The sequence below is a fragment of the Sporosarcina newyorkensis genome (assembly GCF_900167515.1).
Classification (GTDB): domain Bacteria; phylum Bacillota; class Bacilli; order Bacillales_A; family Planococcaceae; genus Sporosarcina; species Sporosarcina newyorkensis.
Genome location: NZ_FUYJ01000001.1, coordinates 57,672 through 115,342 on the forward strand (window position 1 = coordinate 57,672; position 57,671 = coordinate 115,342).

Below are 57,671 nucleotides of genomic sequence, written 5' to 3' on the forward strand. Positions count from 1 at the left end.
ATGTCCGTGTGACGATAGGGACTGAACAGCAAAATACCGATTTCTTCAAAGCATTTGATCAATTATTAATTACTGAATAAGGATAGATGACGATGAAAACGACTGTAAGTATTATAGGACTGGGATTGATCGGTGGATCACTCGGTCTCGCATTGAAACGAAATCCAGATGTTCACCTAGTTGGTTTCGACCGCTCGTATGCGACTGCTGACGAAGCGTTCCGACGAGGCATCATTGACACAATTGCACCTTCAGCAAAATCAGCCTGTGAGCAGGCTGACTTTGTCATTTTCGCAACGCCTGTCAATACGACAGTGGCGATTTTCGAAGAGGCACTGGAGTGGACATTCAAAGAACATGCGATTGTCACAGATACCGGCAGCACGAAGAAACCAATCATGGATGCAGCTGTCGCCCTACAAGAAAAAGGCATTACTTTCATTGGCGGCCATCCAATGGCGGGTTCCCATAAAAGTGGTGTTTCCGCAGCAATGGAACATCTTTTTGAGAATGCCTATTATATTTTGACTCCAAGTAAAACAACGACTGAACATCAAATTACGCTTCTTGAAACGTTGCTTGAAACAACGAAAGCGAAACTCATCGTGCTGCAGGCTGAAGAGCATGATCGGATGACGGCCATTATCAGTCACTTTCCGCACCTTGTTGCCTCTTCATTGGTCGGCCGGTTGGCTGCACAAGAAGAGCAACAGCCTTTTGTCAAAAGGCTGGCGGCAGGCGGTTTCCGTGACTTAACTCGCATTGCATCTGCAGATCCTGTTATGTGGCGGGACATCACAATCCAAAATAGAGATGAACTGCTCACCCAAGTGGATGGCTGGCTGGACCAAATGAATACTATTCGGTCGATGCTTGTAGAAAATAACCCGGATCAAATTTTCGATTTCTTTTCTCAGGCTAAAACGTATCGGGATAAACTGCCTTCAACGTATGAGGGAGCGGTTCAAGGTGCATTGTATATGACATTTGATTTGCATATTGATATACCTGACCACCCAGGAATCATTTCTGAAATTACAAAAATCCTGGCTGACGCGGATATCAGTTTGACGAATATCCGGATTGTGGAAACACGCACGGACGTCTATGGGATTTTGGTGATCAGCTTCCAATCGGCAGCTGAGCGCAAGCGAGCCCGGCAAGTGCTGGCGCAAGCAACGGATTATTCCATGCATGTTCTTTGATTTATGCATGTATTTTTAAAGGAGGAGAGCGGTATGTCAGAACAAAAGACGGTTTCATTTGAACGACCTGTCCTCCGTGGAACATTGCAAGTGCCAGGAGATAAGTCGATTTCTCATCGTGCAGTCATGCTCGGTTCCATCGCTACAGGAAAGACGACAATCTCAGGTTTTTTGGATGGAGAAGATTGTCTGAGTACAATCGATATGTTTCGAAAACTCGGCGTATCGATTACCCGTGAAGGAACGGATGTTGTAGTGGATAGTCCTGGTATTTCCGCATGGCAAACTCCGACCGAAACATTGGATGCAGGTAATTCAGGAACGACTGCACGTCTTATGCTCGGTATTTTATCCGGATCTCCTGTTACTTCAACGATGTGCGGAGATCAGTATTTATCCAAACGTCCAATGAAACGCGTGACTGGACCACTCGGGTTAATGGGAGCTAACATTACAAGTGATGAACACGATGACTACTTGCCGTTGACAGTACACGGCACAAAGCTTGCGGCAATTGACTACCAAATGCCTGTTGCCAGTGCACAGGTGAAATCCGCTGTGTTGCTGGCAGGTCTTCAGGCAGAAGGTGAAACATCTGTCACTGAAATGGTTGTTTCACGAGATCATACAGAGCGTATGTTAAATCAGTTTGGTGCTGAGCTTACACAAGAAGGAAAGACAATTCGCATTCAGGGCGGGCAGCAATTATCCGGGACGGATGTGGTCGTGCCTGGGGATATTTCATCCGCAGCTTTTTTCATGGTAGCGGCCGCTATGGTAGAAGATAGCGAAGTATCATTCGAAAAGGTTGGATTGAATCCGACGCGTACAGGTATACTTGATGTATTGAAGGCTATGGGCGTGCGTTTGGAGCAGTCACAGGAGCAAGGTTTTTCTGGCGAACGCTACGGTACCGTGAAAATTATGTATTCGAAGTTAAACGCTATGGAAATTGGCGGTGAGCTGATTCCGAGATTGATCGACGAACTTCCTGTGTTGGCTTTATTGGCCACGCAAGCAAAAGGCAGAACAATTATTACGGATGCCGAAGAATTACGTGTCAAAGAAACCGATCGGATAGAAGCTGTCGCAACAGAACTGCGCAAACTTGGTGCGGACATTGAAACAACTCCCGATGGTATGATCATCAACGGACCGACGCCGTTAACTGGTGCTACCCTTCAATCGTATGGCGATCATCGGTTGGGAATGATGGCGGCGATTGCCGGTTTGATCACTTCTGGTCCGGTTCATATTGAAAATCCTTCATGCATCGCAATATCTTATCCGCAATTCTTCGAGGATCTTTCAAATCTCGCGAATGGATGAAGTTCAACAGAAAGTTCAGGTGAAAAAATGAATACATTGCAAGATATGGAGCAGCTCTTATTGGATGGGGACTTGAATGCCCTGAACGATGGAATAGAAAAGCTTCAAGCTACAACGGAATACGATCTTCTGTATGACGTCGCAAATCTTTTGATCGATTATGGATTTATCGGGCAAGCAGATGGGATTTTCTCTCACTTGCTGCTCGTTTTTCCCGATGAAGCACAGTTGAAAATCGATCGTGCCGCTGCATTGCTTGAATTGGGTGAAGAAGATGAAGCATTGCTCTTATTGACGGAAATTGGACCGGATGAAGAAGAGTATGTGCAGGCACTCCTTGCGCAGGCGGACTATTATCAAATGGTTGGTCTGGCGGAAACAGCGCTTGCCAAGGTCCGTGAAGCGAGTGAGTTGGCTCCGCATGAACCAGTCATCCAGTTGGCCCAGGCAGAGTTGCTGTTGGATTCCGGTCGGTACAGTGAAGCGGTACGGCTCTATAAAAAGCTTCTCGAAACGGCTGAAGAATTGGCAGGCGTCAAATTGACATCTCGCCTTGCGGAAGCCTACAGTGCGGGTGCAGCATACGAAGAAGCGATTCCGTACTATGAAGAGTTGCTCAATCAGGAAACGAATCCTGAAGAGCTGTTTGGACTAGGATTGGCCTATTATCAGACCGAACGTTATGCTGATGCAATTAGTCGATTAAAACGGTTGATTGAAATGGATCCTGATTATTTTTCCGCTTATATGCTTGCGGGTCAAAGTCATGCTCAGTTGAACGAAGATGACAAAGCCTTGGAATTTTATAAAATGGGGATCGAGCGGGATACATTTGATAAGGAGCTACAGCTTGCTGCTGGAAAGTCTGCTTTGAAACTTCAGTTGCCGGAAGAGGCTGAACGCTATCTGAAAGAGGCACTCGTTCTTGATCCGGAATATATCGATGCGCTGGTGACTCTGGCTTCCTTGTATAACCAAAGGGAAGAAGATGAGCTGTTAATCGAATTACTGACATACTCAGAAGCCGATCAGTTGGAGATCCCTCTCCTCCATGCATTCCTTGCGTATGCTTATGAACGGACAGAAGTATATAAAGAGGCATATGAAATGTACCGGAAAGCATATGATGGGATGAATGAAGATGCTGGCTTTTTAGACAGTTATGCGAAATTCTTACTGGAGGAAGGCAAACACGCAGAAGCGCAGCGAGTGATTCGACAACTCGTCAAGATCGCTCCCGATGCAGAAGAGTGGACAGCATACTTAGAAGCGCAATCTGAAGAGGAGGTGTGAAATGAAAGCCATGGTTCCTGTAACCGCTAAAAAAGATTTTTTGAGGTGGTTTTTAAAACGCTACAGATTGAAGCGGCGGGAATGTGTATGGATTTTAAATTATCTTCTTAGCAATGAGCATTTGTTGACCAATGTTCACTTTACAGACGAGGCTCATCACTGTCCGCGGGCAATGATTATCTCCACCACAGAAGTAGACAGTATCCCATTTCGATTTTACAAAGGAAATTTAATGACTGCAGATGCCGAGAAATCATTTCACGATTTGCGGTTGCATCCTGATGAAAAAATGTTCATTCAATTGAACTTCAGGGATAGCAATAAATGTCCGGAGTATGCGAGTGTTGCAGAAGAAAATCCATATCTGCCTGAAGACATTCTGACCAAAAAGAGAGACCAGGAAATAGCCGAACGCCTGCTTGAAGAAAGCGTGACGCTCATGACCAATGAAATGTTATTAAAGAGGATTGATGAAGCGCTTGATAATGGGGACCGGGAGCTCTTTATCAGCTTGACTGCTCTGTTGAACGAAATGAAAAAAGACAAAAACCAATGACTTCACCGAACGCGGTGGAGTCATTGGTTTGCCTTGCTGGAAATTTTGAGCTAAACTCTTATGAAGCAATGACGGGAGGGAAGAAAATGAACTGGGTACCAAAAGATGTGGATACATATATCAGTCAAAAAGATTATATCGATACACTCGTAGTGCCATTGATCTCAATTGATACAAGGCCGGAAACAATGAAAAACAGCGCATCTTCCTCAGAGTTTTTAATGAATCTATCGATGTTCATCGAGAAGCAATTCAAAGGCAGAATGATGTTCCTGCCTCCTGTCTCGTACACGCAGTCAACAGATCTCCAACAACTCGCAGATACGCTGTCGGAAGATCTCAAGCAATCGCCTTTCACACACATCTTCTACTTGACAACCGATTCGAAATGGACGTCTGTGACGTTAGAAGAAAAAGTGATCTGGCTGCCATCCATTCCGTTAGAAACAATGGACAACCATTTGCGTCAAACGATCATGGAAGACCAACTGAGACAAGTCCTTACGCACTTTATGGAAGAGTGGAATGTGCAGTGAGTCAGCTTTAGAACATTAAAAGCTAACGAAGTGAGCGGTCCGGGATTTGCGCTCCAGACGGTACGCTTTCCGGGGGGGGCTCACCGCGCGCCCCGCGGAAAGCGTCCACCCAGAGTGAAAGCTGTAACGAAGAACGGCTTTTGCGAGCACATCTTTGGTCTAAATCCCCGGACCGCTAGCTAAAATTTTACTTATACTAGCCCAGTCCAGTTAAGAAAGAATTTCATCCAAACCACCTATTTGAGAAAAATTAAAGAACCTTTCTCGTTTGTCACCAAATCTTAATATTTGTTCACAAACTTAAAGGCCATCTAAAAGCATTATTGAATTTACTTTCATCTTGATATATCATAGATATGTCCTAGTATTACAATTAGCAAAAGAATGTCCGTGGGACTGACTTTGGAGTAAGAGGAGGGAAATTACTGATGAGCAATAAAGTGTCTAGACGCACGTTCCTTAGCTATACACTAATGGGAACTGGTGGGTTCATGGCTTCTGCGATGCTGATGCCGATGATTCGCTTCGCAATTGATCCTGTATTGGCGAGTGCTGGCGGTTCGGATTTTATCCCGACACCACAAAAAGCCGACGAGTTAACTGAAACTCCGGTTCGCGTAGACTATACAATCAAAGATCGACAAGACGCATGGTATACTTCTGACGTATCGAACACGGCTTGGGTCTACAAAGAAGGCGACAAGGTCATAGCACTTTCTCCAGTTTGTAAGCACCTTGGGTGTACAGTGAACTGGGAAGGCGATGAGCATAAAAATGAGTTTTTCTGCCCATGTCACGCAGGACGTTACAAAAAAAATGGTGATAACATTCCAGGAACACCGCCGCTTGGACCGCTTGATGAGTATGAAGTTGAAGTCATCGACGGGTTTGTCAATCTTGGTGGAGTAATACCGAACACATTAGTCTAAAGGGTAAGGGGGTACGACCGTAGTGTTAAATAAAATTTATGATTGGGTGGATGAACGGTTAGATATCACTCCAATTTGGCGAGATATCGCTGACCATGAAGTACCTGAGCACGTAAACCCTGCACATCATTTTTCTGCATTCATCTATTGTTTCGGAGGTTTGACGTTTTTCGTAACGGTGATCCAAATCTTGTCTGGTATGTTCCTGACAATGTATTATACACCGGATATCGAGAACGCATGGAAATCAGTTTTCTACCTTCAAAATGATGTTGCATTCGGTGAACTTGTGCGTGGGATGCACCACTGGGGAGCTTCGTTAGTTATCGTCATGATGTTCCTACATACTTTACGTGTATTCTTTACAGGGTCTTATAAAAAACCTCGTGAATTGAACTGGATCGTCGGCGTTATGATTTTCGGCGTCATGATGGGTCTAGGGTTCACAGGATATCTATTGCCTTGGGATATGAAGGCTCTATTCGCAACAAAAGTTGGGATTGAGATTGCCGCGTCAGTACCTTTCATCGGAGAACAGATTAAAATTCTTCTCGCGGGTGATTCCACGATATTAGGTGCACAGACGTTAACAAGATTCTTCGCGATTCATGTATTTTTCCTACCGGCTGCTTTGCTTGGGTTGCTTGCAGCACACTTTATCATGATCAGAAGACAAGGTATTTCCGGACCACTATAAGAACCAATTTATTGGTTAGGGTCATCTGAAATTTAAGAAGGAGGGAATAACATGCACCGCGGAAAAGGGATGAAATTTGTTGGAGATTCGCGCATCAAAGCTACAAATAAAATGCCGAACACTCCAAAAGATTACTCAGAATATCCGGGTAAAACCGAAGCATTCTGGCCAAACTTTCTATTGAAAGAGTGGATGATCGGAGCGATCTTCTTGATCGGTTACCTAATCGTCACACTTGCACACCCGTCACCGCTTGAGCGTCAAGCGGACCCGACGGATACAATGTATATACCGGTTCCAGACTGGTATTTCCTATTCATGTATCAATTATTGAAATATGAATTCGCATCCGGTCCTTATAACGTGATCGGTGCGATCATCATTCCTGGTTTGGCATTTATGGCATTAATGCTGGTTCCTTTCACGGATACGACGAAAGAGCGACGTCCGTTTAAGCGTCCATTGCCAACAGGCTTCATGATTCTTTCATTCTTGGCGATGTTCTACTTGACTTGGGAGTCCGTTGTGAACCACGACTGGGAAGCAGCAAAAGTTCAAGGTGCGATCGTTGATGAAGTAGAATTTGATGAAACAGCCGAGGGCTATGAGATTTATCAAGGTTCTTCCTGTATTGGCTGTCACGGGGACTCATTCCAGGGTGGTTTGGGATTACCGTTGACGAACACAGGCATGACTGCAGATGAAATTATTGAAATTGCTCATGATGGCCGTGGATCTATGCCTCCTGGTACATGGGAAGGTTCGGATGAAGATCTTCAAGTACTTGCTGAGTTCATTGAAGGTTTGAATACGGATTGATGAAAAAAGAGTCAGGAAACTGACTCTTTTTTTCTATATATCCAGTTTGAATGATGCATAATCATAATACATACAGAATCAGCAATAAAAACGAGGGGGTATGTTTTTGCGCATCCTATTTACGCAACTGTGGTTCATCCTGTCCCATAAATCATTTTTATGGATACTTCTATTCATCAATATATTCGGTACGGTATACGGATATGACTGGTATATGTGGCAGCTGGAAATAACGGAACCAAAATTTTGGATATTTGTTCCCGACAGTCCGACAGCTACTTTGTTTTTCTGTTTGGCGATCATTGGTTGGTTAGTGAAACGAAACTTCAAGTTAATGGAAGCGCTCGCATTGATTACGCTCGTTAAGTATGGCGTCTGGGCAGTCGTAATGAACTTTCTTACATTAGCGGAAACAGGTTCGATCGGTTGGGTAGGCTGGATGCTCATTGGTTCTCATTTTGCGATGGCTGTTCAAGGTGTCCTCTATATACCGAATTATCGATTCACTGGGCGGCACATTGCAATTGCCGCCATCTGGACATTGCATAATGATGTCATCGATTATGTCTTTGGTCAAATGCCGATTTATCACGATTTGATGAAGTTTAGTCCACAAATCGGATACTTCACGTTTTGGTTGTCCATCGCATGTATTGGAATTGCCATGTGGAGCTTCAAAACAAGATTGGACCCGCTGCAAACTAATCGGTAGTTAAAAGTTGCAGTAAGCCGACAAAGATTATAAAATTGAAGAAGATAGAAAGGGGAGAGATTGACGTGTTCTGGCTCTATTTTGGTATGATCATATTGCTGCCTATCTATGCGCAATTTAAAGTGAAAAGCACATATAATAAATACTCAAAAGTACGTTCCACGTCAGGGATGACTGGAGCACAAGTAGCTCGTCTCATTTTGGACCAAAATGGTTTACATGATGTGAAAGTAGTGGAAAGTAAAGGTTTCTTAAGTGACCACTATAACCCGATGACAAAGATTGTTGCATTATCTTCAAGTAACTATCATGAAGCATCGGTTGCAGGTACCGCGGTAGCTGCACACGAAGTGGGCCATGCGATTCAAGATAAGGAAGACTATTCATTCCTGCGTTTCCGTCACAGATTAGCACCAGTTGCGAATCTTACTTCGAATGCATCCTGGGTCTTCATCATGATCGGTTTAATTTTCTCAAGTATGAATTCATTGCTTGGGATCGGAATTTTGCTGATGGCTGTTGGGGTCGTATTCCAAGTTGTTACATTGCCTGTGGAATTTAACGCATCGTCTCGTGCGATGGATCAAATCGTGGAATTAGGGGTTATTCGTAATGACGAAGAACCGTATGCAAAGAAAGTATTGAGCGCAGCTGCGATGACGTATGTTGCTGCTACTGCAGTTGCTGTTCTCGAGCTACTGCGTTTAGTACTGATTTTTGTAAATCGCGACTGATCACTTAAATGAACATGTACGATGAAAATCCGTCCGCTGACATAGTGTCAGCGGACGGATTTTTTAATCTTGAATCGGACGTTTTTGTTCGTCCAATGTAAAGCCTTCTCCCATCACGTCATGAACTTCCATTAACGATACAAAGGCTTCAGGATCGACAGAGTTGATGATGTTTTTCAGTCGGATCATTTCGTTTTTCCCAACTACACAGTAAAGGATTTCACGGTCTTCCTTTGAAAAATGTCCATATCCTTTAAATACCGTCACGCCTCTGCCCATGACAGTGCCAATCATTTCCGCCATTTCATCTGGATAATTCGTGACGATAAATGCCCCTCTCGCCGAGTAAGCACCTTCCTGCACGAAGTCAATGACCCGGGCGCCGACAAATAAAGCGACCAACGTATACATCATGGAACGATAATCCAAATAAACCGCCCAGCTCAGTAAAATAACAACTGCATCAAATGCAAACATCGTTTTTCCCATTGTGATGCCGAACTTCTTATGAGCGAGCCGTGCAATGATGTCCGAGCCGCCAGTCGTACCGCCGCTTCTAAAGATAATACCGAGGCCGACACCGATAAAAACACCGGCGAATAAAGAAACAAGAAACAAATCGCCCTCCATATGAATCTGCATTTGATACTTCATGAAAATTTTGATGAATACCGAAACAGCAACCGTTCCAATTACCGTATATATGAAAGATCTTCTACCCAGCATCTTCCACCCAAGAAAAAACATCGGAATATTTAGCACCAAGTTCATTAGAGCAGGATCCCATTGAAACGCAAATAGCAAAATCAGTGTAATCCCAGTGAATCCACCTTCCGCCAATTCATGCTGAATCGTGAAGTTGACGAGCCCAAAACTAAAAATGGCTGCACCAAGTAAGATTAACAATATATTGCGAATACGGATGCCAGAAAACAACGACAACACTCCTTCTATGACAAATATAATTTCCCATTTAACATAATCAAGGATTGACAGTACAATTCTATTTAACTCCTCGATATGCAGGACTTAAGCACAAATCACGCGCCTGCTCACATAGTAATCTTTCCCCGCGATTTGACCAATATAGACAGTATGTGCTAAATATTTTATTTTGACAATAGTGAGTAGAATGCATACGATAGAAAGGGGAGTTGATATAGTAATGGAACCATCCAAATCAATGGTACAATTACAACAAGATGTTGATGCATACATAACAAGTTTTAAAGAAGGCTATTTTCCTCCAATGGAACTAATGGCAAGATTGACGGAAGAGCTAGGCGAATTATCTCGTGAAGTTCAAGATCGCTATGGTATGAAGAAGAAAAAATCTTCGGAAGCCGTACGGACACTTGAAGAAGAAACAGGCGACCTATTGTTTGTCCTGATTTGCTTCGCTAACTCGCAAAACATAGATTTAACGGAAGCACTTGAAAATGTACTGACGAAATTCAACACTCGAGATGCGAATCGATGGACGAAAAAGGAGGAAATGGAATGACGATTAAATTAGCGATAGCTGGCGCACGCGGACGAATGGGTGGCACAGCAGTTCTGGCCGCGAATGAAGCAGCTGATATAGAAGTGGTGGCAGCACTCGATTACAAATATGATGGCCAATTTTTACATAATGAAACGGTAACAGAAATGGAAGATGGGATACCGATTTATACATCACTAACTGCATTAAAAGCAGCACATAATCCCGATATCTTGCTCGACGTCACGGATCCAGATGCTGTTTTCGTAAACGCAAGTGAGGCATTAACACTCGGCATGCATGTCGTCATCGGGACGTCTGGCCTGACATCGGAAATGTTAACGGATTTAGAGAGACTTTCGAAGGAACGGCAGAAAAGCTGTATCATTGCGCCGAACTTTTCGATCGGTGCTGTATTGATGATGAAATTTGCCCAGCAGGCAGCCCGCTATTTAGGCGACATCGAAATACTCGAAATGCATCACGACCGTAAACTGGATTCTCCGTCCGGCACAGCAGTCAAAACAGCCGAGATGATTCGGGAGGTGCGTGCAGCGCATATTCAAGGGCATCCTGAAGAGCAGGAAACGATTCCGGGAGCTAGAGGCGCAGATATAGAAGGAATGAAAATCCATAGTATCCGACTTCCCGGGCTGCTTGCGCATCAAGAAGTATTACTTGGAGGAGAAGGCGAACTGCTGAAGATACGTCATGATTCATTCGATCGGAAATCATTCATGCCAGGGATTTTGCTGGCTATTCGTGAAGCGGTCTCGACAACACAGTTCGTTTACGGACTAGAAAAGATTATCGACTAAACTTCGGCAGTGAGGCGGTTGAACGTATGCAACAACAAAGAAGATTAAAAGTAGGCGTGATTTGTTATCCCTCATTAGGTGGTTCGGGAGTGGTGGCAACAGAACTTGGGAAGAAAATGGCAGATAAAGGTCATGAAATGCACTATATAACATCCAGCAAGCCTTTCCGTTTTCTGGATGCCCATCCGAATATCCAATTTCATGAAGTGAAAATTGAAGGGTATGCTGTGTTTAAGTATCCACCCTATGATATCGCGCTCGCTAACCGCATTGCGCAGGTTATTCAAACTGAAGGGCTTGACTTACTGCACGTTCATTATGCTGTACCACATGCGATTTCCGCAGTTTTGGCTAAAGATATGGCAGACTCGGCGATCGGAATCATCACGACACTTCATGGGACGGATGTCACCATTTTAGGTTATGACCCCGCGCTGAAAAACACATTATCATATGGAATCAATAAATCAGATCGAGTCACAGCAGTTTCAGATTCACTAAAAAACGAAACGATTGAACTGCTGCATCCGACGACAGAAATCGAAACGATCTATAATTTTATCGACGAAGAAAAATATTTTCCGCATGAAACGGTATACCTGCGCGAAGAGCTTGGGATTGCGCCGGATGAAAAAATATTGATTCATATTTCGAACTTCAGGAAAGTGAAGTGTATTCCCGACATCATTGAAAGCTTTGAATTAATCCGCCGGAAGCATAACGTCAAATTGCTGTTAGTTGGCGAGGGACCAGAAAAATTTGAGTTGGAGCAGGATGTGCAGAAGGCTGGACTTCAGGAAGACATTTTATTCTTAGGTAAACGGGACGACCTGCCAGAGCTGCTGTCGGAGAGCGATGTCATGTTGCTGCTATCAGAAAAGGAAGCGTTCGGGCTTGTCTTACTCGAAGCTTTCGCGTGCAGAGTCCCTGCCGTTGCAACGGCAATCGGCGGCATACCGGAAGTGGTGGAAGACGGTTATAATGGTTTTCTTGTCGAATTGGGTGATGTACAAGCGGTTGCGGAGAAAGTTTCTCAGCTTTTAACGGACGATCAGCTGTATAAGCAAATGCAGGAAAACGCGGAACTGACTGTGCAACAACATTTTAGTTCAGAATACATCGTTTCACAATACGAAGCATTATATTATGAAGTGGCGGAGATGAAATGACAACTTCTTTTGGTTCACTTGCGAGTCGTGAAGTGGTTCAGCAATTACAATCGGCGGGCTACGAAGCTGTATTTGTCGGAGGAGCAGTGCGAGATTTTGCGTTAGGCAAGGAGCCTACCGATATCGATATCGCAACGTCTGCTACGCCTGAACAAGTCAAAGAGGTATTTGACCATACAATCGATATAGGCATCGCACATGGAACGGTGTTAGTTCTCATGATGGATGAACCGATTGAAGTCACTACCTTTCGGACGGAAGGTACTTATAGCGACCATCGGAGACCCGACGAAGTCTTTTATGTCACTTCACTGAAAGAAGACTTACAACGTCGTGATTTTACGATTAATGCGCTGGCAATGACGCTGGAAGGTGAAATGGTCGATTTATTCGGAGGGCTTGACGACCTGGAGAAGCGCTTGATCCGCTCTGTAGGTTGTCCGGCTGAACGATTTAGCGAGGATGCATTGAGAATTTTTCGGGCATTACGCTTTTCGTCTGTTTTGGATTTCCGAATCGAGGAAAAGACTTTGGAAGCGATGAAAAAGCTGGCACATGAATTGAGTCATATCGCCATGGAGCGCATCAAAGTAGAAATGGATAAATTATTGCAAGGGAAAAACTCTTCGATCGCTTTCCAATACAGCAGGGAAATCGGATTGCCGACGCTTTTCCCAAAATTATTTTCTTCTTTTGCTCAGCTGGATTCGTTCACACCTTTTTTGAATGCACGTCATGGCTGGGCTGCGATGCTCTTGCTCAGTAATGTTTCGTCGGCAGAGTTCGCGAGGAAATTTAAACTTTCGAACGAAGAGAAACGTTTTCTAAAGCAAATAGAGGAAGCATCTGCCATCCGGGTCGATCATTCGTTCCAAGATCTCGAACTTTATCGATATCCTTTGGAAGTGCTTGACATTGGTGAAAGAATCCATAATGCTCAATTTCCAGATGAAACGACACGGACTCTCGAACAATTAGCCGAACGGAAAAACAATTTACCGATCAAGCAGCGTTCAGAGCTTGCGTTCACCGGCAATGACCTGCTCGTTTGGTTGGGGCGGCGTGGCGGGAAGTGGACGAGCGAATGGATTGGAAAGATTGAGGAAGCAGTTGTGGAAAGAAGAGTTGAAAACGACGCAAAGGCGATAAAGGAATGGTTTTTATATGAAATTTTCCGTGAAGAATGAACTGTTGAAGAGACTGTTTGCTGCGCAGGGAAAACCGGTGTCCGGACAAGATATTGCCGATGAATTCGGTCTTTCTCGCACCGCAATTTGGAAATACATTAAAGAATTAGAAGAAGAGGGCTATGAAATTGGCTCGTTGCGTAAAAAAGGCTATTATTTAATTGAAATTCCTGACATTGTCAATCAGGCCAATATTCACGAGCATTTAGAAACGAAAACATACGGTCAGACGATCCATTATTTTAAAACCTGTCCAACGACCCAGAAAATTGCCCACGAAGAAGCACAAAACGGTGTAGAGGACGGGACGTTGATCATTTCGGAAGAACAGACAGCGGGGAAAGGCCGACTTGCCAGACCTTGGACGTCAAATGCAGGACGAGGCATTTGGATGAGTCTGATCATCCGACCGAATCTTGCGCCTCAACAAGCTCCGCAGCTTACTCTTGTGGCTGCTGTCGCGATTGTGCGTGCGATTGAAGACATAACCGATATCCATCCGGTCATTAAGTGGCCAAATGATATTCTGATCAACAATAAAAAAGTGACGGGCATTTTGACGGAGCTGCAAGCTGACCCAGACCGTATAAAAGCTGTTATTCTTGGCATGGGCATTAACGTTAACCAAGATGTGACGGATTTCCCGGAAGAGTTGCAATCGATTGCCACTTCATTGAAAATTGAAAAAGGCGAAGAAGTTGATCGGGCAAAACTGGTGGCCAAAATCTTGGAGTACTTGGAGCAATACACGTCACTTTATGTGGAGAAAGGTTTTGCTCCTATAAAACTATTGTGGGAAAGCTATGCTTCGATAACAGGCAAGCGTGTCCGGGCCAATATGGTGAACGAAACTGTTGAAGGCGTGGCACTTGGTATTTCGGCAGAAGGAATGTTGGAGCTACAACTGGCTGACGGATCGGTCCGGGGAATTTACTCTGCCGATATTGAAGTGAAAAATTAAAACTATACAGAATCTTACTGTTTTGATATAGTATACATCGAAGGGCGGTATCATTGAAGAGCTGCACCTGTTTTGAAAATGAAATAGTGATGAGATCTGCCTTGATCTGCAAAGACAGGGACGGAGGACGCAATTTATGTACGCTTACGCAACCCTTCTGTCCAATTTTGGATCAGCAGGGTTTTATTTTTGTTTTAAAGATAAATAGCCCCCGCTGAAATTCGTTAAAAGGAGAAGATGAACAGTGAAATCAACAACGGATTTTTCAAAGATGAAAGTCGCTGGTGAAAAGATCAGCATGCTGACGGCTTATGATTTTCCAACAGCACAAATCGCAGAACAAGCGGGGGTCGATGTACTTCTCGTCGGCGATTCTCTTGGGATGGTCGTATTGGGCTATGATTCTACAGCACTTGTGACGTTAGAAGAAATGATTCATCACGGAAAAGCGGTTAGACGAGGCGCTAAAGAAACATTTGTTATTGTCGATATGCCGTTCGGTACGTATCACGGATCGGAGGATACTACACTACAGCATGCACTGCGCTTATTCCAAGAAACAGCTGCGAACGCGCTAAAGGTAGAAGGCAGCGGTGCAGTAGTTGATAAAATCAATTTACTGACGTCTGCTGGAATTCCGGTCTGTGGGCACTTGGGGCTCCTTCCTCAGTCGGCAGGTGTTACTGGCGGATATAGAGTACAGGGCAAGACAGCTGCAGCAGCGAAACAATTGATCGAGGATGCAAAAGCATGTGAAGCGGCTGGCGCGTTCATGATCGTCTTGGAATGCATTCCTTTCCAACTGGCAAAAGAAGTGGCGCAGGCCGTTTCGATTCCGATCATCGGTATCGGGGCCGGTGCAGATACCGATGGACAAGTACTTGTGTTCCATGACATGGTTCGCTATGGTAATCACAAATTGCCGAAGTTTGTAGAAAGCTATGCCGATGTAGGTAAAGATATCGAAGGGGCAATGAAGCTCTATAATATGGCCGTAAAAGAGGGGGCATTCCCTTCCGAAAGCCATCGCTTCACGATGAAAGAAGAAGAACTCGATGCTTTATACGGAGGTAAAAAGTTATGAATGCGGCTGGTACGATGCGAATTGTCCGCACGGTGAATGAGCTTCAAGCTATAGTGAATCCAAAACAGCGCAATGGCCGTACAGTTGGTTTTGTGCCAACGATGGGTTTTCTTCATGAAGGTCATCTGACGCTGGTGGAACATGCGAGAAGAGATCATGATATCGTTGTCATGAGCATTTTCGTCAACCCGGCGCAATTTGGTCCTGGTGAAGATTATGAAGCATATCCACGTAACGAGCAACGTGATGCGGACCTTGCATCTGCAGCGGGCGTCGATTATTTATTTATCCCATCTGTAGAAGAGATGTATCCTAATAAGAGCACGATTCGTATCCTTCCTGGAGAGCAAGCGACGCGTCTATGCGGTGCATCCAGACCCGGCCATTTCGATGGCGTGTTGAAAGTGTTGTTGAAACTATTTAATATCATTGATCCGGATGAATCATATTTCGGAATGAAAGATGCGCAGCAGTTGGCGATCATTGAAACGTTCGTGCGTGATTTTAATTTACGGACGGTGATCTCCCGTGTTCCCACGGTACGGGAAACAGACGGGCTTGCGAAAAGCTCCCGAAATGTTCGTTTGACAGAACAGGAGCGGAGTGAAGCAAGCGCGATTTATAAAGCATTAAGTCTTGGAAAGAAAAGTTACTATGACGGAGTACCATTGCAAGAAGTAGAAAAGATCATTCGGACGGCTATTGAAAAAGACACGTCAGGAACGATCGACTATGTGACCGCGCTAGCTTATCCTTCATTGGATGAAAATTTCAGTGAAGCGGAGGAAGTTATTATCGCGGCAGCTGTGAAATTCACTTCAACACGATTAATAGATAATATTATTATGTCAACCATAAAGGATGAGAAAAATGATTAGAACGATGATGAATGGAAAAATCCACCGCGCAACTGTTACGGAAGCCAATCTGAATTATGTGGGCAGCATTACCATCGATGCAGCATTACTCGAAGCTGCCGGCATGTTGCCGAATGAAAAAGTGCAGATCGTCAATAATAATAATGGTGCACGCTTTGAAACGTATATTATCGAAGGGGAACGAGACAGTGGCGTGATCTGTGTCAACGGAGCGGCAGCGCGTCTCGTGCAGCCGGGAGATATTGTCATCATCTTGAATTATGTCTATTTATCTGATGAAGAAGCACGCGTACATCAGCCGAATGTCCTAATCATGGATGAAAATAATCGCATAAAAGAGCTGATTACCGAGAAGCCTGGCGTCGCTCTTCTCTAGGAATGCAAAAAGGGAACTTATTTGAGAAACTTCAAATGGGTTCTCTTCTTTTTGGGTAGAGGGAAGACGTGAGTAGCTGATCCAAGTATGATACAATTTGCTAGAGAAACCAATACAGGAAGTTGATGATGGTATGTCTACAAGCAAATATGCAGTTGTTGATCTGGAAACAACGGGTCACTCACCTTCAAAAGGCGACCGGATCATTCAAATTGCTATAGTCTTTATTGAAAACAATCAAATTATCGATACATATATGCGTTATGTTCATCCGCAACGCACCATTCCACCATTCATCCATCAACTGACTTCAATCGGTGATGAAGATGTAGCGGAAGCGCCTCCTTTTGAAGAGATTGCCGAGGAGGTGGCGGATATGCTTGCGGGGTGTGTGTTTGTTGCACATAATACCGACTTTGATGTTTCCTTCTTACAAAAAGAACTCGTGCGCTGCGGGGTATCGAAGTGGCAGGGTAAGAAAATCGATACGGTAGAGCTTGCGAAGATTTTATATCCGACATTGCCGGGATATCGATTGCAGGATATTGCGGAAGCTCTGAACATACCACTGCACCAAGCACATCGAGCAGACGATGATGCAAAAGCTACTGCAGAATTCTTTTTAAAAGCATTGGCTAAGATCCATGATTTGCCGAAAGAAACGCTCGGTCGGCTGCATGAACGTTCATTTGCAATGAAATCGGATCTGTCGACATTGTTTTATGAAGGACTGCGCTCTGTACAAAGCAAAGAAACTGCTAAAGAGTATTCATTGTTTCGTGGGATTCCTTATCGGAAAGAACAGGAGATGGCACCATGTCCTACTGAGCTGCCGACATTTCCTTCGAGTGACGAAACAAAAGAACAATTTTTACAGAAGATCAATGCCAAGTATCATGTGAGAAGAGGTCAAGCCGAATTAATGGATTTGACATGGCAGGCTTTTGTAGAGAAGAAACAAGTAGCTGTCGAGATTCCGACAGGTGTTGGAAAAACAATGGGCTATTTGATCCCTTCAATTATTCAGGCGTCTGCTACGAAAAAACCGATCGTCATAAGCACCTACACAAACCATTTGGTCGACATGTTAGCGGAGGAAGTGCAGAATCTTGGTAAAGCGTTGCAAATGAACATTCCGACTACTGTTGTCAAAGGAATGGCGAATTACATTTCATTCGGAAAGTTTGAAGAGTTATTACGTTTCAATGATGAGGTCTATGATGACTCCATAACGATCATGCAAGTGCTGGTCTGGCTGACGGAGACGACAACAGGTGATTTGGATGAAGTGAATGTTTCAGGGGGCGGTCAGCTGTTTATAGACCGAATTCGCAAGCGTTCCATGAAGTTGAAACGGGATGAGCGAGTGGTCGATTTTTATTCGCGGACTTTGGAGCGTTGCCGAAATTCGATGCTATTGTTGACGAATCACGCGATGCTGATGAACGACAAAGAGCGACACACGCCCCTGTTCCAGTCGGTGGGAGGACTTGTGATCGATGAGGCACATCAATTGTATCAAGCGGCCATTCGAACGCAGGAGCAAGTTTTCTCCTTTACAAATTGGAAGTACGTGATGAGCCAATTGAATTCATTCAGCAATGGGCAATTGCTTTTTGATATACAAGAGATCCTGACGCGTTTTCATTTCAACCATAGGCATTCCACTGAAAAACTGCAGAGTTCGTATGACGCGTTCATGCTTGCTTTTGATGAGTCGATGCTGATCTTGGCGAACACGAAAATGGAGCAGGAGAACCGTCGGACGACACGTTCAGTGAAACCCCTGAAGAAGCGTTTGCTGCAACATGAAAGCTTCCGTGTGGTGCTGCGGAAATTGAATGAGTTTTTGCATGCCGCAGAAAACTATACCAGACCTGTACAGCAGCACGCGAATGAACTGACACTTGACGAACAAGCCGCGCTGAATGAATGGCTGTATTGGTTGGATGAAATGAAAATAAAAGCAGGGGACTGGGTAGAGCTTTTTTTGGAGGATACCGAGTCTCACATGACAATTTGGATGGAAAGAGACAGCAGAAGCTTGCCGGGAAGTTTGCAGATCAAAAAGAGCCCGATTCATGCGGCTTCCGTTGTCCGTTCATTCATTGATCAATTTGAAGGGCAGGCGGGGATTGTCTGGACGTCCGGTACGTTAACAGCAGGTCAGGACGAACGATTTGTGTTGGATCAAATGGGTGTGCCTGAAACGGTTCCGATTTATGTATTTGATGCGCCAAGCGATTTTTATGCAGGGGCGAATACGTTTATTGTGGAGGATATGCCAGATATACAGCAAGTTTCAGACGACGAATACATTGCGGCCGTTGCTGATGCCTTGATTCAGACGGCCGTCGCGATTGATGGACGTGTGTTTGCTCTGTTCCTATCCCACGATATGCTGAAGAAAACATACGAAGAAATCGTGGATAGCGAATCGTTACAGGATGAATATACATTAATAGCGCAAGGTGTAAGTTCAGGCAGTCGGCACAAGCTTCTTAAGACATTCAAACAATCAGAGAAAGCGATTCTGTTTGGAACGACAAGTTTCTGGGAAGGCGTTGATGTTCCGAGTGATGAGCTGTCAGCTGTTGTCGTCGTGAGATTGCCGTTCACCTCTCCTGAAGAACCTCTCTTTAAAGCGCGTTCTGCTGCATTGCAGGCAGAGCAAAAAAATGCATTCACACACCTCGGCTTGCCGGAAGCAATCCTTAGATTCCGACAAGGATTCGGCCGACTGATCCGCTCTTCAGATGAACAAGGATTTTTCATAATCCTAGATCGGCGAATCGATACAAAATCATACGGCAAATCATTCTTGAATGCATTACCACAGTCTCATGTAAAAAAAGTATCGCTAGAGAGTCTGGTGAATGAGATAGAAAATTGTTATACTGATTTATGAAAGTGTAAAGCGCCGTCTAGCCTCGACAGGCGTTGGAGGGCTTAAAATAAAGGTGCTTCTTACCTTTATTTTAAGTCCGAAACGACCCGAGAGGCTGGCGCTTGAAACTGGATGATGCAAAAGTGTAAAGCGCCGTCTTGCCTGGACAGGCGTTGGAGGGCTTGAAAATAAAGGTGTTTTTTACCTTTAATTTAAGTCCGAAACGACCCGAGAGGCTGGCGCTTAAAGCTAGATGTCTCAAAATTGGTTTTACCAAAATCGAAAGTAGGTTAGAAAATGAATCGAAAAAAATTGGCGGTTCATTCGACAGGAAGGGTTGCTTATGCTCAATTGGATTAAGTTTTTATCCATCTTTTTATTCACCCTTTTTGTAACGATTACGATCATAGTTTTTTATCAAGCTGAAAAGCCATTTGCTTCTACAAGAGATGCAGCGATGGATCTCGTGCTCAGTGAAGGAGCGCTTACGACAGTGGACCGGGCAGATATTTATCATGGCACCGCCGCATTGGTCTCTGTTTATGGTACAGATGAAAAAGGCAAGAACAAAGTAATTTTAGTGGATGAAAAAGCAGGAAAAGTCGTCCGTACGATTACGCCCTCTACAGGCATTACAAAGCAACAAGCCGCAGACATCGTTAAAAAAGAAGATAAGGTCCAAAAGATTCTACACACTTCACTCGGAATGGAAAAAGAAAACCTTTTTTGGGAAGTGACATATCTTGGGGAAGATGACAGTTTGAATTATGTCTATCTTAATTTTAAAGATGGCAAGTGGCAAAAGCGAATTATGCATTTATAGATTACTGTTGAATTAGGATTAAAGGAGAGCGGTCAATTTGAGAAAACAATTAGCATCGAGAGTAAGTACTTTAACACCATCTACAACACTAGCGATTACTGCGAAAGCAAAAGAAATGAAGGCATCCGGCATTGATATCGTCGGACTCGGGGCGGGCGAACCGGACTATAATACGCCTGAAAACATTTTGGAAGCAGCTTATCAATCGATGAAAGATGGCAAGACGAAATATACTCCAGCCGGCGGTCTTCCGGAATTGAAAGATGCGATAATTGGCAAATTGAAAACAGATCAAGGGTTGACGTATGAACGCAATGAAATACTGGTTGGCGTTGGTGCGAAGCATGTACTATTTACCTTGTTTCAAGTATTGCTGGATAAAGGCGATGAAATTATCATCCCATCACCTTATTGGGTGAGCTATCCAGAACAAGTAAAGTTGGCAGAAGGCGTGCCGGTATTTATCGAGGGGACGGCAGCTGAACAATTCAAAGTGACGGCAGCACAAATTAGCGAAGCGATAACGGAGAAAACCAAAGCCGTCATCATCAATTCGCCGGGAAATCCGACAGGCATGATCTACACGAAAGAAGAATTGCAGGCGATCGCGGATGTATGCCGTGAAAAAGACATTTGGATCATTTCGGATGAAATCTATGAAAAACTTGTTTATGATGGTAAGCAGCACGTGTCCATTGCACAATTGACGGAAGACGCAAAAGCGCGTACATTCATCATTAATGGCGTATCGAAGTCCCATTCGATGACGGGCTGGCGCATTGGCTATATCGCGGGTGACGCTAGCGTTGTGGGCGCAATGACGAATTTGGCGAGCCACTCGACTTCAAACCCTGTAACAACATCACAATATGCGGCGATTGAAGCATATAACGGTCCGCAAGATGCAGTCGAAGTCATGCGTACTGCTTTTGAATCCCGTATGAATCAGATTTATCCGAAGCTCTCCGCTATTCCTGGTTTCCATGTATTGAAACCACAAGGCGCATTCTATTTCTTGCCTGACGTAAAGGAAGCACTGGAGCATACCGGCTTTGCGTCCGTCGACGAATTCGCAAAAGCACTGTTGACAGAAGCAAATGTAGCGGTAATTCCTGGGTCCGGTTTTGGATCAGATACGACGATTCGGTTATCCTATGCTACATCGATCGATCAGCTTGAAAAAGGCTTGGAACGTATTGAAAAGTTTGTAAAAGATCACTGGAAGGCTTAACCTTCACCCTTTGGAAAGTACGGAAGCAAATTTTCATTTGCTGATGAGAGGAAGTTTCATACATGCAACAAGATGAGCGGCTGAAAATTTGGATTGAGCAGGGAAATGTCTCTATTTCCCAGCTCTTTTTTCAACATTATAAACAACTGCTGATTTCAGATAGTGACGCCATGGTGATTTTGCATATTATCGCATTTCAAGGAGAAGGAAAACATTTTCCTACTCCTACCGATATTGCGAACCGTATGCAGCAGCAAGAGAAGGATATAACGGACTCTTTACAACGTTTGATGCAAAAAGGAATTTTTTCGATTGTACAAAGTACGGACGAACATCAAGTTTTGCACGAGCGCTTTTCTTTACTGCCTCTATGGGAACGACTACTAGAAATTATCGCGAAAAATCAGGCGCAGATAACAGAGCAACGGCAACAAAATGATGAAGGGGAAATCTTCTCTTTATTTGAGCAAGAATTCGGACGTTTTCTTTCTCCTATGGAGTGTGAAACAATCGGGATGTGGATCGATAAGGATGGCCACTCGGCTGAAATTATCCGCGCCGCATTGAGGGAAGCCGTACTGGCCCAAAAGATGAGCTTACGCTACATCGACCGCATTTTATTTGAATGGAAAAAGAAAAATGTACGAACGATGAAAGATGTTGAAAGGCAAGTTCAATCGTTCCGTCCTGTCGCGGCTGCTACGGTAACACAGCAGACGACAAAAAAATCTATAAAACGTGTACCTTTCTATAATTGGTTGGAAGAACGAGAATAGGGGATACTATGTTAACAAAAACACAATGGCAAGTCTGCCTGCAAACGTTCGAAGAGATGTTTCCGGATGCTCATTGTGAGCTCGTGCATAAAAATCCGTTCGAGTTACTTATCGCAACGTTATTATCCGCCCAATGCACTGACGTATTGGTGAATCGCGTAACTGCTGATCTATTTCAAAAGTATACGGTCCCGGAAGATTATCTCGGAGTTTCCATTGAGGAATTACAGCAAGACATTCGTTCGATCGGTCTCTACCGCAATAAATCAAAAAATATCCAAGCGCTTAGTGAGATATTGATTGAAGAACATGGCGGGGAAGTGCCGGCGAGTCGCGATGTCATGATGACACTGCCTGGCGTTGGCCGGAAAACTGCAAACGTCGTAGTATCTAACGCATTTGGCGTTCCAGCCTTAGCGGTGGACACGCATGTGGAACGCGTAGCAAAACGGCTCGGCATGAATCGTTGGAAAGACCGTCCCATCGATGTGGAAGAAAAAATCATGCGTTGGACACCGATGGAAAAGTGGACGCAGACGCATCATCAAATTATTTTCTTTGGGCGCTACCATTGCAAAGCACAAAATCCAAACTGTCCGGAATGCCCACTGTTGCATTTGTGCAGGGAAGGTCAGAAAAGGATGAAAGCGAAATGAATCATGAAGAACTCAAAGAGTCGGTAAGACAAACACTCGAGTTGTGGAGCGAACAGAAGCCGAATCTTGAGAAAGCCTACGCAGTGCGGGATGAAAGCCGCATGCTTTTAGTGCAGCCGGCGATTGAACAATTGGAACGGCTAATCGAGCAGAGCGGAACGGAAGAACATCCACATACAAACAGAATTCAGTATGTGTTGGAGCCGAATAATTACACGGAACGCATAGAGTTTATCAAACTTCAAAACACAAGTCATTATGCATTGGTTCAATTGAACATGCTCTACGATGAAGTAAAGAAGAAAGCAGCCCGACTGCGTGTGCAGCGGTAGTATATTAGGTTCAAAACAAGGAGAAGCTGTCACTGAGGGTCAAAATGACTTTCAGAGACAGCTTTTTTCATTGAATGTAGATACGCACTAAAGTCCCGTTAACGAAACCAACCCGATTTCGTGCCTATATTTCAACACCTTGAAACTGATAAACAGCTTTTCCGACACAATAAAGAGCCGCCCGAAAAGTCAGGTGAAAATGACTTCTCGGGCGGCTTTTATTTAGTTATTGTTAGATTGTGAAGAATTCGGGGTGGATATAGAAGGGTTGGAATCTTGGCCTTGATTCCCTTGCCCTTGGTTGCCCTGATTCCCCTCGTTCCCTTGATTTCCTTGATTCCCTTGGTTGCCTTGATCGTTCGGATTTCCTTGGCCATCTTGATTGCCTTGGTTACCCTGGTTTCCTTGGTTATTTGAGTTGTCTTGGTCGGGATTACCTGGGTTATTTTGATCGGGTTGGCCATCGTTGTCAGAATCACCCTGATCAATGTTTGGATCTTCAAATTCATTGTCTGGATCCTCATCCGGCTCCTCTTCGACGTCCGGCTCATCTGCTCCTTCTAGCAGCAGTTGGGTGGAAGTCGCGCCGCTTGTATAGCCACCCATGCTGGCAGTCACGCTGAATGTATAGGTCTTGCCTAATTCTGCTCCCTGGAAGACTGCTTGGTGATCGGCAGTAGTCGTGATACTTTGCGCTGCGCCTCCGTCAATCGATACGCTAACGTTGAACTCAGGATCTCCAAGATCATCAAATTCATCTGGAACGTCATAATTCCACTGCAATTCAATGGAATTTGAATCGGCATCAAATTGTGCGGTCAAGTCAGTTGGACTCGGCAATTCAATCTGTTCTGGCACTTCTTGTATGGTAGGAAGTGTTCCCCTGACGAATAATTCCGTCCGCACTAAATTGCTCGGAGTGAACGAACTAGCCAAGGCGAGTGGATTACTGCCTTTGACAATTTTTGCTTCTTCCACTGAGTTTGGCTGTGTGAATCGGTCAGGATTGTTTGCAATGCTGCTCATGACCGTTTTGAATAATTTTTGCGGTACGTGTCGGCCTTTATCATATGTTGTAATTGGCGTTACATAATCCGCATAGCCACCCCATGTGGAGATCGTATACTCCGTCGTGTAGCCTGTGAACCAAGTATCGGGTACGTCTGTGTTTTTCATATTATGCTTTTTCATCGTATCGGCAGAGTAGTTGGTCGTCCCGGTTTTACCTGCGATGTCCATTCCGCTAATTGCAGCGTTTATAGCTGTTCCTTCAGAAGTTAAGACGTCACGCAACATATCTGTAATCATATACGCTGTAGAATCTTTCATCGCCGTCACGGGGTCTGGACGAAGATTTTTCTCTGTTTTCCCATCACGTAGCGTGATTTTCGTCACGGCATGTGGTTTCGTGTAAATCCCGCCATTGCCGAATGCAGCATAGGCACCGGCCATTTGCACAGTGGAGAATCCGCCGCCACCGCCCAATGCGTCGCTGGAATTGATCGTGTCATAAGGTAAGCCAAGTGTCTCAGCAAACGCTTTGGCATTTTTTGCTCCGACTTCCTCGAACGTTTTAACGGCAGGAATATTTCTGGAATAGTATAATGCCTCCCGCATTGTCAATGACCCAAGGAATCGTCCGTCTGCATTATTGATGGATTTGTTCGTGCCTTTATATTTATATGGTTCATCTACAACTGTTTGACCTGTAGACCAGCTGAAGTTCTCAATTGCCGGGGCATAAGAGAGAATAGGTTTAATGACTGAACCAGGTTGACGTTTTTGCTCCGCGAAGTTCAAGTTCCGTCCCGCGTACTCACGTCCTCCGCCAACAGCGACAATGGCACCGGTTTTTGTATCCAGCACGGTCATGCCCGCCTGCATTTTTTCCGATTCATAATAACTCGGATCATCGAGGGCGGCTTCTACTGTTTCCTGTACTTTAGGATCGAGTGAGGTTTGTACCGTGATGCCTTCTGCCAATAAATCGGATAGACCAGCTTCCTCTAGCTCATCCAATACGGCGTCTACGTAGGCAGGGTACTTACCATTCGCTTGACGTTCTTCTTCAGGTAATAAAGTGGCTGTGACAGGTATTTTCTTAGCTGCTTCCATCTCTTCTTTTGTGATCTTTTCGTGTCGGTACATAAGTGTCAACACGATGTTTCGGCGCTTCTCCGCACGTTCTGGATGTTTGAACGGATTATAGCCATTCGGATATTGAGGCAATCCTGCAAGCATTGCAGTCTCTTGCAAATCCAATTCATTGAGCTTCTTGCCATAGAAATAGTTTGCTCCTGTACCGAAACCATATCGGTTACCGGACATTAATATTTTATTGAAATACATTTCGAAAATTTCTTCTTTTGAATACTCTCTTTCCAATTTAAACGCAAGCCAAGCTTCTTGAGCTTTTCTTTTTAATGTCTTTTCATCCGTTAAAAATGAGTTTTTGATTACTTGCTGCGTGAGGGTAGAAGCACCTTGGGAACCAAAACCGCTTCGTAAGTTTCCGAGTACTGCTCCGCCTAGACGATAGAAATCCAACCCGTGATGTTTGAAGAAACGGATGTCTTCAGTTGCTAAAATAGCATTTTTCATTTGTTCGGGTATTTCATCATACGGTACATAATCTCGTTTCTCCGCACCAAATTTCAAGAATATATCTCCATCTTTTGTTAGAAAGTTGGACGTGAGCGGATCTTTTAGAAGCTCTTCATCTAAATCAGGTGCTGTACTCGCATAATAGGCGAACAATGAAGCGCCTCCGACTAAGACGGCGAGACCTAGTATGACAACCGCCATTATGATTTTCTTGAACCATCCTTTAGGCGCTTTTTTACGAGGCTTTTTTCTTTGCTTCGCTTCCTCTTGCTTCCTTCTAGCGGTTCTTGAGTTTATATTGTCACTCATGCTTTTTCCTGCCTTTCAATGTCTTGATCTATTCGTTCGCGTTGAAGCCATTGTTCAACGGCTTGTAAGTAATCTAGCCTGGGTTGGTAACCTGTTGAAATCTCAATGGATCGTTCTTTCATTTCCTCCAATGTGATCGACTTTCTTCCGCCGTCTTCCATACGTTTCCATAGAGGGTGAAATTGTTCGAACGGCAATAAGAAGTATCGGTCAAGTGAACTGAAATGAATAATAAAAAAAGCAAGGCCCAATTGATCTATTACGTGCTTCATATGAAGCACTTGATGTGAATGAATATTTTGCAAAGGAAAAGATGTTTTATTCTTTGTCTCTTTCGCTTCGAAATCCACATAGCGGCCTTTATAGACCCCGTTATAGTCTGTAGTGGAAGGTGTGCGGAAATACGCTTCCGTGATGACTGCCGCGCTTCTAGCTGGATATCGGACATTGACTATTTGAATGGGGACCGGCTTTTTATGGATTACCGCCCTTTCATTAGCCAAATAATATTCATTCGTGTCGTTTAGTTCGTCTTCCAATGATTTACCTCGGTTACTGAAGGAGTGGGCAAAGGTTTTCTTTTTTGCTGCTGGTACGGACGGATTATACTTTTTTCCGTTAGGATAACGAATCGTCAATGTGACCACCTCGCGCTCTTAATCATACCATACCCACTACTAGACGAGTTACCAAAAAGAAAGTTTCACAGCAATGTAAAGCTTTGAAAAATAACTTGCGGAATACTTGTTCGTAATAAGTGGAGTAGGGGCTGGCTTTCTGATAAAATATAGATAAGCATAGAGTGATGAAGGAGTTTTATATGATGAGTTTAGTTGAAGAGACAAAGAGCTTGCTTGCCATTTGTGACGAATGTGAGCAGCGTTTTTATACAATGAGAGAAACCGATCATTCACCGGAGTTTTTTGAAGAAGTGAAGCCTTATGCGGACCGCAGCCATCGTGCGATCGCGGATTGGTCTGCGGATATGAAGGTTTGGATCAAGGTTGATAAACCACGATATGTTCATGAAGTGCAGATCGATTCATTAAAAGATTCGATGACGCAATTTGTTGTCCAATCTTTTTATAAAGAGACCGGGAAGAAGCGTTTTATCTTATCTATCAATGCTGCGCGCTATACATTGCAGACTGTTTTGAATGCAATGGGCAATGAAACCAGAGGGCCGTCCGAATGAATAAACAAAATATACCTGAAACCATTCAACGATTATTTGCTGATCCACGTTTTGGGCCGAATATTTCCTATATCGAAACGTTGAAGGAGCAAGAAGCAAAACTTGCTGAATTTCCGCCTGCTTTGCATCCTTCCATTCGACAAGCGTTGGCGGGAAAAGGTATTTCCCAGCTTTATAGCCATCAAAGGCAAGCGTTCGACGCAGTCAGTGAGGGTAACTCGATTACGGCGATCACTCCGACAGCGTCAGGGAAGTCGCTTTGTTATCATCTGCCCGTGCTGCAATCCATCTTGGATAATCCTTCTTCGCGCGCATTGTATTTATTTCCGACCAAAGCATTGGCGCAAGACCAATTGGCGGATTTGCATGAATTGATCGAAGAGAGCGGGGAGACGATTTTAAGCCATACGTATGATGGGGATACGGCACCAGGATTACGGGCAAAAGTTCGAAAATCCGGGCATATTATTTTGACCAATCCCGATATGCTGCATTCGGCGATCCTGCCTCACCACACGAAATGGATCTCATTGTTTGAGAACTTGAAATATATTGTGGTGGATGAACTTCACACATATAAAGGAGTGTTCGGCAGTCATGTCGCGCATGTGTTGAGGAGATTGCAGCGCATTTGCTGGTTTTATGGCAGTGATCCAATTTTCATTTGTACCTCTGCTACGATTTCAAACGCGAAAGAATTAGCCGAGAACTTAACGAATCGGAAAATGGTGCTCATCGATCAAAACGGCGCACCACGCGGAAAAAAACACTTCGTTTTCTACAATCCGCCGATTGTCCATGATATCTTTGGCATACGAAGAAGTGCGGTCCTTGAAGTGCGGGATTTAGGCGCATTTCTTTATCAGCAGCATATTCAGACGATTATCTTCGCACGCAGCCGGGTCCGCGTAGAAATGCTCGTTACGTATATGAAAGAACTGACGAAAAAGAAGTTATTTGATGAGACGGTGATGGGGTACCGCGGAGGCTATCTTCCGACGGAGCGCAGAAAAATTGAAAGCGGACTGAAAAACGGTGATATACGCACGGTAGTCAGCACGAATGCTTTAGAGCTCGGAATCGACATCGGTCAGCTGCAGGCCTGTATCATGACGGGATATCCGGGAAATATAGCAAGTGCCCTGCAGCAGGCAGGACGAGCGGGAAGGCGGCAGGAAGACGCGTTAATTATTTATGTAGCGCAATCGATGCCGCTCGATCAATACATTATTAAGCATCCGTCGTATTTGCTGAGTCAACAGCCTGAAGAAATTCATATTCATCCGGATAATATGTTGATTTTAATGGATCACTTGAAATGTGCTTCATTTGAATTGCCGTTTTCTTCAACAGAAACATACGGTGAGTTCGAAGTGCAGGAACTGCTGGCATTTTTGCAGAGCGAAGGCGTGCTAATGCAAACATCGGATAAATGGCACTGGATGACGGATCGTTTTCCAGCAGGAGAAATCAGCTTGCGATCTGCTTCACAGGAAAATGTGGTTATCATCGATCAGTCATTTCCGAAAGAAACCCGGGTCATTGGAGAAATGGATCGTTTCAGCGCGATGACACTTTTGCATGAGGAAGCGATTTATTTGCATCAAGGTACGCAGTATCAAGTGGAGAAGTTGGATTGGGAAGAAAAGAAAGCGTATGTTACTGTCGTGGACGTTGATTATTTCACAGATGCGAATTTAGCGGTGGAATTGAAAGTGATTAGTGAAGATAAGAGGCAGGACGCGGGAGAACGGACGTATGCGTTTGGTGATTTGGCGGTGCTTGCGATCCCGACGATTTTTAAGAAGATTAAGTTTGGAAATAACCACGACAATATTGGTTCGGGTCCAATATCGCTACCGGCAGAAGAATTGCATACGAACGGCACCTGGCTTGCATTCGACGCGCCGGAAGGATGGGGAAAAGCCAACCTGACAGATGCCATGAGTGCGGCAGCCTATGCCATCCAGTCGCTTATACCTTTGTTCGTTAAGTGTGATCGTAGCGATATACACGTCGTCCCACAGGTGAAGGCCACACATACACAGAAGCCGACTTTCTACATTTATGATAGCTACCCGGGTGGCATCGGACTGAGTGAGAACATCTTCAGTCGCTGGGATGAGCTATTGACGATGACGGCAGAACATATTAATGATTGCCGCTGTGAAATTGGATGTCCGATCTGTATCGGTGCGCAGGAAGCGGGGCAGACACAAAATAAGTTGAATGCCGAACAGTTGCTAAGAGATTTGGTCAATTAAAAGGGGAGTCGAAGCGTTCACCGCTTCAACTCCTCTTCTTCCATTATTTTATATATCATTTTCCGGTTGATCCCCGTAAGCTTCTCCAATTGACGACCGCTTAACTTCGGATTTTTTCGCAATTCATCCTGCAATACGATCACCCGCTGTTTCTTCAAATCAGGACATTGTTTGTTCGGTGCCAAATGTTTGAACGAACCAAATCGTTCCTGGTCCAGCTTCAAAGTTGAAGGCTGGCTTCCAATCATCTTGCTAAGCGCTTCAAGTGACAATCCTCGATGCTGTGTCAGGGTCTTCTGCGCCAGGGCATAACGCTCACGAGCATTCTCTAAAATTTCCCTTTCCTTTGCTTCCTCCATCGATTCAATACGGATCTTCACATCCACAGTTACTTCCTGTGGCAGCAGAGCATGCAGAATCAACAAATCATCCCCTAGCGTAGCAGAAGGGAATAGGCTGCCGATCAATTTCTGCTGATCAACAGGATCAAGCAGTTCTTCAAAACGGCTAGCTACACCGAAAAACTCTGCAACTGTATCAAAATTCAACTTATCCTTCTGAATCAAATTCCTCTTTCGTTTTCGTTCCTTCAAATCATTCTGTATTTGATGTGCTTGTTTCTCCAATAGACGATGACGTTCATCCAACTTTTCTTTTGACCATTTATCATCCAGATAGAGATCTAGCAGCTTGTCCATCTTGGAATGCACATCTGATTTCATTTTCTCCAACCGTTTTACATCGGCAGCCAGACGTGACAGCTCAGCTTCATCGAAATCAGAGTCGATATACTCAGCAATCTTACTAGTATCGGTCAGGATGTCCTTAACTGCTTTTGTGATGCGGTGCTTGATGCGTTTATCATTAATAGTCGGCTTTACCTGGCATGCACGATAGGTCTCTTCGTTTGAATGCGTCAATACATATAAACCATATCTCTGCGACTTGTCTCTATTGTAAGTGTATTGTTTTTTCACGCTGATTTCTTTCTGACAGGAATCACAAATAATTTTCACATCTCGGAGAAAGTGGGGGTCTGCCGGTTTGCAACGGTATCGCTTACTAAGTTCATTTTGAATTCGTGCATACATCAGCTCAGTGCGCAATGGGGGATAGACGTTAGGTACAGTAATGGTCTCCCCGTTACTAAAAGATTTCTGCAACGTGCCGTGATAGGCAGGATTCTTTAACTTGCTAAGGACTTGCTGGCTTGTCCATTGCTTGCCTTCAGCCGTCTTGCAGATCTTATTTAACTCTCTTGCAATAGCTGTAGCACCGAGCCTTTTCTCAATATACAAATCATCAATGTAGGGGATCAACCAGGAACGCTCTTCATTCACCGTTAATTCTTCAGTATCTTTGTTGTACCGATACTCTTCCGGCTGCTTGCCCCACACTTTGCCTTCCCGGGTCTTTTGACGTTTCCCTCGCATCATTTTCCTTAGTAGATCACGACGGGAACGTTGAGCGAGTAAGTTCTTCAAATCTGATATGAACTCATCATCCTCATTGGCCAAGTCCACCACGCTGCCGGGTTCTGCAATCTTCACACGGTTCTCACGAAGCACACCCTTCAAGTACTCCCACTTGATCGTATCTAGACGGGAGAGCCGGTCCTGTTCGATGCAAAGGACGACATCAATCTTGCCGTCCTCGACCAGATCCAGCATCGCTTCCAAACCGTCCTTGTCCAGTTTGGTTCCACTGTCCACGTCTTTAAAGATATCGACGATGTGCCAGTTTTGGGATTTGGCGTAGCGTGTTAGCTCGATTGTCTGGGCGTTTAGGCTGTAGCGGTCTTCCTGAAGCTTGGTGGATACGCGGATGTAGATGGCTGCTTTCATAATTAGTCACTCCTATTAAGAATGTACGTTCTTTTAACTTTTTAAAAAAGAGCCCTTTAGAAAAGGGCTACGGAAAGAGAACCAAAGTTTGTATATTTAATGTATAATAAGACTAACCTAATAAAGCTAAGGAGGGAATTTTATTGGATCCCAAAAAAGTGATTAACCACAATATAGATGAGATGATGAAACTTGAAAATGAATATCAACAATTAAAAAAAGAAAATCACTTTAAAAAGAAAAAGATTCAAAATTCAATGTCCGTCAAAGCTGCTAGGTTCAATGATAATAGAGATAAACGTGCATCTCATTTTGATTTTATTCGTAATAAATAGCTATTGGAGTTACTAACACATCTCCTTTTTTTATTATATTGAAGTTACCTAAGATAATATCAAGCATCATTGTCGGTATAATATCTAAACTATCGCCATCTAGCATCGGCATGTTCGTTATACCATCATAAACTATTTCCTTCTCCCCTAAAATTCTTACTAGATATCTTATATTTCTATTTTTATCAGTTCGAAATGTTAAAGATTCAACAGACTCACGCAACATATCTTTCTTTAATAATCCAATTTTATCATTGGCTTTAATTACAACTAATCTATCCAATAGATCTGAAGAGAAATCACTCATTTTATTTAATAAGCTAATCGTATTAACTACGTGTTGTGTTTGCTCATGAGTTTCATATACCTTTTCCGCTAATGTTCTTTTATTTTGGTCTTGTGAAGGATTATAAGGCTTAGATACTATTTTTTTAGCTGTCTCATATGACATCCCTGTTTTTTTAACATCATCAAGCATCATATTTTCTAGAAAGTCAGCATTTAATGACTTTTTAATTAGATTAAAATCATAAAAACGATATTTAGATTCGCCAAGATGTAAGTCGCTTTCTTTAAGTTTTCCATTCTCAGTTAATAAGTCGTTCTCTGTCAGTTTCTTAATCAATAAATCTAATGAGTAATCATGAAAGGCTTTATTCAAAATATCTTTTTGGCCTTCTAAAATAGTTTTAGAATAATTGTTAGCTTCCTCCCCGCTGTTTCCCAAGTTAGTACCTAAGCTGAATTCGCCGCCAGGCAACATACCTGTACTAACTTTGACTCCTGCAGTAATGCCAGACTCTTTACCTCTAGTTGTCTGAATTTCTTCACTTTCAGTTTCTTCTCCTGAGTTTTCCAACGTGAAACTATGAACTAATCCCTCGTCTAATTGCGCTAATAAAGAGTTCATAATCTCAGTATCTAAGTAAATAATCTCTTTCATTTTTAATTACCTCCAATTATTATGCAAATTTATTTCGTATTAGAAAACACTTACAATTTGAAATATGAAATGTTAATTCTCAATCCACTCCACCGTCCCTAACTTCCCACCAGCCGCGGCAAGCCCGTCCACCCGATGCATGAATATCAATTCCATCCGATAGGCTGCAAACTTGCAAACTCATCCTAACCAGGAAGTAGTCGGCTACTTCTGAAATGACGATGGGCTGATCGAAGGCGGCGACGTATACTTCTTCTATAAATCGTGCTGGCATGAGGAGGTAGGCGGCCATTCGTTTTGCCTGGCTCTCGCATTTGCTGAGGGCGTATGGATCGGCGCTGAGTTGTGTTTGGTGACGGGCGTACAGGTGGCAGAATTCTTCTACAAGCAGCAGCTTCTTCTCGATGGCGTTCAATCCCTCTTTTAGAAAGATGGTGCCCCGCCTACTGCGTTTGCCTGGCAGGGAGCAGGCTTTGAGATGATGAATTGTGTCGTACTGGATGAACGGCTCGGTAAATGGCTTGTCCACCGGCAGTATGCGGATGCCGTAGCGCCAGCAGATGTCATACATGTCGATCTCATCCGGGTATGTATAATGAAAATGGGAGAGGACCTTGTCGGCCCGTTCCTCCCAGTAGTCTGTGTGTTGTCTGAGTTGCACGAAATCACAACCTTATTTCTTGAGTTTCCAACCGCCTAATATTCTTGGTGTTGCAAGGTCGGATCCATAGCTATCTACGAAATATACAGACACCAGATCCTCGTATTTACCAGAGTTGTTCACTAGGTTCATAACCAATTCCCCAATTTGATCTACGAACCTTTCTTTTTCATGATCTGGCGAGTAGTACCAGGCGTCACTTATTACTACGTTGACGATATCCCAATTACCTTGCCTTGGCTTCACGTCCAGGATGATTCCACCACCCAATTCTTTCATTTCAGCAATTGCCTGATTAAAAGATTTATCTTGCTCAGTCTTAACTGCTTCTACAGAAGGATAGGGTACAGTGACTGTTTCGAAAACAGCATTTTTACCACCTAGCTGATTTTCGGAGGCAAGGTCTCCGGTCATTTTGTTTCCTGTTTCACCATAGATATTTTTAATATCTTCAGGCTGCGGATGCTCGTCCAAATTGAAACGGAACATAGCGTTCGCTGCAAAATGGGCAGGTTTCCAATCGGCAGGAATATCGAATGAAGTTTCCGCAATGCCATCTTTCACTTTTACAAAACCGCTCTTATGATTCAAGTTACCGTCTATCAAAGATACTTCCAATAAGCTTCCGTCCGGTATGTTGGTATCAATTTCAACTTGTATTTTTCCTTTTCCGGCAGTTGCTTTTACAGTACCTTTTACATTAAGTTGCTCTTTTTTCTTTTTCTCAGCAGCTTGTTTCTTATTTTCTATGTCCGCTTTTTCAGCAGCCACTTTTTTTGCAACCTCATCTTTTGAAGCTTTTTCTTTCTTTTCGTCATCTTCTTTTTTGCTATCTACAGCAATTTTTTCTTTGCTGTTCGCAGTTTCTTCTGCAGGTGGAAGTATTGATCCTGCAATCAAGATTGTCATGAAGCCTATACCCGTAGCAATGCCCACCTTCTTTTTAGGCCTTTTTCTAAAGAAAGCAATAATCAGCATGACCAGACCGATTAGAAATGTAAATGCACAAATTACAGCCAAGAATTCTCCCAATCTATTCCCCCCTAGTTAACTCGACTCACATGTACAACTTAGTGATATATTCCCATGTCTTATGTAAAAATAAATACGGTTAAAAACCGTGGTAGTACCAGGTATTTAATTTTCTAATTCCCCAAACTCATTCCTGTAATCTTCATCATCGTCTTCCAAAAACATCTGCCTTATCTTATAAAGCTTAATCAATTCTTTCACTTTCTTCTCTGGGTCAGAGGCCATGTCATGAAATATAACAGGATACTTTTTCAGTTCATTGAAAAGTTTCACTTCTTCTACAGAAAGAATTATCTCTTGACCAACAGCAATGACGTCTTCATTTGAAAATTTATTGTTGGTTAGTCCATGTAAGTACTCTGTAGAACAAGTTAAAGCTAAAGCCAATCGTGCCACATCATCATGATTAGGATCACTATAGCCTCTTTCCCAATTTGAAATAACTTGAGAAGAAACATTTACCAGGCTACCTAAATTAGTTTGTGTTAGCTTCGATTGTTTTCTTTTGGTTTTGATTCTTTCACCTATACTTATAGTAATCACCTTTTGAAATAATTGAATTACCAAAATAATAACAGTAACTAACGGAAATAGATATAGAACTAACGGAATATGAGGATAAAGTATTTATAATTTTTAGTTATAACAGAGAACGTTAGTTTGGAAGCTAAGAAAATAATATATGTAAACTTAGGAGAGATAAGAATTGTTGAAGGGATAAATATAGTAGATATGATAACCCAAGTAGCTTATGTGTCACAGGCGGAATGCCTTTGTGAGTATGGTTGTGTCAGATCTGTATCGCGCATAGGAAACAGGGGAGATGAATAATAAGAGTCGAGGGGAGGGACTTTTGAAAGAGTTGACGGGATAAAAGTAGAAGTGGAAGCCGATCTGATGACGGCTACCACTTCTTTTTTAATAAAGTTGAAAGGTATTCCCGCTCCATTCTTTATTCGATTCATTTTGTAATTCAAATCTCAATCAAAAACGAAAGGATCATCGGTCTTCTTTTCGTTCGCTCAAATAATAAACTCTCCACTGATTTCTTTACACTCTGTCTGATAGCCGTTCGTTTACTGCCATGTATCGAGCTCAAATTAGTGACCGTTGTTTTAACAATTTCATTGACTTCTTTAATGAGTTCCTTCGCATCGGGTTCATAAACAAAGCCTCGCGAGATGGTATCTGGTTCGGAAATTAGTTGACCATCCGTTTTACTAACCGTGATAACAATAATGAGCATCCCTTCTTCTGACAGGACTCTTCGGTCACGCAGCACAATATTACGCACATCTCCTACACCTAATCCGTCAACAAACACACGGCCAGCATGAACTCTTCGTGTTTGATATGCCTTAGTATGATCGACATCTACGACATCTCCGTTGTTGATAATAAAAATATTTTCTCGATCTACGCCAACAGATTCGGCCAGTTGCTTATGCTTATAGAGCATTCTATATTCTCCGTGAATGGGAATGAAATACTTCGGTTTCATCAGTGTAAGCATGAGCTTCAGTTCTTCTTGGTTTGCATGGCCGGAAACATGCATACCGGTTGAACCGCCTGAGCCATAAATTACATTTGCTTTCAGAAGATATAAATTATCGATAATCCGTGAAACATTCTTCTCGTTACCCGGGATAGGGGATGAAGCTAAAATAACGGTATCGTCTGGAAGTATTTCCACGTGTCTGAAATTGGAACTCGACAACCGCGACAAAGCTGCCATCGGTTCACCTTGACTGCCGGTGCACAAAACGGCGACTTTTTCAGGGTCCATTTTACCTATCTCGTATGGTTCGATCAACATATCGTCAGGGATTCTCAAATGCCCAAGTTCCGTGGCAACGCTTACCACATTTATCATGCTTCTGCCTAGTAAAGCGAGTTTTCTACCCGTTTTTTGTGCTGCATCGACGACCTGCTGAACACGGTGTACATTGGATGCGAACGTAGAGATAAAAACTTTTTTCTGTGCCTTTCGGAATTCTTCTTCAATATGTCCTCCGACCGTTATTTCCGAAGGGTTAAATCCAGGGCGCTCCGCATTGGTGCTTTCAGACAGTAATACGAGCACACCGTTTTTTCCGATTTCCGCCATCTTGTGAATGTCTGGCGCATCATTATTCACAGGGGTTAAATCAAACTTAAAATCCCCAGTATGAACAACTGCCCCAATAGGTGTATGGAAAACGATTCCTACACAATCGGGAATACTATGATTTGTCCTGAAAAACGAAATGTCCACGTTTCCGAATGATAACTTAGATGCTGCGTGGAAGATTGTTAATTCCGTATGACGAAGCAAACCATGTTCCTTCAATTTAAGGTTTATTAACCCAGCTGTTAATTCCGTTGCATACACGGGGATATTCAGTTGCTTTAAGAAATAGGGGATGCCTCCAATATGATCTTCATGTCCGTGTGTAATGATAAGAGCTCTGACTTTGTCTTTATTTTGTTGTAAGTACGTAATATCTTGGATAATCAAATCAATTCCCAGAAGACTTTCGTCAGGAAATTTTGAGCCGCAATCAATAACAAAGATATCATCTTCATATTGCACTACGTACATGTTTTTCCCGATTTCATTAATCCCGCCTAAAGCAAAAATCGACAAAGTATTTTCGAGATTGGTCATTAGTCGTCTCTCCCTATGTTTCATGAATACCTTAAGTATGTCCGTTCATAGGGAATTTATTACTTTCCGACAGAAGACGCCCACTTCAAGGAATGTGTAGGGCGTAGCCCAATGGGTAAGTGGGTGATAAATATCGGTTGGCGCTAGCCAAAGAGTATGTCAGTCGGTTATAATGAGAACGTACATTCTTTTGGTGGAGGTGAATTTTATGCTGATCAACAAAGCCTATCGGTTTCAAATCTATCCGAACAAAGAACAACGTATTTTAATCGCAAAAACAATTGGTTGTAGCCGCTTTGTTTTTAACTACTTTTTGGCTAAATGGGACAGCACGTACAAAGAGACAGGGAAAGGACTCTCGTACACTACCTGTTCCGCTGAACTAACTCAGTTAAAAAAGCAAGAACGTACCATTTGGTTAAAAGAAGTGGACAGCATTTCCCTTCAGTCTTCCCTAAAAAATTTGGCTGACGCTTATACAAGACTTTTCAAAAAACAAAACAAAGCACCTCGCTTTAAATCAAAAAATCATGAGGTTCAATCGTACACAACAAAACAAACAAATGGCAACATCGCAATCGTTGGCAACAAAATTAAACTCCCTAAGTTGGGCATGATAAAATTTTCGCGAAGTCGTGAAGTGAAGGGTCGAATTATGAATGCAACGATTCGACATACTTCTTCGGACAACTATTTCGTTTCGATTCTTGTTGAAACAGAAGTACAAGAAGTACCTAAAACGAATTCCTCCGTGGGTGTTGATGTGGGTTTGAAAGAGTTCGCAGTCTTATCAGATGGCACAGTGTATAACAATCCCAAGTACTTTCGTTCATTAGAGAAGAAGTTAGCGAAAGCGCAACGGATTCTCTCAAGACGGAGAGAACTAGCTATCAAAAGAAAATGTAAGCTAAGTGAAGCGAGAAATTATCAAAAACAACGTGTCAAAGTTGCGCGTATCCAGGAAAGCATTGCGAATAAGCGAAAGGATTACTTGCATAAACTCTCAACCGATATCATCAAAAACCACGATGTAATCGGAATAGAAGACTTGCAAATCACTACTATGCTTAAAAATCAAAAATTGGCTAAATCAATTAGCGAAGTTAGCTGGTCACAATTTCGTACAATGCTTGAATATAAAGCGAAGTGGTACGGCAAACAGATTGTAGTCGTAGGAAAAACATTCCCATCGAGTCAACTTTGTTCGAAGTGTGGAGATCGAAACAAAGACGTTAAGAATCTGGCTTTGCGTGAATGGAGCTGTCTGAAATGTGGAAGTCATCACGACCGAGATCTTAACGCAAGTATAAATCTTGAAAAGGAAGCGAACAGACTTCTAACCGCAGGGGCTGCGGGGATAGCCTAATCAATAACTGGCGGTTACGCCGGTGATCTTAGGAATCTCTCACTTCTAAACGTAGTGAAAGTGGTAGTAGTTCAATAATGGAACAAGTAACATATTCCTCTTAGGCGAATTTGATTCAGTGATGAGAGTAGTACCTTTTGTTGCATTTTTGCCTGCAATAGTTTGAGTAATCCCATTTATTCAGTGAAGTCTAATCACATAAAAAAGAGGCTGGTTATGTCCAAGCCTCTTATCTTGTACGCTATTATATTGATTCAAGATTCATGGAGGAGTCTACCCGACTTGCCAAGGACGATTTGCTTTTACCTTTGTTTGCTTCTGTTTTGCACCTAGTTCATCCCGAGTCATTCGTTGCGGTTCCATCCCTTTCTCGATCTTCGAGCTGAGCTTACGAGAAAGGGTGAAGAGGTGAGGCGCAAAATAAACTCTGGCAGCTTCTGATTTACAAGTAGGACATTCTGTATTCTCCCTGTTGCCGGACATGGAATTAAAGAACAGCGTGAATTCTCCACAACCTGGACAACGAAATGTGTAGTTTGGCAAGATTTACCCTCCTATTATTTCGGCATAATGTCTTGATCAAAGATTTGTGTTGGGATCGCAATCGTGCAACAGGCATTTGGAATATCCACGATGCCGTTAATTCGACCTTCCACAGGTGCTGAGCTTAAAAGCATAAAGGCTTGTTCACCTGTATAGCCGAGCGTTTTTAAATACTCAATGGCATTTAAGCAGGCCTTTTTATAAGCGAGATTAGCATCCAGATAATGTTGTTTTCCTGTACGATCGTCTACGGAAATGCCTTGGAAAACTAAGAAATCATTATAATTCGGTTCAACAGGTCCAGGTTGGAATACGGGATTTTCCTTGATCTTATATTTCTCCATACCCCCTTTAATCACATCCACTTTTAACTCGATCCAGCCTGACATTTCAATACCGCCACAAAATGTGATCTCTCCATCGCCTTGAGAGAAATGCAGATCGCCGACGGACAGTTTGGCGCCGTCCACAAATACTGGGAAGAAGATTCTAGAACCTTTGGAGAGATTCTTAATGTCGCAGTTTCCTCCATTTTCACGAGGCGGGACTGTACGCGCGCCTTCTTTTGCGATCCGGTCAAACTCCGCGCCTTCCAAATGCCCTAACACTACACTTTCTTCGGAGGGGGGATTTGCAAGTGCGGGAACTCGATTAGGATCCGTATCAATTAAAGCTTGTTCGCGTTCGTTCCATTTTTGTAATAGTTCCATTGAGGGAGCGACTCCAATCAAACCTGGATGAATGAGACCCGCAAATTTGACACCAGGCACATGGCGGGACGTCGTATAAATGCCTTCGAAATCCCAAATCGATTTGGCGGCCTCTGGATATTCATCTGTTAAGAAGCTGCCTCCGTTTTCTTTCGCAAAAATCCCATTGAACCCCCATTCTGATTCTTGATGGGCTCCGACATCCAAAATATCAACGACGAGCAAATCACCAGGCTCCACGCCATTGACGTAGACAGGACCGCTTAATACGTGGACACGAGTAAGATTGACGGTGCGAAGGTCTTCTGCACTGTCATTATTATGGATCTGTCCATCGGTCCATTCTTTACAATCCATTCGAAATGCGGTTCCCGGTTCTACTGAAAAAACAGCAGGAATATCAGGGTGCCAACGATTGTGTCCGGGTTGCTCTTGTTGTTCCATAGGTTTGCTTAAATCGAGTCTGTACTTATACTGTGCCATTATCAAATTCCTCCTAATTAAATAAATTGCGCAAGCATTACCATGTCAACATATGTGAAGTTGTCCCACGTTTATGACTGCAATAGTGAGAATGACTGTGGTGGAGGAAATATGCGGCATGCGGTTACTTCGTTTCAATGCTTTTCATTCTCATCTGCTATTTATTCCCCAAGAAATACTCGCCTGTATGTTTACGAGTGTGTTTCTATTAATAAGTCCTTCAAGTATAGTATAATTCAATACAAATCATGTAATTGCTTCGAGGGGTGAGGTGTATCGATGTTCTTAAAGATAAATAAGCAATACTATATCCGGGCTGCGGAGCATACGATGGAAAGCCCGCATACAGAAGAGTTGATTTGCCGTGTCTTATGAGAAAAAACTTATGGCCATGAAATCGCTAGTGAAAAAAACGACAGTCGTGCAAGAGTCGGTTGAAACGTTTACGAAACCGCCGGCGCCATCATATGAAAAGAGATGGCTGACGACGGGCCTGGAAAAAATCGAAAATGACTTGGGTATTGTTTATAAACGTGTCATTCATTATCCGCTTACCTATATGCATGGCGATATTTGCTTAGGGGACATACAAGAGAAGTTGACCAATTGGACGGAGACTGGATATGCTCATCCGCTTGCTCCTTCTTCTGATCAGCTGCTCTTTTTCGATACCGAGACAACGGGACTTAAAGGGGCGGGCGCGGTAATTTTTTTGATTGGGTTATTGGAACTGAAATCGGATGAATTCATCATGACACAGTACGTGCTGCCGAATCCAGATCACGAAGCAGCGTTTCTCTATGCATCAAAACTTTGGCAGGAAGGGCTGACGCTTGTCACTTATAATGGAAAGAGTTTTGACTTTCCGCAATTGCAGACACGTTGGTCGCTGCATAGAAAACAGCTCCCTAAGTTGCCGGTTCCAAAGCAAATTGATCTGTTGCATGGTTCGCGGCGTATTTGGAAAGGCGAAATGGACTCTTTCAAACTTACGGAAATCGAGCGCAAACAGCTAGGCTTTCATCGGAAAGATGATATTCCAGGGCATATGGCGCCGATCATCTATCAGGATGCCGTGAAGAATGGGCGGGCTGAAATCTTGATGAAGGTTATGTGGCACAATGAATGGGATATTCTTTCCCTCGTCACGCTGTTCAGTCTTTCTTCTGATATGATTTTGCAGGAGGAGAGTAAACCAACTGCTCAAGTCGCAACGAATATCGCCAAATGGTTCAAGGATCTTGGTTTGACTGAGCGTAGTTTTGCCGAGCTGGAAAGAATCGCAGAAGTGTACGGATCGAGTTATCCGCTGACACATTTTCATTTAGGGTTTCTATTGAAGCGATATAGAGAGTACGATCGTGCGGTCCAATCATTTGAAATCGTAGCTTCGAGTGGAGAAGGCCGGGAACAAATACTTGCCTATGAAGAATTGGCGAAATTATATGAACATAAGCTGAAAGATTTCCCGCTGGCGGTTGATCGAATTAACAAGGGGAAATCTTTGCTCGAACAACAAAATAAACTATCCAAACGCTTTATTGATAGCATGCAGAGCGCCTTTTCCAAGCGGGAAATACGCGTGAAGAAGAAACTATTTCCCGGGCAAGCGCAGAAACTGACAAGAGAGTCTTAAGGACCTTCTCAATTAAGACAAAGAATGACATGATATGCTATAATGACCGTATGGGATCACAGACGGAGGGACGTTTTGTCATGGAATTAAAGTTAGATTCAAAGAAGATTTTAGAGAAAGAATTTAAAACAGCAATGCGCGGATATAAACAAGAAGAAGTAGATTTATTTTTGGACGATGTAATCCAAGATTATGAGACTTTCAAAAAAGAAATCGCGCAACTTACAGAAGAAAACGAACGGTTGAAAGCGTCAGCAAGTACTTCGCAGCATAGAACGTCTGCGCCGACTCCTCAACCAACGAATTTTGATATCTTGCAGCGCCTATCCAACTTGGAAAGACAAGTTTTCGGCAGCAAGCTGTCTGATAACTGATTTTCTTTAAATTGGAAATGACCAGTTTGAACGAAATCATTGATAGCCGGGATGAATTGATGTATACTAAAGAGTACCATAGAGTCTATTCAGGTAATCGCTGCAATTTTATTGTAGAGGAAAGTCCATGCTCACACGGTTCTGAGATGACCGTAGTGTTCGTGCTCGGTGAAAAAATAAGCCGGGGCAATGCTTTTGCATTGATGGCGAGAATAAATCCTTAGTCTTCGGATATGGATGAGATTCTCTGAAAGTGCCACAGTGACGTAGTTGGCATGGAAACATGTCAAGTGGAACGGGTAAACCCCACGAGTGAGAAACCCAAATTATGGTAGGGGCGCTCTTCCGAAAGAATTCAATGGAGGAAGGGACAGGCAATTGTCTGTAGATAGATGATTACCGCTTCAAGTACGAGGTGCAAACCGTTTGAGTACTGAAGAACAAAACATGGCTTACAGAATATTCTATGGTTTACATCACAATTAGCTCTCCTATAGTATTGGGAGAGTTTTTCTTTTGTACAGAAGGTTTGCTAATCGCATTTATTTGACATAATACTGAGAAGAGACCGATTGAAAAGGCGATACATAAGGAGGGAAGGTAATGGTAAATGAGTCTGATTTCTTTCAAATAAACCCTGCCTTCCCGCCAACAATTTATAATACAATTATTGAGGAAATGAAACAAGGCGTTTTCGTTACAGATGAAAGTAAAAACCTGCTTTTTGCTAACTCTGTTTTCTTTACACTGACCCATTACAATAATGAAGATCCGTCCATGCTTCAGCTTTTTCCGGCAACATGGCAACATGATATTTGGGAAGAAGCTGAAAAGACAGGGTATTGGGAAGGCGGTCTGCCGTTTGGTGAAAATGGAGAAGATGGAGACGTCAAATTGTTCTTCCATTTGGATACCACCAATGACCAGGCATATTATTATGGAATTTGCCGACCCGCTTCCATGATAAACCAGCCGACATCAAAAGGCGATGGCTGTACAGATCCTTTGACGAAAATTGGAAATCGTAACTATTTGACGAGTCAAATGGACAAGCTATTCTGTGGTGATCCCGAAAGAAAGAAAATGCACGCTGTGTTATTTTTAGATTTGGATCGTTTCAAACAAGTCAATGACACGATGGGACATTTCGTCGGAGATGAATTATTGAAAGAGTTCACACGAAGAGTGAAGAAAATTCTTAGGAAAAATGATTTGTTTGCCCGGTTAGGCGGCGATGAGTTCGTTATCGTTCAAACAGACATTAAGCATGAAGGGGAAGCAGTGCTCTTAGCGGATCGGATCTTTGAAGCGATTGAGCAGCCCTATCACAGTGCCTCCTATGAAGTCGGGATGTCGACTAGTATCGGAATTAGCTTATATCCGAAAAATGGTACCGACAGAGAGAGCTTAATGAGAAAATCAGATGTCGCCATGTATGAATCCAAGCGAAAAGGCCGTAATCGACAGACGCTGTTTGAGCAAGATTTGGAGGAGCGCATTGCCAATCTTCAAGAGCTGGAACAAGATTTGATTGGCATGGTCGAAAATAAGGACTTTCAGTTACTGTATGAGCCGAAACTTCATCTTGGGACAGGTATGTTCCGCGGTGCGGAGATTTCGTTGCGATGTGGCGGATGTAAACAATCGGTTACTACACTGAGGGATTCCTACGAGGAACTGGTAGAGATGGGTCTTGATATTCCGATTACCAACTTGGCCATTGAGAGGATTTGCGAGGACCTTTCCCGTATGCCGGAAGCTGTACGTTTGCGCACAGTGATTGCCGTCGATATTTCGAGCATGTACTTCACGCATCCTCAGTTCATCCAAAATGTTTGTGGAATTCTCGGACAATTTGATGTTAAGCCTGAAAATTTTGAATTAGAATTGGATGAAAAGGTTATTATGCTAGATGAAGAGCAATCCATCCATAAGTTAAGGACCTTGAAAAAGTTGGGGTTTCATCTGCTGATCGATCATTTCGGTTACGGTTATTCATCAATTCCTTTGCTGTCAGATAGCTCTATCGGGCATTTGAAACTAGATCGTAATCTAGTGAAACGGCTATCGACTGAAGAAGATCAATGGAAGATTGCTCAGGCGATTAAAGCGATGGCTGGGGCTTTAGAGATTGACTTGTCTTTTGAGGGTGTAGATGACGTTAGCCAATGTGAGCGGTTGCGCGCGTTAGGCTGCAGCTATGCACAAGGAACATATATAAGTAAACCTCTGGAGTTTGATGAATTTCTTCATCTGATCCAGTAACGGAGAATGGAGTTTTTATTGTGAGTGAATATAAATTGATTGCTACAGCCGCAATGGGGCTGGAGTCGATTGTAGCATCTGAGATAAAAGATCTTGGGTATGATTGCCAGACCGAAAACGGAAAAGTCTTCTTCAATGGAGATGCAGAAACGATTGCCAGAGCCAATATGTGGCTTCGTGTGGGAGATCGGGTTCGCGTGGTGGCTGGTGAATTTAAAGCTTATACATTCGATGAGTTATTTGAGCGGACGAAAGCGATTCCTTGGGAACAGTTCCTGCCGTTTGATGCCGCTTTTCCGGTTTCAGGAAAGTCGGTCAAATCGAAGCTGTTCAGTGTGCCGGACTGCCAAGCGATTGTGAAGAAAGCAATTGTGGAGCGGTTGAAGATCGCGTATAAGCGCATTGGCTTCTTGGATGAATCAGGTCCTCTCTTTAAATTGGAAGTATCAATTTTGAAGGATAAGGTAACAATTACGATCGATTCGAGCGGTTCCGGATTGCATAAACGCGGCTATCGATTAGGACAAGGAGATGCGCCTCTTAAAGAGACGATGGCTGCAGCACTTGTGAAATTATCGAAGTGGAGTCCGAGTCGCCCGTTCGTGGATCCGTTTTGCGGTTCGGGAACGATTCCAATTGAAGCGGCGATGATTGGACAGAATCTTGCGCCTGGCTATAATCGTTCATTTTTAAGTGAAGAATGGCCTTGGATGAAAGCGCAAGTATGGGATCGCGTCAGAGAAGAAGTGGAAGACGTAGCGAAGTACGACCAAGAGCTTGATATCCGCGGTTACGACGTCGATGGTAAAATGATTTCAATAGCTCAGCAAAATGCGGTGGAAGCCGGTTTTGCAGATTTGATTTCATGGCAGCAGCAAGACGTCCGGGATTTGCACATTGAAGGACAAAATGGTGTCCTCATTGCCAATCCGCCATATGGAGAGCGACTTGGCGAAACAGAGGAAGCGGAAGATATAGCAGAAATCCTTGGGTCAATTATGGAGCATCACCCATCCTGGTCCGTCTATATTTTATCTTCACTCGAAAACTATGAGACGATGTATGGGAAAAGAGCGACGAAAAAACGTAAACTATTTAACGGCTTCATCCGCACTGATTATTATCAGTTTTGGGGACAGCGCGTATAACCATATCGAAATCGATGGGAAGAGGAAAGCACTCCTCTTCCTTTCGCTTGCATTCAGGGAGGAGTCAGTATGAGTACAAAAATTCCATTTCAATTAGTGAAAGACCAAACGTTCTTTGAATCACTGAATGATTGGTTGGGCGATACATTATATGATGATTTGACGGAAAAAGGGTTCGAATGCCGGGATGAGCAGATTTATATGGCTTTTCAAATCGAACAAGCACTTAAGGACAAAAATGTGTTACTGGCGGAAGCGGGTGTGGGTACAGGGAAGACGATTGCCTATTTGCTTCCAGCCCTTGCATATGCACGCTATACAGGAAAGCCTGCTGTGATTTCTTGTGCAGATGAGACGTTGATCGATCAGTTGATCAAAGAAGAAGGCGACATTCAGAAATTGAGTCAGGCACTCGATTTATCGATCGATGTACGATTGGCCAAAGCGCGAAATCAGTATATTTGCCTAAAGCGTCTAGAAGAGACAAGTAATCGAACAGACGAAGAGTTTGTTGATTTAGTTGAAGATGAGCTGCCTGATTTTATCTATGCCGATCGTTCGTTGCAGTCTGTTTTTCCATATGGAGTGCGTTCCGACTATCCATATTTGAAAGATGAAGAGTGGGAAATGATCAATTACCATCCGATTCAGCAATGTGCGGCGTGTGATATCCGTAATCGTTGCGGACAGACGATTCATCGTAATCACTATAGAGAAGCAGTGGATTTAATCATTTGCTCGCATGATTTTTATATGGAACATCTGTGGACGAAAGAATCGAGAGTGCGTCAAGGACAGTTGCCATTGCTGCCAGAAGTATCGATGGTGGTCTTTGATGAAGGACACCTGCTTGAGTATTCGGCGCAGCGGGCATTGACTTATGAAGTGCAGGAGCAGACGATTGTCCAATTGCTTGAGCGTATCATGGTCGATGGCATTCGGGAGAAGTCTCTGCAGTTGATGGAGCAATTATTGGATGTCCATGAACTGTTCTTTAAGCAATTACGAGAGCATGCGACGCAAAATGATAATGAGCGTTTGACGATTAACAAGAACGATGAAATGATGAGACTAGCTAAGAAAGCCGTCTCTTTATCGAACGAACTTCTTGAGGAATTCGTCTTTGAGGGTGAATTGTACGTCATTCCAGAATACGATCTGAAAATAGTGGAGGAGTATTTGGAGCAGTATATTTATTCGATGGAATTATTTGCTGATCAGAATGACGCTGTAGATTGGTTGGAAAATCGACGTGATGAAAGCACTTTGCTGATCATGCCGCGACTCGTGACGTCTATTTTGAAAGAAAAGTTATTCACTGGCGAAATGCCGATCGTTTTCTCTTCCGCTACGTTATCTGTTGAGAAATCGTTTGATTACTTGGCATACAGTCTCGGAATTGAGTCGTATCAGTCGTTTTCCATTGAATCGCCTTTTGATTATGAGAATGTGATGAAGATCCATTTGGAACAAGGTGTACACGAAGACAACATCGAGCGCTTGTCAATGCTTCTTTCAGAGGAAGAGCAAACTTTAGTATTGTTTAACTCTAAGCAATCGATGATGGAAGCCTATGAAAAACTGCCGTTAGAGCTTCAAGTGCTAGTTGCTTATGAAGGAGAGCGTTCGCTGTCTTCATTGGTGAAAGACTTCCAGCAGCGCAAGGTCCAAGTCTTTTTCTCCTATCATTTATGGGAAGGTTTAGATCTTCCGAATGAATCCCTGACGCGTGTCATCATCTTTGATCTGCCGTTCCCGCCGAAAGACCCGTTGTTTGAAGCGAGAAGACAATACGCGGAAGATGCATTTGATGAAGTGGATCTACCATTCATGCTGTTGCGGCTTCGTCAAGGAATCGGCCGGCTGATCCGGACGAGTGAGGATGCGGGTTCTATTCATTTATTCGTTGAACCGGAGAGAAGTGAGTTACTGCCTGTGATAGAAAGAGTTTTACCTGTACCATTTTCATGAAGAATAGCAAAAGGCACAGACGTTGAATAATCAATGTCTGTGCCTTTTTTATTTAATTTACGACGCAGTCAGCTCTCGTCATCTATCGTCAGTAAAAGATTCAATACCTCGCCATCTTCAAATTTCACGGGAATTTTAAAGGCTTGTTGGAAGCCATAAAACTTCGTATGCCCGGTTAAAACAGTGGGCGGTGAAATGTCGAGTGTCAATTCATCGTTTTCCAGTATTGTACAGAGATTGCCGGCAATCATATTCCCGAGTTCTCCGGTAAAAGACTCGGCCATTTCTCCTTCAATATTCATACCAAACATCGCTAGGCCAATTTTATCAATAATGCCATGGGTAGGTTCTACAATAAGACGCCCTTTCATATCTCCGATCAAACCAATGAGCACACTGATTTCGCGCTGTTCATAGGGTTGCTTGATCAACGAAGGAGAGAGGACATCGAATTTTATCGGAACGACAGTAGTCAGTGAAGAAATAGTAGCGTTTAAGACTTTTTGCACGTTATTTGCAGTGCTCACGAATAAAGACACCCTTTCAGAAAATAGTAGTAGTTCAATCATATCATTAAAGGGTCGAAAAGCCTACTTAAAAGTTGTAGACTCAAATAAAAGTAAGCTTCTATTTTTTCAATCATTAATGGTATGATAGGGTGAGTTATAAGTGAAAGGACGACGATTATGTCTACAAACCATGTATTTTTACAACAGTCTGCCACCTATGGACAGATTTTCTCTACCAATGAAGATGATGAACGAAAAGGAAAAATCACATTACTCGCAAATAAAATAATTGAGAAAGAATATACAATTGCGTTCGCAGGTCACTTTTCGGCAGGTAAATCATCTACAATCAATGCGTTGACTGGCGATGATCTATTGCCTTCAAGCCCGATCCCTACAAGTGCGAATATTGTAAAGGTACATAAGGCGGATGAAGATTTCGCGATCATCCACCGTGTAGATGGGAGTGCTGTGAAATTCAGCGGGCACGGTTTCTCGGAAGCCGTCAAAGAATTCAGTAAAGATGGAGCGGCTGTTTCACTGGTAGAAATCGGCCATACCGAATCCAAATTGCCGGAAGGAATCACAGTAATGGATACGCCCGGGGTGGATTCTACAGATGATGCACACCGACTATCCACGGAATCCTCTTTGCACTTGGCGGATCTAGTGTTCTATACGATGGACTACAACCACGTACAATCCGAAATGAATTTCCGTTTCACGAAAGAATTGATGCGCTATAACAGCAACGTCTACTTGATCATCAATCAAATCGATAAGCATCGGGAAAGTGAATTGTCTTTTGATGCATTCAAGAAATCAGTAGAGGATTCGTTCAAGCTGTGGGGCGTGGAGCCGAAAGGGATTTTCTACACGTCATTGAAAGAGCTTGAACATCCGCATAATGATTTTGAAAAAGTAAAAGCGATCGTGGATGGCTCAATTGAACACCGCGAGGAGAATTTTGAACAAAATATCGATCAATCCCTTCGTAAGCTGAAAGACGAGCATATGAGTTTCTTGCAGCAACAGCTGGATGACGTTAAAGAAAACAATCGCGATATCGTTATGGACAATGAATGGAATCAATTCGAGGAGCTTAATCGAGAGTTGAAGGAAGCAAAAAAACGGATGGAGCTTCTGTCTGGAGATGAATTCTACGTCAATTTTGAGAAAGAGCGCAATGAATTATTATTAAGCGCCGGACTCGGGCCATTTGAAACAAGAGAATTGCTGAAGGATTACTTGGAATCAAAATCTCCGAAGTTTAAGGTAGGACTTTTATTCGGCGCGAAGAAAACTGCCGAGGAGCGCGAAAAACGCCGTCAAAAATTGAAGGAAAATATCACGGGACTGGCCCATACACAAATTGAAATCTATATGAAGACGTTGATGAAAGACTCTTTGAAGCAAGCGGGAATCTTGACGGATGAACGGTCAATGGAAATCGATTCCATGGATCTGTCATTGCCTTTTGATGAGGTAGATGAGCAGCTTCATGTGGCGGAAGTCATTACAGGAGAGACCATCCTGAATTATACGGAACAAATGAAGCGTGCAATCCATTTAGTTTATAAACGTAAGACCGACGCATGGAAGGAAGAAATGTCCGTCATTGCGAAATCAGTTGGAGGCGAACAGTCTGCACCGCTTGCTCTTGCAATTCGGTCACTTCAGGAAAAAGTCGATGCGATCAACGAAATGAACAAGTGGCAAGAGCGTATGCAGTGGGTGGATAAAGAGATCGGGAATCCGTCTGCACCTACACGCATTGGTAGAGACAAATTGCTAGAAGAATGGGAAAAGCCAAAACAGATTGAGATCATTGACTATGTGGCGGGTTCGGAAAAAGAAGAATCCGTATCGACTGAAGTAGTCGAACAAGAAGAAGAGGAACGCCAATTTGTCGATTCCGAAAAAGCGATCACCTACGCCCAACATATTGCACAATCCGTTGAGACGATTCCAGGCTTTGCGGAAACGGCGTTATACTTGCAGACGAAAGCCGCCCGATTGAAAGGGCAGGAGTTCACCGTTGCATTATTCGGGGCATTCAGTGCAGGGAAATCTTCATTTTCCAATGCGTTGATCGGGGAAAAGGTGTTGCCGGTGTCACCGAATCCAACAACAGCGGCAATCAACCGAATCCGTCCTGTCAGTGAAACGCATCTGCATAATACAGCGGACGTTCATTTGAAAAATGCTGCAACGATGACGGAAGACGTAGCATTGTCATTTGAAGCTTTGGGTATTCATATTTCGACTCTTGAAGAAGCGTTCGCGAAGACGGATGAAGCATTGAAACAGCCGCTCGAAAATGAAAATTTGCATATCCATAAGTCATTCATCCAAGCGTTCAAGAAAGGCTATCCAGTATATACATCCGCGCTCGGTACGACGTTGACTGTAGAGCGGGAGGAGTTCACAAAGTTTGTAGCACAGGAAGAACGCAGTTGTTTCGTAGAATCGATCGATTTCTTCTACGATTGTCCGCTGACACGCCACGGAATCACACTCGTTGATACGCCTGGAGCGGATTCAATCAACGCCCGCCACACCGACGTGGCGTTCGAATATATTCGTAATGCCGACGCGATCTTATTTGTGACGTACTATAATCACGCATTCGCTCGCGCAGACCGTGAGTTCCTGATCCAGCTCGGACGTGTGAAAGACGCGTTTGAACTCGATAAGATGTTCTTCATCGTCAATGCTATCGACCTGGCGTCGAACGAAGAAGAATCCGAAGAAGTAAAAGGCTTTGTGGCCAATGAACTTCAGAAGTTCGGTATTCGTAACCCTCGTGTTCATGGGATTTCAAGCCTTGAAGCGCTTGAAGGTAAATTGAATAAACAGCCGAATCCTTTAATGCAGCATTTTGAAGAGAAGTTCTATGCATTCCTTGAGCATGATTTGCGTGCGCAAGTCGTTCAGGCATTGGAAGAGGAAACGACGAAGACGATTGACCGTCTCGCTTCATTGATCGACCGGACAATTCAGAACCGTTCACGTAAGGCAGAACGATTGGAAGAGTTGGCAATTGCTGAACAAGCGATCAAGCAACGCTTTGAGAAGAGCGCCAGCGAAGTGTTAGTGAAAGCGACACAGGATGAATTGAGCGAACTCGTCTACTATATTTTACAGCGTGTGTTCTTGCGTTTCGGGGATTTCTTTAAGGAAGGGTACAGCCCATCGACATTCGCTAAGAATTCTTCCGACCGCGCGTTGAAAATCGCGTTGGCGGAAACAGTCGAAATGGTTGGGTTTGACTTGACTCAAGAATTGAAAGTGACGAATTTGCGGATTTTACAATATATGAAGAAGCAATTGCTGGAACGTCAACGTATGGAAGTTCGTTCATTAGCGGACATGGATCAGTCCATCGTACCTTCTCCATATGAGCCGAACGACAAAGAAATGCTATCGTTTGAAACGCCTTATGAGAACCCGACAGTATACAGCGCGGCCAATAAATCATTCAAGAATCAAAAAGCGTTTTTTGAGCGCGGGGACCGGGATATACTGAAAAACAAGCTGGAAGAGGCATTGAAGACCGATGCGTCGAAGTATTTAGGTGAACAGAAAGAACGTATAGAAAAATGGGCGGATCTATGGATTGAAGATGAAGCGGAAGCATTACGTCTTCATCTGTTGCAGGAAAGTCTTGTGCAAATTGAATCGGAACGCACATTGCTCGATGGTTCGGAGCAACTGGAACACTGGCAAAGTATTTATGAAAAAATACGTTTGGAGGAGCTGGCTCAATAATGCATGTATTCGTATCGGCTAAAGATGTTGACGTGGAGCAAGTGAAATGGATCGATGCACGGTTTTCCCTTCAAAATCCAGACTACGGAATTGATGAATATAATAAAGAGCATATCCAAAATGCCGTTCATTGGGATTTAGCAGAGAACCTCTCCGCTGAATCTGTCTCCGGCGGTCGGCATCCGCTGCCGGCAAAAGACAAATTGACAGAGCTGTATCGTGCAAGCGGCCTACAGTTAGAAGATACGATTCTGATCTACGATGATGGGGGTAGTCCATTTGCCGCACGTGCTTGGTGGATCTTACAATACGGAGGATTTAAAAATGCCCGTATTTTGCTTGAAGGCTATGACCAGCTGAAGGAGATAGGTTGCGCGGTCGATCGGGAGACGTTTGTATCGCCTGCACAGTCATCTGTTCAGCCGGAATGGCAAGATCATCTATATGCGAGCAGAAGCGATGTAAAACAAGTGGTTGCTAGAGAACAGGACGCAGTGCTGCTGGATGCACGTGCTCCTGAACGGTACCGCGGTGAAAAGGAACCGATTGATCATAAGGCAGGGCATATTCCGACGGCCCGCAATTTTAATTGGGAAGATTTAAAAGAAGATGGCCGTTATGACGTGCAAGCTGCAGAAAAACAGCTCCAGCAAATGGCAGCGCCTGACGATATAGTGATTGTCTATTGCGGCAGCGGCGTGACGGCGTCTCCTTTATTCGCTGCACTTACAGAGCTCGGTTATTCGGACGTCCGATTGTACGTAGGCAGTTTCAGTGACTGGATCTCAGAAGATGACGCCCCGATCGAAACGTCGTGAAGATGGGAGTTGACAAAATTGCAGTATGCATTACTAGGTGATATCCATTCATCGATCGAAGACCTGAAAGCCGTGTTAGGACATATTTCAATTGAGGCACCGCATGCTGAGGTCATTGGCTTGGGTGATTTATATGAATGTACAGTTAGCAAGAAAGATCTGCGCGGGCAGATTTATCCGTCTGTAAATGAAGTGATCAAACATCCGGAAGGCTTCGATAAGTTATTAACTTTCCCGTCTGTCTACGGCAATCAAGAAGAGCGGATTTTGTTGCTTACGGAACATGCGGAGCCGCTGCGTGATTATCTCCATGACCTGTCCGAGACTCTTTCGGCAGGGGAAGCCGTCATCATACACGGGCATCAATGGAACTCAGACGAGAGAAATGCCTGGCTGAACGCGCAAATACCAGACAAAACAATCGTCTTCCACGGGCATACACACCGCGCCGGCTACACGCGAGATCAGCAAGAAATGTTGATTTCAGGACGCGGCAAAATTTCGCTGTCTGGAAAGCGAAATATTGTCAATGTTGGCGCTGTTGTCGGGTCAAGGGAATGGGTACTGTTTAATGCGGAAGAACGTACGGTGCGGTTTATGAGAGCACAAAGAGGATAAGGGGATTAGGCAGTGGAAAAGAATTGGGGGAGTGGTAAAGGCGCCGTTGATCTACGTTCCAGGCGGACGCTTTCCGCGGGGCTCGCGGTGAGCCTCCTCGTCGCTTCGCTCCTGCGGGGTCCCACCTGTCGAGCTAATCCCGCAGGAGTCGCCGCATTCCACTACGATCAACTTGCGTATTTTCCTAATGTTAGTGGGTTGCAAGTCCATTTAGAGAGAGGTAAAAGGGCAAGAAGTAATATCTCAAAAAGAATGCAAACTTCTTTGTCTATGGTTACAGATACACATACTTTATACAGCGAGCTTTACTATGTGCTAGAACGTACTGTTTTGGGATTTGTGAGGAAGACGGGGCGACTCCGAGAGGATCAGCGTGAGTCTTGAGACCCTGGACTGAGCGAAGCGAAGGAAGCGGCTCAAGCCACGCCCTCCGGAAAGCATCCCCGTCTGGAGCGCAAATCCCAGGACCGCAAGCCCATGTTTCTCCCATGCTAAATCATTCTGATGCTTGTCTTTAAGCTAGGCCAAGGACCTTAACCCTTAGCCTTTTTTTGTTGGAGAATCGCCTGCCGAGCGAGGACATCTGCTGTTTTGTTTGTGTGATTGGGGATCCACTTGATGAAAAAGAAATCAAACTGCTCCGTGAGTTTCATTGCCTTTTTTAAATAAGGAGCGTACTCCTCGTTCTTGATAAACTCCTTTTCCATCGCCTGAACAACGACATTGGAATCCGACCTGACAGACACCATGCCGCTCGTCAGCTTCACTGCTTCTTCCAAACCTCTTAAAAGCGCTTGGAATTCTGCATTGTGATTGTTCGTTGGTTCGATTGGTTCACTGATTTTCACATCGTGTCCTTCGCCTTTAATGTAAACGCCAATTCCGCTCAATCCTGGATTTCCTGCGCTAGCGCCATCTATGTATATTTCCAACACGGTCTTCATCGCTCCTCTCTGGAAATGAATGGGGAAGACTCAGTAAAAGGTTGCAACATTCCATAAGCCCACCTAAAATAGAAGAAAGAAAGGTGGGAGTTCTTTTCTAATGAATAAAGTAATGGTCATGAAAGATATCAATCAATTGCTCGATATATATTGTGAAGGATGCTATGTCAAAAGACAACTGATAAAGGAACGCGGAAAGACAGGAGCTCACCAATTTTGCATATCCGAATGTACAATCGGCGACCAACTGAAGTTTTTAGGGTCAGAAATCAATAAAATTGGCACATCTTCCAAATGATTAAATAGAAAAAGCATCCCGCATTTTACGCGTGGATGCTTTATTTATCTTCATTCAGCTGAAATTCCATAATGATTGAGTGGAATTGCTCTGCCTGCCGAGCTGTCTTTAAACTTCTTCTTCGAGTGTAGATACATTTGCCGCCTGAGGACCTCGGTTCCCTTCAATTACTTCGAAAGAAACAGTTTGACCTTCAGCAAGTGTCTTAAATCCATCTGTTGCAATTCCTGTGAAATGGACAAACACGTCTTCACCATCATCTGCTTCGATAAATCCATAACCTTTGTCACTGCTGAACCACTTCACTTTACCTTGGTGCATGTAAATTCCTCCTCGGCAATTCAGAAATTCATAGCGGCCATATAAAAGTATTGGAAAGCAAAATAGCCCCAACATACCTATATAGCTCCCTACACTATACATGAACAGTTACATCAGGTCAACGATGTAAAGATAAATTCTGAAGAATTTTCAATCGATTTGTACTATTTGGAACAAGGTATTGGTTTTTAGGCTTTTCACCACTATAATGAATAAGTGTTCATTGACTAGGGAAGGAGAGCAATTAAATGAAAATAGTCAAAACGCTTATTCAAGTGGTCTTTCTATATCTATTTTTCATGCTAGGAAATTTTTTGCGTCAGTGGCTGTCGATTCCTCTTCCTGGAAGCATAATTGGATTATTGATTTTATGGGGATTGCTATCATTCCGAATCATTCCGCTTAATTGGGTGGAAAAAGGTGCATACGTTTTTTTATCCACATTGCCGCTCTATTTGATACCTGCAACGGTCGGTGTGATGAATTACGGTCATGTCTTTAAAGGGAAAGGCCTGCTGCTTGTTGTCATCACAATCGTCAGCACGTATATCACAATGGCTGTGGCTAGTCTTGTGAGTCAATCGATGGCGAAACGTAATGAGAAAGATGAGGTGGAGCTGTCATGAATTCATTTTTATTGGCACTCGCGATGATCCTCTTGACGGTGATAATGTATTTCATAATGAATGCATTGTACGTAAGGCTACGATCACCTTTTTTGGTGCCGATCCTAACAACTACCATCGCAGTGATAGTCACTTTAACGATTTTCGATGCTTCCTATAATACATATATGGTTGGAGGAAAGTGGATCGATGCACTTCTCGGACCAGCAATTGTTTCTCTTTGTATTCCATTATATAAACAGCGTGATTTGATTAAGAAAAATTTATTGCCGATCGCAAGTGGAGTGGTCGTTGGGGGAGTCGTCGGAATGGTGACAGGCGTTTTAGCAGCGCGGCTTGTCGGGTTTTCAAATGAACTTCTCGCTACAATTTTGCCTAAGTCGATCACTTCGCCAATCGCGATGCAAATTGCCGAAGGACTCGGTGGCGTTCCTTCGCTCGCTACGGTTTTTGTCATTATTGCCGGCTTAGCTGGAATCCTAATAGGCCCGCAATTGAATCGACTGTTGAAGATCGATACAGCGCTCGGACAAGGCATCGGTCTTGGTGTGGCAGCGCATGCCATCGGTACTTCTAAAGCTCTCGAATACGGCGAACAGGAAGCTTCTATGAGCTCGGTTGCCATGACGTTATCGGCGATCATCGGTGCGTTGGTGGGTCCGTTGTTTGGTTTCATACTGTTCCCATAAAAAGCGGAATTCCTATTCGACTAGGAATCCCGCTTTTTTCAATGCTTGCTCTGCTTCGATGAGTTGCTCTTCTCGGGGAGCTGAGATAGTATGCAAATGAATGCCACTTTCATCTAAATTCAGTAAATAGGGTGCATTCGCTTGTTGAATCTGCTGGATGAACGCCTTCACTTCCTGGCGATTGGAGACCATGATGGAGGCACGGACATCGCCATATACGAGATGCTCCACACGAACATCTTTCACTGTTACTCCGTGATCTACGAGAATATTCAATTCCTCTTCCGTTGCTTCAGGTTCATGACGGCAGACGATGATCTTTTCATACTCTTCTGCTGTTTCAGGCAGGGCAGTGTAGAGATATCCTTGATTCGTCGCGATGATCGGCTGTTTTTTCGCCTTCAGTAAGTTAACGTCGCTGACAATGACCTGCCGGCTGACATTCGTCAGTTCTCCTAACTCGCGTCCTGTAATAGGACGTCCTGCTTCTTGTAACGTGCGCAAAATGAGTTTTCGACGCTCTTTTCCCAATACTTTTTCTTTATTTTGCAATTAAATCACCTGCTGTCAGTGTTTTTTGTTTTGTTCTTTCGCAATTTCCACCAAGCAATCTGCCAATTGTTGAACAGTTTTTCCGGTGGAAGACTGTCCAAATGAAATACGGACCAATCCTTTCGATAGATGAACTGGAATCTGCATAGCATTCATCGTGGTCGAAGACTGTTGTTTGCCGACCTGGCAAGCACTTCCTGTCGATACCGCAAATCCGCGTCTATTCAATTCTAACATAATCAGCTGGCCTTCCGAATGATTGACACGCAATCCGATAATATGCGGCAACTGTTCTGCAGCTTGATCCGAACCGAAAAAAGTAAAAAATTCTTTATGCGGCAACAACGCATTGAAAAATATAGTCCGGAGTTTTTGGTAATGGGCGAGGTTTCCCGTTTCTTCTGCCAATTGTGCTGCTATCAGGAATGCTGCAATACCGGGAACATTGACCGTCCCCCCTTTGAAGCCTTTTTCTTGGACAGTCCCTGGGAATAGCGGCACAGCACGCAAGCGCGGATTGATATACAGTGCACCAACGCCTTTTGGACCATAGATTTTATGACTGGAAACAGAAAGACTGTCAACATATGGTGTGATGTCCTGCACATTCAACTTGCCGAATGATTGAACGCAGTCACTATGTAAGAGAATCCCTTTTGGCTGCAATGTCTCATAGATGGAGCGGATCGGCTGAATGGTTCCGATCTCCGGGTTGCAATGCTGT

Annotated in this window: 56 protein-coding genes and 1 other RNA gene (2 of these 57 cut by a window edge); 41 read left to right on the plus strand and 16 right to left on the minus strand. The window is 43.6% G+C overall.

Annotation, left to right across the window (positions count from 1 at the left end):
• The 11 genes from hisC to B5D59_RS00370 form a co-directional block, all read left to right on the plus strand.
• Positions 1 to 80, plus strand: partial view of a histidinol-phosphate transaminase gene (hisC, locus tag B5D59_RS00320; RefSeq protein ID WP_078816467.1) — the final stretch only. 1,012 nt of this gene lie to the left of the window's left edge; the window shows 80 of its 1,092 coding nt (coding positions 1,013–1,092); its start codon lies off the left edge, out of view; its stop codon occupies positions 78 to 80.
• A gap of 12 nt (positions 81 to 92) precedes the next feature.
• Positions 93 to 1,205: a prephenate dehydrogenase gene (locus B5D59_RS00325; protein WP_078816468.1), complete on the plus strand. Its 1,113-nt coding sequence runs from the start codon at positions 93 to 95 to the stop codon at positions 1,203 to 1,205.
• Positions 1,206 to 1,238: 33 nt separating this feature from the next.
• Positions 1,239 to 2,534: a 3-phosphoshikimate 1-carboxyvinyltransferase gene (aroA, locus tag B5D59_RS00330; protein WP_078816469.1), complete on the plus strand. Its 1,296-nt coding sequence runs from the start codon at positions 1,239 to 1,241 to the stop codon at positions 2,532 to 2,534.
• A gap of 27 nt (positions 2,535 to 2,561) precedes the next feature.
• Positions 2,562 to 3,827, plus strand: coding sequence for a tetratricopeptide repeat protein (locus B5D59_RS00335; RefSeq protein WP_078816470.1), 1,266 nt, complete (start codon positions 2,562 to 2,564; stop codon positions 3,825 to 3,827).
• 1 nt (position 3,828) lies between these two features.
• Entirely contained in the window at positions 3,829 to 4,383 is a 555-nt protein-coding gene (locus B5D59_RS00340) for a ReoY family proteolytic degradation factor (RefSeq protein WP_009497131.1), read from the plus strand.
• 86 nt (positions 4,384 to 4,469) lie between these two features.
• On the plus strand, positions 4,470 to 4,919 hold the full coding sequence (locus tag B5D59_RS00345; RefSeq protein ID WP_078816995.1) for a DUF2487 family protein: 450 nt from the start codon (positions 4,470 to 4,472) through the stop codon (positions 4,917 to 4,919).
• 425 nt (positions 4,920 to 5,344) lie between these two features.
• Positions 5,345 to 5,848, plus strand: a complete 504-nt coding sequence (locus tag B5D59_RS00350) for a QcrA and Rieske domain-containing protein (RefSeq protein WP_040758175.1) — start codon at positions 5,345 to 5,347, stop codon at positions 5,846 to 5,848.
• 22 nt (positions 5,849 to 5,870) lie between these two features.
• Positions 5,871 to 6,545, plus strand: coding sequence for a menaquinol-cytochrome c reductase cytochrome b subunit (gene qcrB / locus B5D59_RS00355; protein WP_009497128.1), 675 nt, complete (start codon positions 5,871 to 5,873; stop codon positions 6,543 to 6,545).
• Positions 6,546 to 6,596: 51 nt separating this feature from the next.
• Positions 6,597 to 7,364: a menaquinol-cytochrome c reductase cytochrome b/c subunit gene (locus B5D59_RS00360; RefSeq protein WP_009497127.1), complete on the plus strand. Its 768-nt coding sequence runs from the start codon at positions 6,597 to 6,599 to the stop codon at positions 7,362 to 7,364.
• 100 nt (positions 7,365 to 7,464) lie between these two features.
• Positions 7,465 to 8,076, plus strand: a complete 612-nt coding sequence (gene lhaT, locus B5D59_RS00365) for a lipoprotein heptaprenylglyceryl N-acetyltransferase LhaT (protein WP_009497126.1) — start codon at positions 7,465 to 7,467, stop codon at positions 8,074 to 8,076.
• A 59-nt stretch (positions 8,077 to 8,135) separates the two neighbouring features.
• Positions 8,136 to 8,810 (plus strand): zinc metallopeptidase, encoded by a 675-nt coding sequence (locus tag B5D59_RS00370; RefSeq protein WP_281250639.1) that lies wholly within the window; start codon positions 8,136 to 8,138, stop codon positions 8,808 to 8,810.
• Positions 8,811 to 8,873: 63 nt separating this feature from the next.
• On the opposite strand, the gene B5D59_RS00375 is transcribed toward B5D59_RS00370, so the two are convergent.
• Entirely contained in the window at positions 8,874 to 9,746 is an 873-nt protein-coding gene (locus tag B5D59_RS00375) for a YitT family protein (protein WP_078816471.1), read from the minus strand.
• A 229-nt stretch (positions 9,747 to 9,975) separates the two neighbouring features.
• Here B5D59_RS00375 and B5D59_RS00380 point away from each other — a divergent pair, with 229 nt between their 5' ends.
• The 14 genes from B5D59_RS00380 to B5D59_RS00445 all read left to right on the plus strand — a co-directional run bounded on the left by B5D59_RS00380 (position 9,976) and on the right by B5D59_RS00445 (position 23,471).
• Entirely contained in the window at positions 9,976 to 10,314 is a 339-nt protein-coding gene (locus B5D59_RS00380; protein WP_040758173.1) for a nucleotide pyrophosphohydrolase, read from the plus strand.
• On the plus strand, positions 10,311 to 11,111 hold the full coding sequence (dapB, locus tag B5D59_RS00385) for a 4-hydroxy-tetrahydrodipicolinate reductase (RefSeq protein ID WP_040758171.1): 801 nt from the start codon (positions 10,311 to 10,313) through the stop codon (positions 11,109 to 11,111). The genes B5D59_RS00380 and dapB overlap by 4 nt, the downstream gene beginning before the upstream one ends.
• A 26-nt stretch (positions 11,112 to 11,137) precedes the next feature.
• Complete coding sequence (gene bshA / locus B5D59_RS00390) at positions 11,138 to 12,280, plus strand: N-acetyl-alpha-D-glucosaminyl L-malate synthase BshA (protein WP_009497121.1); 1,143 nt, start codon at positions 11,138 to 11,140, stop codon at positions 12,278 to 12,280.
• A complete protein-coding gene (locus B5D59_RS00395) occupies positions 12,277 to 13,467 on the plus strand; it encodes a CCA tRNA nucleotidyltransferase (RefSeq protein ID WP_009497120.1) in 1,191 nt (396 codons plus the stop codon). The genes bshA and B5D59_RS00395 overlap by 4 nt, the downstream gene beginning before the upstream one ends.
• The gene (locus B5D59_RS00400) at positions 13,445 to 14,428 is read left to right on the plus strand and encodes a biotin--[acetyl-CoA-carboxylase] ligase (protein WP_009497119.1); all 984 of its coding nucleotides are present in this window, start codon (positions 13,445 to 13,447) and stop codon (positions 14,426 to 14,428) included. Before B5D59_RS00395 ends, B5D59_RS00400 begins: the two co-directional genes overlap by 23 nt.
• 244 nt (positions 14,429 to 14,672) lie before the next feature.
• Positions 14,673 to 15,512, plus strand: a complete 840-nt coding sequence (gene panB / locus B5D59_RS00405; RefSeq protein ID WP_009497118.1) for a 3-methyl-2-oxobutanoate hydroxymethyltransferase — start codon at positions 14,673 to 14,675, stop codon at positions 15,510 to 15,512.
• Entirely contained in the window at positions 15,509 to 16,390 is an 882-nt protein-coding gene (gene panC / locus B5D59_RS00410; RefSeq protein WP_009497117.1) for a pantoate--beta-alanine ligase, read from the plus strand. The genes panB and panC overlap by 4 nt, the downstream gene beginning before the upstream one ends.
• On the plus strand, positions 16,383 to 16,766 hold the full coding sequence (gene panD, locus B5D59_RS00415; RefSeq protein WP_040758169.1) for an aspartate 1-decarboxylase: 384 nt from the start codon (positions 16,383 to 16,385) through the stop codon (positions 16,764 to 16,766). The genes panC and panD overlap by 8 nt, the downstream gene beginning before the upstream one ends.
• 133 nt (positions 16,767 to 16,899) lie before the next feature.
• Positions 16,900 to 19,674 (plus strand): ATP-dependent DNA helicase DinG, encoded by a 2,775-nt coding sequence (gene dinG, locus B5D59_RS00420; RefSeq protein WP_078816472.1) that lies wholly within the window; start codon positions 16,900 to 16,902, stop codon positions 19,672 to 19,674.
• A gap of 322 nt (positions 19,675 to 19,996) precedes the next feature.
• Positions 19,997 to 20,476, plus strand: coding sequence for a cell wall elongation regulator TseB-like domain-containing protein (locus tag B5D59_RS00425; RefSeq protein WP_009497114.1), 480 nt, complete (start codon positions 19,997 to 19,999; stop codon positions 20,474 to 20,476).
• 37 nt (positions 20,477 to 20,513) lie between these two features.
• Positions 20,514 to 21,707, plus strand: a complete 1,194-nt coding sequence (locus B5D59_RS00430; protein WP_078816473.1) for a pyridoxal phosphate-dependent aminotransferase — start codon at positions 20,514 to 20,516, stop codon at positions 21,705 to 21,707.
• A gap of 62 nt (positions 21,708 to 21,769) precedes the next feature.
• A complete protein-coding gene (locus B5D59_RS00435) occupies positions 21,770 to 22,483 on the plus strand; it encodes a DnaD domain-containing protein (RefSeq protein WP_078816474.1) in 714 nt (237 codons plus the stop codon).
• 8 nt (positions 22,484 to 22,491) lie between these two features.
• Entirely contained in the window at positions 22,492 to 23,139 is a 648-nt protein-coding gene (gene nth, locus B5D59_RS00440) for an endonuclease III (RefSeq protein ID WP_078816475.1), read from the plus strand.
• Positions 23,136 to 23,471: a YpoC family protein gene (locus B5D59_RS00445; protein ID WP_078816476.1), complete on the plus strand. Its 336-nt coding sequence runs from the start codon at positions 23,136 to 23,138 to the stop codon at positions 23,469 to 23,471. The genes nth and B5D59_RS00445 overlap by 4 nt, the downstream gene beginning before the upstream one ends.
• Positions 23,472 to 23,693: 222 nt before the next feature.
• Here B5D59_RS00445 and B5D59_RS00450 read toward each other — a convergent pair whose 3' ends face one another.
• The gene (locus B5D59_RS00450) at positions 23,694 to 26,384 is read right to left on the minus strand and encodes a transglycosylase domain-containing protein (protein ID WP_078816477.1); all 2,691 of its coding nucleotides are present in this window, start codon (positions 26,382 to 26,384) and stop codon (positions 23,694 to 23,696) included.
• Positions 26,381 to 27,022, minus strand: a complete 642-nt coding sequence (gene recU, locus B5D59_RS00455; RefSeq protein WP_078816478.1) for a Holliday junction resolvase RecU — start codon at positions 27,020 to 27,022, stop codon at positions 26,381 to 26,383. Before recU ends, B5D59_RS00450 begins: the two co-directional genes overlap by 4 nt.
• A gap of 185 nt (positions 27,023 to 27,207) precedes the next feature.
• Here recU and B5D59_RS00460 point away from each other — a divergent pair, with 185 nt between their 5' ends.
• Together B5D59_RS00460 and B5D59_RS00465 are read left to right on the plus strand one after the other, a co-directional pair.
• Entirely contained in the window at positions 27,208 to 27,579 is a 372-nt protein-coding gene (locus B5D59_RS00460) for a YppE family protein (protein ID WP_078816479.1), read from the plus strand.
• Positions 27,576 to 29,843 (plus strand): DEAD/DEAH box helicase, encoded by a 2,268-nt coding sequence (locus B5D59_RS00465; RefSeq protein WP_139365915.1) that lies wholly within the window; start codon positions 27,576 to 27,578, stop codon positions 29,841 to 29,843. Before B5D59_RS00460 ends, B5D59_RS00465 begins: the two co-directional genes overlap by 4 nt.
• A 17-nt stretch (positions 29,844 to 29,860) precedes the next feature.
• Here B5D59_RS00465 and B5D59_RS00470 read toward each other — a convergent pair whose 3' ends face one another.
• Entirely contained in the window at positions 29,861 to 31,687 is a 1,827-nt protein-coding gene (locus tag B5D59_RS00470) for a recombinase family protein (protein ID WP_078816480.1), read from the minus strand.
• A 143-nt stretch (positions 31,688 to 31,830) separates the two neighbouring features.
• Here B5D59_RS00470 and B5D59_RS00475 point away from each other — a divergent pair, with 143 nt between their 5' ends.
• Positions 31,831 to 32,022: a hypothetical protein gene (locus B5D59_RS00475; RefSeq protein ID WP_078816481.1), complete on the plus strand. Its 192-nt coding sequence runs from the start codon at positions 31,831 to 31,833 to the stop codon at positions 32,020 to 32,022.
• Here B5D59_RS00475 and B5D59_RS00480 read toward each other — a convergent pair.
• The 5 genes from B5D59_RS00480 to B5D59_RS00500 all read right to left on the minus strand — a co-directional run bounded on the left by B5D59_RS00480 (position 32,006) and on the right by B5D59_RS00500 (position 37,305).
• On the minus strand, positions 32,006 to 32,965 hold the full coding sequence (locus B5D59_RS00480) for a DUF6414 family protein (protein ID WP_078816482.1): 960 nt from the start codon (positions 32,963 to 32,965) through the stop codon (positions 32,006 to 32,008). The two genes, B5D59_RS00475 and B5D59_RS00480, sit on opposite strands and share 17 nt — an antisense overlap.
• 79 nt (positions 32,966 to 33,044) lie before the next feature.
• Positions 33,045 to 33,626, minus strand: coding sequence for an ImmA/IrrE family metallo-endopeptidase (locus B5D59_RS00485; protein WP_078816483.1), 582 nt, complete (start codon positions 33,624 to 33,626; stop codon positions 33,045 to 33,047).
• A gap of 12 nt (positions 33,627 to 33,638) precedes the next feature.
• Positions 33,639 to 34,604: a hypothetical protein gene (locus B5D59_RS00490; protein WP_139365916.1), complete on the minus strand. Its 966-nt coding sequence runs from the start codon at positions 34,602 to 34,604 to the stop codon at positions 33,639 to 33,641.
• Positions 34,605 to 34,763: 159 nt separating this feature from the next.
• The gene (locus B5D59_RS00495; protein WP_245799410.1) at positions 34,764 to 35,225 is read right to left on the minus strand and encodes a helix-turn-helix domain-containing protein; all 462 of its coding nucleotides are present in this window, start codon (positions 35,223 to 35,225) and stop codon (positions 34,764 to 34,766) included.
• 406 nt (positions 35,226 to 35,631) lie between these two features.
• Positions 35,632 to 37,305: a ribonuclease J gene (locus B5D59_RS00500; RefSeq protein ID WP_078816486.1), complete on the minus strand. Its 1,674-nt coding sequence runs from the start codon at positions 37,303 to 37,305 to the stop codon at positions 35,632 to 35,634.
• A 208-nt stretch (positions 37,306 to 37,513) separates the two neighbouring features.
• Between B5D59_RS00500 and tnpB the strand changes: the two genes are divergently transcribed.
• Positions 37,514 to 38,671, plus strand: coding sequence for an IS200/IS605 family element RNA-guided endonuclease TnpB (gene tnpB, locus B5D59_RS00505; RefSeq protein WP_078816487.1), 1,158 nt, complete (start codon positions 37,514 to 37,516; stop codon positions 38,669 to 38,671).
• A gap of 273 nt (positions 38,672 to 38,944) precedes the next feature.
• Here the strand turns inward: tnpB and B5D59_RS00510 are convergent, their stop codons facing one another.
• Together B5D59_RS00510 and fmdA are read right to left on the minus strand one after the other, a co-directional pair.
• Positions 38,945 to 39,214, minus strand: coding sequence for a zinc ribbon domain-containing protein (locus B5D59_RS00510; protein ID WP_078816488.1), 270 nt, complete (start codon positions 39,212 to 39,214; stop codon positions 38,945 to 38,947).
• A gap of 14 nt (positions 39,215 to 39,228) precedes the next feature.
• The gene (gene fmdA, locus B5D59_RS00515; protein WP_078816489.1) at positions 39,229 to 40,407 is read right to left on the minus strand and encodes a formamidase; all 1,179 of its coding nucleotides are present in this window, start codon (positions 40,405 to 40,407) and stop codon (positions 39,229 to 39,231) included.
• 385 nt (positions 40,408 to 40,792) lie between these two features.
• On the opposite strand from fmdA, the gene B5D59_RS00520 reads away from it, so the two are divergent.
• From B5D59_RS00520 to B5D59_RS00545, 6 genes are all read left to right on the plus strand, one after another.
• Entirely contained in the window at positions 40,793 to 42,043 is a 1,251-nt protein-coding gene (locus tag B5D59_RS00520; RefSeq protein ID WP_139365917.1) for a ribonuclease H-like domain-containing protein, read from the plus strand.
• Positions 42,044 to 42,123: 80 nt separating this feature from the next.
• Positions 42,124 to 42,417 (plus strand): cell division regulator GpsB, encoded by a 294-nt coding sequence (gene gpsB, locus B5D59_RS00525; RefSeq protein WP_040758157.1) that lies wholly within the window; start codon positions 42,124 to 42,126, stop codon positions 42,415 to 42,417.
• 85 nt (positions 42,418 to 42,502) lie between these two features.
• Positions 42,503 to 42,877: RNase P RNA component class B (rnpB, locus tag B5D59_RS00530), an RNA gene on the plus strand.
• Between the two features lie 143 nt (positions 42,878 to 43,020).
• Entirely contained in the window at positions 43,021 to 44,682 is a 1,662-nt protein-coding gene (locus B5D59_RS00535) for a diguanylate cyclase domain-containing protein (RefSeq protein ID WP_078816491.1), read from the plus strand.
• Between the two features lie 20 nt (positions 44,683 to 44,702).
• Positions 44,703 to 45,830: a THUMP domain-containing class I SAM-dependent RNA methyltransferase gene (locus tag B5D59_RS00540; protein ID WP_078816492.1), complete on the plus strand. Its 1,128-nt coding sequence runs from the start codon at positions 44,703 to 44,705 to the stop codon at positions 45,828 to 45,830.
• Positions 45,831 to 45,899: 69 nt separating this feature from the next.
• Positions 45,900 to 47,801, plus strand: coding sequence for an ATP-dependent DNA helicase (locus B5D59_RS00545; RefSeq protein WP_078816493.1), 1,902 nt, complete (start codon positions 45,900 to 45,902; stop codon positions 47,799 to 47,801).
• A 68-nt stretch (positions 47,802 to 47,869) separates the two neighbouring features.
• On the opposite strand, the gene B5D59_RS00550 is transcribed toward B5D59_RS00545, so the two are convergent.
• Complete coding sequence (locus B5D59_RS00550) at positions 47,870 to 48,328, minus strand: chemotaxis protein CheX (RefSeq protein ID WP_078816494.1); 459 nt, start codon at positions 48,326 to 48,328, stop codon at positions 47,870 to 47,872.
• Between the two features lie 159 nt (positions 48,329 to 48,487).
• Between B5D59_RS00550 and B5D59_RS00555 the strand changes: the two genes are divergently transcribed.
• From B5D59_RS00555 to B5D59_RS00565, 3 genes are read left to right on the plus strand one after another with little or no spacing between them, the layout of a single operon-like run.
• Entirely contained in the window at positions 48,488 to 52,081 is a 3,594-nt protein-coding gene (locus B5D59_RS00555) for a dynamin family protein (RefSeq protein ID WP_078816495.1), read from the plus strand.
• Complete coding sequence (locus B5D59_RS00560) at positions 52,081 to 52,899, plus strand: sulfurtransferase (protein WP_078816496.1); 819 nt, start codon at positions 52,081 to 52,083, stop codon at positions 52,897 to 52,899. The genes B5D59_RS00555 and B5D59_RS00560 overlap by 1 nt, the downstream gene beginning before the upstream one ends.
• Before the next feature lie 18 nt (positions 52,900 to 52,917).
• Positions 52,918 to 53,517, plus strand: a complete 600-nt coding sequence (locus tag B5D59_RS00565) for a metallophosphoesterase family protein (RefSeq protein WP_176132459.1) — start codon at positions 52,918 to 52,920, stop codon at positions 53,515 to 53,517.
• Positions 53,518 to 54,050: 533 nt separating this feature from the next.
• Here B5D59_RS00565 and B5D59_RS00575 read toward each other — a convergent pair.
• A complete protein-coding gene (locus tag B5D59_RS00575) occupies positions 54,051 to 54,452 on the minus strand; it encodes a reverse transcriptase-like protein (RefSeq protein ID WP_078816998.1) in 402 nt (133 codons plus the stop codon).
• 109 nt (positions 54,453 to 54,561) lie between these two features.
• Between B5D59_RS00575 and B5D59_RS00580 the strand changes: the two genes are divergently transcribed.
• On the plus strand, positions 54,562 to 54,759 hold the full coding sequence (locus B5D59_RS00580; protein ID WP_078816499.1) for a zinc-finger domain-containing protein: 198 nt from the start codon (positions 54,562 to 54,564) through the stop codon (positions 54,757 to 54,759).
• 108 nt (positions 54,760 to 54,867) lie between these two features.
• Here B5D59_RS00580 and B5D59_RS00585 read toward each other — a convergent pair whose 3' ends face one another.
• A complete protein-coding gene (locus B5D59_RS00585; protein WP_078816500.1) occupies positions 54,868 to 55,080 on the minus strand; it encodes a cold-shock protein in 213 nt (70 codons plus the stop codon).
• Positions 55,081 to 55,328: 248 nt separating this feature from the next.
• Here B5D59_RS00585 and B5D59_RS00590 point away from each other — a divergent pair, with 248 nt between their 5' ends.
• Both B5D59_RS00590 and B5D59_RS00595 read left to right on the plus strand, forming a co-directional pair.
• A complete protein-coding gene (locus tag B5D59_RS00590) occupies positions 55,329 to 55,706 on the plus strand; it encodes a CidA/LrgA family holin-like protein (RefSeq protein WP_078816501.1) in 378 nt (125 codons plus the stop codon).
• Positions 55,703 to 56,395: an LrgB family protein gene (locus B5D59_RS00595; protein ID WP_078816502.1), complete on the plus strand. Its 693-nt coding sequence runs from the start codon at positions 55,703 to 55,705 to the stop codon at positions 56,393 to 56,395. The genes B5D59_RS00590 and B5D59_RS00595 overlap by 4 nt, the downstream gene beginning before the upstream one ends.
• Before the next feature lie 12 nt (positions 56,396 to 56,407).
• On the opposite strand, the gene B5D59_RS00600 is transcribed toward B5D59_RS00595, so the two are convergent.
• Both B5D59_RS00600 and B5D59_RS00605 read right to left on the minus strand, forming a co-directional pair.
• The gene (locus tag B5D59_RS00600; RefSeq protein ID WP_078816503.1) at positions 56,408 to 56,947 is read right to left on the minus strand and encodes a transcription repressor NadR; all 540 of its coding nucleotides are present in this window, start codon (positions 56,945 to 56,947) and stop codon (positions 56,408 to 56,410) included.
• Between the two features lie 15 nt (positions 56,948 to 56,962).
• On the minus strand, positions 56,963 to 57,671 hold the 3' portion of the coding sequence (locus B5D59_RS00605) for an IscS subfamily cysteine desulfurase (RefSeq protein ID WP_078816504.1). The gene runs 431 nt beyond the window's last position; only the last 709 of its 1,140 coding nucleotides appear in the window; the start codon falls outside the window, past its right edge; the stop codon is at positions 56,963 to 56,965.

Excerpts from the sequence above, each read along its gene's own strand:
- B5D59_RS00325 (WP_078816468.1), top strand. The coding sequence starts at position 93 with ATGAAAACGACTGTAAGTATTATAGGACTGGGATTGATCGGTGGATCA.
- aroA (WP_078816469.1), top strand. The coding sequence starts at position 1,239 with ATGTCAGAACAAAAGACGGTTTCATTTGAACGACCTGTCCTCCGTGGA.
- B5D59_RS00335 (WP_078816470.1), top strand. The coding sequence starts at position 2,562 with ATGAATACATTGCAAGATATGGAGCAGCTCTTATTGGATGGGGACTTG.
- B5D59_RS00340 (WP_009497131.1), top strand. The coding sequence starts at position 3,829 with ATGAAAGCCATGGTTCCTGTAACCGCTAAAAAAGATTTTTTGAGGTGG.
- B5D59_RS00345 (WP_078816995.1), top strand. The coding sequence starts at position 4,470 with ATGAACTGGGTACCAAAAGATGTGGATACATATATCAGTCAAAAAGAT.
- B5D59_RS00360 (WP_009497127.1), top strand. The coding sequence starts at position 6,597 with ATGCACCGCGGAAAAGGGATGAAATTTGTTGGAGATTCGCGCATCAAA.
- lhaT (WP_009497126.1), top strand. The coding sequence starts at position 7,465 with ATGTTTTTGCGCATCCTATTTACGCAACTGTGGTTCATCCTGTCCCAT.
- B5D59_RS00380 (WP_040758173.1), top strand. The coding sequence starts at position 9,976 with ATGGAACCATCCAAATCAATGGTACAATTACAACAAGATGTTGATGCA.
- dapB (WP_040758171.1), top strand. The coding sequence starts at position 10,311 with ATGACGATTAAATTAGCGATAGCTGGCGCACGCGGACGAATGGGTGGC.
- bshA (WP_009497121.1), top strand. The coding sequence starts at position 11,138 with ATGCAACAACAAAGAAGATTAAAAGTAGGCGTGATTTGTTATCCCTCA.
- B5D59_RS00395 (WP_009497120.1), top strand. The coding sequence starts at position 12,277 with ATGACAACTTCTTTTGGTTCACTTGCGAGTCGTGAAGTGGTTCAGCAA.
- B5D59_RS00400 (WP_009497119.1), top strand. The coding sequence starts at position 13,445 with ATGAAATTTTCCGTGAAGAATGAACTGTTGAAGAGACTGTTTGCTGCG.
- panC (WP_009497117.1), top strand. The coding sequence starts at position 15,509 with ATGAATGCGGCTGGTACGATGCGAATTGTCCGCACGGTGAATGAGCTT.
- panD (WP_040758169.1), top strand. The coding sequence starts at position 16,383 with ATGATTAGAACGATGATGAATGGAAAAATCCACCGCGCAACTGTTACG.
- dinG (WP_078816472.1), top strand. The coding sequence starts at position 16,900 with ATGTCTACAAGCAAATATGCAGTTGTTGATCTGGAAACAACGGGTCAC.
- B5D59_RS00425 (WP_009497114.1), top strand. The coding sequence starts at position 19,997 with ATGCTCAATTGGATTAAGTTTTTATCCATCTTTTTATTCACCCTTTTT.
- B5D59_RS00435 (WP_078816474.1), top strand. The coding sequence starts at position 21,770 with ATGCAACAAGATGAGCGGCTGAAAATTTGGATTGAGCAGGGAAATGTC.
- nth (WP_078816475.1), top strand. The coding sequence starts at position 22,492 with ATGTTAACAAAAACACAATGGCAAGTCTGCCTGCAAACGTTCGAAGAG.
- B5D59_RS00445 (WP_078816476.1), top strand. The coding sequence starts at position 23,136 with ATGAATCATGAAGAACTCAAAGAGTCGGTAAGACAAACACTCGAGTTG.
- B5D59_RS00450 (WP_078816477.1), bottom strand. The coding sequence starts at position 26,384 with ATGAGTGACAATATAAACTCAAGAACCGCTAGAAGGAAGCAAGAGGAA.
- B5D59_RS00460 (WP_078816479.1), top strand. The coding sequence starts at position 27,208 with ATGAGTTTAGTTGAAGAGACAAAGAGCTTGCTTGCCATTTGTGACGAA.
- B5D59_RS00465 (WP_139365915.1), top strand. The coding sequence starts at position 27,576 with ATGAATAAACAAAATATACCTGAAACCATTCAACGATTATTTGCTGAT.
- B5D59_RS00470 (WP_078816480.1), bottom strand. The coding sequence starts at position 31,687 with ATGAAAGCAGCCATCTACATCCGCGTATCCACCAAGCTTCAGGAAGAC.
- B5D59_RS00480 (WP_078816482.1), bottom strand. The coding sequence starts at position 32,965 with ATGAAAGAGATTATTTACTTAGATACTGAGATTATGAACTCTTTATTA.
- B5D59_RS00490 (WP_139365916.1), bottom strand. The coding sequence starts at position 34,604 with ATGCTGATTATTGCTTTCTTTAGAAAAAGGCCTAAAAAGAAGGTGGGC.
- B5D59_RS00500 (WP_078816486.1), bottom strand. The coding sequence starts at position 37,305 with ATGACCAATCTCGAAAATACTTTGTCGATTTTTGCTTTAGGCGGGATT.
- tnpB (WP_078816487.1), top strand. The coding sequence starts at position 37,514 with ATGCTGATCAACAAAGCCTATCGGTTTCAAATCTATCCGAACAAAGAA.
- fmdA (WP_078816489.1), bottom strand. The coding sequence starts at position 40,407 with ATGGCACAGTATAAGTACAGACTCGATTTAAGCAAACCTATGGAACAA.
- B5D59_RS00520 (WP_139365917.1), top strand. The coding sequence starts at position 40,793 with ATGGCCATGAAATCGCTAGTGAAAAAAACGACAGTCGTGCAAGAGTCG.
- gpsB (WP_040758157.1), top strand. The coding sequence starts at position 42,124 with ATGGAATTAAAGTTAGATTCAAAGAAGATTTTAGAGAAAGAATTTAAA.
- B5D59_RS00535 (WP_078816491.1), top strand. The coding sequence starts at position 43,021 with ATGGTAAATGAGTCTGATTTCTTTCAAATAAACCCTGCCTTCCCGCCA.
- B5D59_RS00545 (WP_078816493.1), top strand. The coding sequence starts at position 45,900 with ATGAGTACAAAAATTCCATTTCAATTAGTGAAAGACCAAACGTTCTTT.
- B5D59_RS00555 (WP_078816495.1), top strand. The coding sequence starts at position 48,488 with ATGTCTACAAACCATGTATTTTTACAACAGTCTGCCACCTATGGACAG.
- B5D59_RS00560 (WP_078816496.1), top strand. The coding sequence starts at position 52,081 with ATGCATGTATTCGTATCGGCTAAAGATGTTGACGTGGAGCAAGTGAAA.
- B5D59_RS00580 (WP_078816499.1), top strand. The coding sequence starts at position 54,562 with ATGAATAAAGTAATGGTCATGAAAGATATCAATCAATTGCTCGATATA.
- B5D59_RS00585 (WP_078816500.1), bottom strand. The coding sequence starts at position 55,080 with ATGCACCAAGGTAAAGTGAAGTGGTTCAGCAGTGACAAAGGTTATGGA.
- B5D59_RS00590 (WP_078816501.1), top strand. The coding sequence starts at position 55,329 with ATGAAAATAGTCAAAACGCTTATTCAAGTGGTCTTTCTATATCTATTT.
- B5D59_RS00595 (WP_078816502.1), top strand. The coding sequence starts at position 55,703 with ATGAATTCATTTTTATTGGCACTCGCGATGATCCTCTTGACGGTGATA.